Source organism: Streptomyces sp. NPDC102259 (assembly GCF_044766465.1).
GTDB lineage: Bacteria > Actinomycetota > Actinomycetes > Streptomycetales > Streptomycetaceae > Streptomyces.
Window position 1 is genome coordinate 1 of sequence record NZ_JBIWMA010000015.1, and the last position, 56,154, is coordinate 56,154.

Here is a 56,154-nt window from a genome sequence, read left to right on the forward strand (position 1 = left end):
CGCCCGGGCCCGACTCTGGGCACGCTGATCGAGTCCATCACCTGCTCGAGGCGGGTGCAGTCGTTGGTGTTGCCGCCCGATAAGACGAAGCCCAGTGGGCGGCCGAGCCCGTCGCAGGCCAGGTGAACTTTCGTGCTCAGTCCACCACGGGATCGGCCAAGGGCGTGATCACCCGCTTCGTCCCTGTCGACTGCCCCCTTTTGCCGCCGGCGGCATGCTGGTGGGCCCGCACGATGGTGGAGTCCACCGACACCAGCCAGTTGATGTCTCCGGCCGCGTCCTTCTCCGCCTGGATGGCCCGCAGCATGCGCGAGAACGTGCCGTCCAACGCCCACCTGCGGAAACGCGTGTACAAGGTCTGCCAGGAGCCATAACGTTCCGGCACATCACGCCAGGCCGAACCGGTCCGCAGCTTCCACACGATCCCGTTCAGCACCAGTCGGTCGTCCGAACGGGGCCGCCCCGCGGTCCCCGAACTCGGCAGCAACCGCGACAACACAGCCCACTCGGCATCCGAAAGCTCATGACGACGCACCACGACAAACATGATGCCTCATTACCTGACCACCTTTGAAGACGATCTCTAGTCCCCTACGAACCACAAGTAGCTGCCCGGCGTCGCCGCACACGCTTCGAGGAGTTCGGCAAGGTCGAGCAGAGCCGCCTTCTGCCGCTCGTCGGTACACCGCTGTGTCAGGGTGGCGACTTCCCGTCGGACGACTTGAGCTTCCTGGTCGTCGAAGAGCGTGTCGCTGACTGGTCTCGTCCGCGGCGGAAACTCGGATGCGGGTGCCGCACGGCCGCCCCTAGGCTGCGCTCGCGGGGAGGGCGAACCGCCGTATCCCGTCAGTGGATCGGAGATGCGGGTATGGCCAGTCAGCTGTTCGCGATCTGCTTCAACGCGACCCGCCCGTCGGACCTGGCGCGGTTCTGGTCCGGGGTTCTGGGCTGGGAGTCGGCCGACGGTCCGGATGGCGACGTCGCGATCCTGCCTCCTGACGCCGCCGGGTTCCGCATCCGTTTCCTGCCGAGCCAGGAGCCGAAGATCGGTCAGAACCGGGCGCACTTCGACCTGACGAGCACCTCCCCGGAGGATCAACAGCAGACGGTGGCCAGGGCGCTGGCATTCGGCGGGAAGCACATCGACGTGGGCCAACTCCCGGAAGAGGGACATGTGGTGCTCGCCGATCCGGACGGCAACGAGTTCTGCGTCATCGAGGCGGGCAACAAGTTCCTCGCCGACACCGGTCTCATCGGAGCGCTGGCCTGCGACGGTACGCGGGAGGTCGGTTGCTTCTGGAGCGAGACGCTGCGGTGGCCGCTGGTCTGGGACCAGGACGAGGAGACTGCGATCCAATCGCCGAGCGGTGGAACGAAGATCACCTGGGGTGGTCCACCGGTGGCGCCGAAGACGGGCACGAACAGGCTGTACTTCGAGTTGGCGCTCCCCGCCGACGCCGACTGGGACGCGGAGATCGACCGCCTGATCTCGCTCGGCGCGACGCATACCGACACTGACACCGGCGCCGGCCCTGGCACTGGCTTCGGCGAGGGCGACAGCGGCCGGGCGCTGATGCTCGACCCCGACGGCAACGAGTTCTCCGTGCGGAGGCCCGGTAGCGGCCCCGCCGTCGGGGACCGCGCTTCCTAGGCGTTCGCCCTGGAGTCGGAGCCGTCGGGTCCTGGAGCCGGCGGCGGCCGGTGTCATCGGTGTCAGCACGGTGGACGCCTCCTCCGCGCCGGAGCAGTTCCCCGTCGCGGGTCGGCTCACCGGGCCGGCCGTCGCCACGGTCGCCATGACGATCTTCGGCGGTCTCATCCGGTACCTCTCCCAGGCACTGATCGACAGCACCGGCAACGGCTCCGCCGGTGGCCGTGATGACCTGCGGTGGTGCTGGACGCAGGGCGGCCGATGAGTGTGGACGCGGCCTGCGATCTATCGTGAGTGGGGAGCTTCGAGATCGGCCGGCAGGTGCCCGATGCGCCGGGCGAGGCGGTCGACACGTACGAAGCCGGTGCCGTCGCAGCGATGAGTCTGCCGGCGCCCACAGGTCTACCTCCCGACCGAGACAACCATTGGGGAGTACGGCATGGGCCTCATCGACATCGAGCTGTTCGCGACCCTCGACCTCGTCGGGCAGTCGCCCGGCGGCCCCGACGAGGACCCGACGGGGTTCCCGTACGGCGGCTGGCAGGCGCCCCTGCTGGACGAGGTGGCAGGGGCGCAGATCGCCGCCGCGTACCAGGGCACGGACGCCCTCCTGCTCGGCCGGCGGACGTATGACATCTTCGCCGCCTACTGGCCGCATCAGGAGGGCGGCGAGGACAACGCGATCGCCACGCTCTTCAACAGCGTCCCGAAGTACGTGGCCTCCCGCGGCAGGCCCGACCTCTCGTGGGCCGGGTCGACGCAGCTCGGCCCGGATCTGGCCGGCGCGGTGCGTGAGATCCGGGACCGGCACGAGCAGGTGAAGGTCGTCGGGAGCCTGAACCTGGTGCAGACCCTCTTGCGCGAGAAGCTCTTCGACCGTCTCGACCTCTGGGTGCACCCGATCGTGCTCGGCGTCGGGAAGAAGGTGTTCGACGGCGGTGCGGTGCCCACCAACGTCACCCTCCTCGAACCGCCGGTAGCCGGTCCGAAGGGCACCGTGTATCTGCGCTACGGGCGCGCCGACGGCACGCCCGCGACGGGGGACATGTCCGCACCCGATCGCGGTCTCGGGCGCGAGGACTGAAGCCGTCCCGCGCCCACGGGTGTCCATGCCGTCGGCGCAGAATCGGCCAGGTCGGCCAGGTCTGCCAGGACGGCCAGGACGGCCACGTCGGCATTTGCGTCACGGCGTCGGCGGCTTCGAGGTGCCGACGCCGTGACGCGGGTGTGCCTCGCCGGAGGGGCGTGGCCGCCCGTCGCGGCTCAGGAGACGGCGACCGCCACGTTGAACCACGGGGTGCTGAGCGACCTCAGCGGTGAGTCCAGCTTCTGGAGGTTGAGGCGGTAGGTGCCGGCGGGCAGCACCCCACCGCCGGGCAGCGGCCCCAGGGGCAGGTAGCGCCCATTGGCCGCACCGGCGCGGTTGTACGTCCACACGCCCGCCGAGGTGTGCATGATCGTCCAAGCTCCCCTGCTCAGCGAGGGGTTGACGGCGGACCTCCGGGTCGCGTCCAGGGCGAAGAAGGCGCCTGCGTACGACGGCACGCGCGCGGGCCGGGTGAGCGTGAAACTGAAGTACCGGTGGGCGTAGCCGGCGCCGGACGTGAGCGGCGGGCAGTTGACCGCGACGACGGTCCGCCCGGTCACGTTCCCCAGGGAGACGGGGTTGCTGTAGGAGCCCGAGCCGAGCAGCCGACGGCAGTCGTACTGGTACGTGGCCGCCGAGGCCGGCGGAGCGGCCACCAGTGCGGACGCTGCGGCCGTGACGACGGCGGCCGCGACGACGCCCACCCGGCGTGCAAGCCGCCCCAGCGTCCTGTCGATGAGGGTCATGAAGTCTCCCCCTCCGCGGGGCCCGGGGCCCCGGACCGTGCTGAACACGGGCGCGCGACGGCACACCCGTTCGCCCGGCGCGACTCGTGCGACCCACCGCGCCGAGCGGATCCGGCGGTAAACCCAGGGCCGTCGTCAGCCGTCCGCCGGGCGGTGACCGATGCACGGGCTCAAAAGACCACCGATGACGGTGGGTGGGAGGAACGGCGCACCGGGAGACGCGGGATGATCGCCTGGGCTCGCCCGGAGTTCGGCACAGGCGGCACCCGGGCCGCGGGGAGGCCCGGCTTCGTTCGACCCTTCGGCCCGTGCATACTCAGGCTCTGCGCGTGCACCGGCGCTCGCGAGAAGAGGGGAAGGAGGTGAGCGATGGTGTCGACAACGGGGGCCGAGCCCCGGAAGATCACGATCAACGACGTCGCCAGCTCCGCCGGGGTGTCCCGACAGACCGTGTCGCGGGCACTCAACGACAAGGGCGAGATCGACAGCGACACCAAGCAGCGCGTGCTCGACGCGGCGCGCGCGCTCGGCTACCGCCCGAGCCGATTCGCCCGGGGTCTGGTCCGCCAGGACACCATGACCATCGGGCTGGTCATCCCCGACCTGCTCAACCCGTTCTTCACCGAGGTCGCCGCCGCCGCCCTGGAAGCGGCCAGATCCCGCGGCTGGCACGTGGTCGTGTACGACACCACGGACCGGGCGGAGGAAGAGCGCGGCACGCTCCAGGTGATCACCTCACAGGTGGACGCGGTGATCGGCTACTTCAACTGCTCCGAGAGCGAGCTGGAGTCGTACACCCGGGGCATGCCGGTGGTGCTCATCGGCCGCGAGGGCCGCAGCGCGCGGTTCAGCTCGATCCGCATCGACGGCGAGCAGGGCGTCCACGCCGCGGTCGCGCACCTGGTCGCGAAGGGGCACGCGCACATCGGCATGCTCGACCACCACACCCGCGCCGGGCCGAGCATCCGGCACGAGTGGTTCACGGCTGCCGCGGCGGCACACGGGATCGACGCCGGCCTGGTGGTCGGCGCGGACCAGACGGCCGACGGCGGGGGAGCGGCCCTCTGGTCCTTGCTCGCCGCTCATCCCGAGGTCACCGCCGTCTTCACCTTCAACGACATCATCGCGATCGGCGCGCTCCGAGAGGCGCGTCGGCTCGGCAGGACCGTGCCGCGGGACCTGGCGGTGATCGGCTTCGACGGCCTCCAGCTCGGGGCGCTCGTCGAACCGCCGCTGTCCAGCGTCGCCCTCGATACGCGCAGGCTCGGGGCGCTCGCCATCGAGCAGGTCGCGCGGCTGCTGGCGGGGCTGGACCCGCTGGAGGCCGACGACCTGGTCGTCCACGCCGAGCTGCACCTGCACGGTTCGGCCTGACGCCATGGCCGGGCATCCGCCTCGCATGTCTTGACATGGCACCGCGCCCGAGCGCAAACTTCCGAACATTCCGCCCCGCGCTCCGAGAACCGTCTTCGAAACCCAGTTCCGTGAGCGCTCCCGTGAACGTTCACGGGAGCGCTCACGAGACGACGGGAGCCGCCCAGCAAGCCGAAGGAGTCGTGACCTCTTGCTCTCCGAGTTCTCTCCCCATGTTTCGGACACCGCACCGGGGCGCGGCGCTCTCCGGCCGGCGCGCTCGTGGCTGCACTCCGACGCGCCCTCCCGCTCGCTGAACGGGCCCTGGCGCTTCCGGCTGTCGCCCACGGCGTCCGTGGCGGAGGACTTCGCGGCCGAGGACTTCGACGACCGGGGCTGGGACGAGCTGCCCGTGCCCTCCCACTGGGTGCTCGAAGGCGACGGGGCCCACGGCCGCCCGATCTACACGAACGTCCAGTTCCCGTTCCCCATCGACCCGCCGCACGTCCCGGACGAGAACCCCACCGGTGACCACCGCCGCCACTTCGACATGCCCGCCGACTGGTCGGACGCCGAGCGGGTCGTGCTGCGGTTCGATGGTGTCGAGTCGCTCTTCCGGGTGTGGGTGAACGGGGTGGAGATCGGCAGCGCCGGCGGCAGCCGGCTCGCCCACGAGTTCGACGTGACGTCCGCGGTCCGCCCGGGCGACAACGTCGTCGCCGTACGGGTGCACCAGTGGTCGGCGGCCAGCTACGTCGAGGACCAGGACCAGTGGTGGCTGCCGGGCATCTTCCGGGACGTCACCCTGATCGCGCGGCCGGCCGGCGGCCTGGAGGACGTCTGGCTGCGGACCGGTTTCGCCGACGGGCACGGCCGGGTCGACGCGGAGATCACCGCCGGGCCGACGGCCTACCCGGTCACCCTGCGCATCCCCGAACTCGGCGTCGAGCGCACCTGGTCCGCCCCGGCCGAGGTGGCCCCCTTCGACATCGCCGACGTGGAACCCTGGTCGGCCGAGCGGCCACGCCTGTACGACGTGACCGTGTCGACGGCCGCGGAGACCGTCACCCTGCGGGCGGGCTTCCGCACGGTCGAGATCCGCGGCGACCGGTTCCTCGTCAACGGCCGGCGTGTCGTGTTCCACGGGGTGAACCGCCACGAGACCCATCCGCTGCGCGGCCGAGTCTTCGACGAGGAGCACGCCCGCGAGGACCTGGCCCGCATGAAGCGGTTCAACGTGAACGCGATCCGCACCAGTCACTACCCGCCGCACCCGCGCCTGCTCGACCTCGCCGACGAACTCGGATTCTGGGTCGTCCTCGAATGCGACCTCGAGACGCACGGGTTCGAGAAGGTGGACTGGGTAGGCAACCCCAGCGACGACCCGACCTGGCGCGAGGCGTACCTCGACCGCATCGAGCGCACCGTCGAACGGGACAAGAACCACCCCAGCATCGTGATCTGGTCGCTCGGCAACGAGGCGGGCACCGGCAGCAACCTCGCCGCCATGTCGGCGTGGGTCCACGCCCGCGACGCCGAACGCCCCGTCCACTACGAGGGCGACTACACCGGCGAGTACACCGACGTCTACTCGCGCATGTACGCCTCGGTACCGGAGACCGAGCAGATCGGCACCGACGGGTCCCGCTTCCCGCTGCTCGCCTGCACTCCCGCCCAGGGCGCCCGGCAGCGCACCAAGCCGTTCCTGCTGTGCGAGTACGCCCACGCGATGGGCAACGGGCCGGGGGCGTTCGACCAGTACGAGGCGCTGGTCCACCAGTACCCGCGGCTGCACGGCGGCTTCGTCTGGGAGTGGCGCGACCACGGCATCCTGACCACCACCCCGGACGGGACGCCGTACTACGGCTACGGCGGCGACTTCGGGGAGGTCGTGCACGACGGCAACTTCGTCATGGACGGCATGCTGTTGAGCGACGACGTCCCGACGCCGAGCCTTCACGAGTTCAAGGCCGTCATCCAGCCCATCCGCTTCACCTTCGACGGTGACCAGGTGGCGATCACGAACCTGCGGCACACGTCCGACACGTCCGACCTGCGCTTCCGCTGGCGCGTCGAGCACGACGGGACGCCGGTCGACTCCGGCGACCTGGACGTTCCCCTCGTCGTGGCGGGCGACTCGGGACGGGTTGCGCTGCCGAGGATCCCGGTGGCGCAGGACGCCGAGACCTGGCTGACCGTCGAGGCGGTTCTGGCGGCCGGAACCGCGTGGGCGGACGAGGGGCATGTGGTCGCGACCGCCCAACTGGACCGCTCACCTCACCGTCCCGTACGGGCTGCGCGCCCTCGGACCGGCTGGCGGTCCGACGAGGGAACGCTGACGCTGGGCCGCGCCGAGTTCGTCGGCGGATCCCTCGTGCGCCTCGGCGACCGGGAGGCGACGGGTCCGAGGCTGGAACTGTTCCGTGCGCCGACCGACAACGACGAAGGCGCGTGGGGCGACGTCGGGGAGAGCGACGCGAACGTCGCCGGGGTCTCCAACGCCGAACTCTGGCGGCGCGACGGCCTCGACCGGCTGACCACGCGCCGTGTCTCCGTGGAGCGCGCCACCGGGGCCCTGCGCACGGTCGACAAGGTCTCCGCGGCGAACTCCGGGTCGTGGGTGACGGTCGAGTCGATCTGGTCGCTGGAGGGCGACGAGCTGGAACTGCGGGTGGAGATCGAGCCGTCGCGCGGGTGGAACACGGTGTGGCCGAGGATCGGGATCGGTTTCGACCTGCCCGACGGTGACGCTCCCGTCGACGGCGCCGAGTGGTTCGGCCTCGGCCCGCTCGAGTCCTACCCCGACAGCCTGCGCGCGGCACGCACAGGGCGCTTCTCCGCCACGGTCCGCGACCTGGCGGTCGACTACGCGCGTCCCCAGGAGAACGGACACCGCTCCGCACTGCGCCGGTTGACGCTGATGAGCGCCGACACCGAAGTGCTGCGCGTCGAGGCGCTCCCCGACACACGCGGACGCCGCCCCGGCTTCACCCTCAGCAGGCACACCCCCCAGGAGATCGCCCGAGCGGCGCATCCGTTCGAACTGCCGAGTTCGACGACGAGTCACCTGATCGTCGACGCCGCCCAGCACGGGCTCGGCTCGCGCGCCTGCGGCCCGGACGTATGGCCCGAGTTCGCCCTCCGCCCGGAATCCCGCACGATCAGGCTGCGCATCACCTGATGCGTCGCCAGGGCCGCGCCGCACGAAGACCTCCGTGCGGCGCGGAGGCGGGAAGTGCCCCTACACCCGATGCACCCGAGCCCTTCCGGCAGGCCCCGATCCTTTGATGCTCATCCTCTGATGCTCCTCAAGTTCCTTGGCAGACATGGAAACCGACGGCCAGGATGATGCGCATGACGGGAATCGCGGGGCTGAACAAGAAGCACAACTTCGTGCTGACGATCCGAGACGCGGACGTGGTCGCCGCGGCACTGCGCCAGGCGCTTGCCGAGGCACCGCCCGAGGAACGCCCGGGACTGGAACGCGCCGCCGCGCTCGTGGAGTCCAGCGCCGCCGCCGAGGAGTCACGGCTGCGCGCCCGCTGGGTCCGCTCGCGGCTCGCCGCCGTCGGGTTCCACGGGGACATCACCTCGGTCGCGGCGGTGAAGGCACTGCGCCGGGCCGAGCCGAAGCTGAGCCTGCTGGCCGCGGTGCAGCTTCAGCGGGAGGCCTCGGCCCACCCGGAGTGAACCGGCCCGCTGCCGCACGATCTCGACATGATCACGGCTGCTCCGGGGTCACCAGGGGATGACGCCGGCGTCCTCGAAGAACGCACCGGTCGGGCCGCCGTCGGGCAACGTGGCGAGCCGGATCGCCGTGGCTGCGCCCTGCTCAGGAGTGCGGGGTCCGTGGAAGCCGGTGAAGTCGGTCGCGACCAGGCCCGGACAGGCGGCGTTGATCAGGATGTTCGTATCGGCGAACTGCCGGGCGTACTGCACGGTGACGGCGTTGAGGAACGACTTGGACGGCGCGTAGGCCGCCATGACGGGGCCGATCTCGATGTCCGGGTCCGCCTGCCGGGCCAGGGAGGCGACGGCACTGGAGATGTTGACGATGCGGGGCGACGCCGAGCGCCGCAGGAGCGGCAGCATCGCGTTGGTCACCCGGATGACGCCGATGACGTTGGTCTCCACGACCGTGCGGACCAGGTCGAGGTCGAGCGCGGTCGGGTCCTGTACCCACCCGGGGCCCATCTCTCCTGAGATCCCGGCGTTGTTGACCAGGACGTCCAGCCGCCCGGCCTGCTGTTCGACCAGTTCCGCGGCATCGGCGACGCTCGGGCCGCTGGTCACGTCCAGCGGCACCCCGAAGGCGTCCACGCCGGCGGCGCGCAGCTTTTCCACGGCGGTCTCGCGCCGGACCTCGTCGCGGGCCCCCAGGCCGACGCGGTACCCGAGGGTGCCCAGCCCGGTCGCGATCTCGTACCCGATTCCCTTGTTCGCGCCGGTCACCAGCGCGGTCTTCGTTTCGCTCATGCCGCTGATGCTCGCTCGCGGACGCGCGGCGCATCCAACACCGATACGGTGCCCTGTCATACCCGGTGGGTATCACTGGCTTACGCTGTGGCCGTGGACACCTTGGAGACCCGCGAGCTGAGGTACTTCATCGCCGTCGCCGAGGAACTGCACTTCGGCCGCGCGGCCGCGCGCCTCGGCATGGCCCAACCACCGCTGTCCCGGGCGATCCAGCAGCTCGAGCGACGCCTCCGCGTCTCCCTGCTGGAACGTGATCGCCGCGGCGTGGCCCTGACCGACGCCGGAGAGGTACTGCTGCACGAGGGCCGCGCGGCCCTCGACGCAACCGCCGCCGCCGCTCGTCGCGCCCGTCGCGCCGGCGGCGCCGACGGTCCGGACGGCCCCCGCGGCCGCCACCGCCTCGTGCTGGCGGTGAAGGCCGCCGCGTCTCACGAACTGCTGCGGAAGCTCCTCGACGTCTACGCGGCCGAGCCCGACGCCGCCGACATCGAGGTGCTGCCGTGCGGCATCTGCGAGCAAGGGGAGATGCTGCGCGACGGGCGCGCCGATGTGGCGCTCATGTACACGCCGTTCAACTCCCTAGCCGGGTTCGACAGCGAGGAACTGATGACCGAGGGGCAGATCGCCATCCTGCCCGCCCAACATCCCCTCGCCGCGCGCAAGGCGCTCTCCCTGGCCGACGTCAGCGACGTCCCCGATCTCCCACTCGCTCGCTGGCCCAGCCACGGCACGTACGCGCCCGGCCCGGGCCCCGAGATCCACGATCAGACACAGCTGGCCCAGCTGATCGCTCTCGGACGCACCGTGGCCGTCGTCCCCGACTCGGCCCGCGCCTGGCTGTGGGCCGAGCACGCCGCCGTCCCGTTGACCGACGCACCCCCGGTCGTCACCCACATCGCCTGGCCCGCGCACAGCCGCTCCCTCGCCCTCGCAGGCCTGATCCGCACGGCCGCACAGCTGTGACCCTCGCCCGCCGGCGGTCCGAGCTCAGCCGCGGGGTTCGGTGAGTGCTCCTCGGTGGTGTCGGATCACGTCCGCGTACGCCTTCGCGCTGGGCTTGGGGCGGCGCTGGAACGTGGTGCGGTCGACCTCGTGGAGACCGAGCTGGGCGCCGTACCCGAAGATCCACTCGAAGTTGTCCATGAGGGTCCAGTGGCAGTAGCCGAGGATGGGCGTGCCTGCGTGTACCTCGGCCACGAGCTCCTCGACGGCGGCGGGGATGAGGGCGGCGCGCTGTGCGTCGTCGGGGGTCTGGATGCCGTGCTCGGTCACGAGGACGGGGACCCCTGACACCTGGTGGGCGTAGTGCGCCGCGTCGGCGAGGGAGCCGGGTGCGATGACCGTGCCCATGCCGTTGAGCTCGCCGTCGGTTGTGACCTCGCCGTCGGGGCCGTGGACGATGCGTTCGTAGTTCTGCACGCCGATGAAGTCGTCGTGGCGCGCCTCGTTCAGCCAGTGGTCGTACACGGCGGCACGCTTGGCGTCCCTGCGCGCCTCGCCGCCGGGGATCGCCACTTCGTCCGCGATGGCGATGGAGACCCCGACGGGCAGGTCGCCGCGGCGGGCCTTGATCGCGTCGCGGGCGGCGCGGTGGGCGAGGGTGAACGCCGTCTGGAACTCGTCCTGAAGGTGGGCGGGGATGACGTTGGCGCTGCCGTAGGCGTCGCTTCCGGCGGCGCGTGCGGCGGCCGCGAGCATCCGCGTCTTGAGCGTCTCCGCCTCGGGCGGCAGTTTCGCGCCCGCCTGCAGCAGTTGCTCGAGGTTGGGTTCGTTCAGGGTGACGCCGTACGCGATGCGGTCGCCGAAGCGCGCCATGACGCGGTCGCACTGCTCGGCGAACCGTGCGGGGGCGTCGGCGGCGGTCCAGGAGCCGGCTGCCGCGAACCAGTGCGGGGCGGTGAAGTGGTTGAACGTCACGACGGGTGCGAGACCACGTTCCAGGCAGCCGTCGACCATGTGCTCGTAGTGGTCGAGCGCCTCGGCGGAGACGACGCCGCGCTCCGGTTCGACGCGGGCCCATTCGACGGAGAACCGAAAGGCGTTGAGTCCGAGTCCGGCGGCCAGATCGAGGTCCGTCGCCCAGTGCTCGTAGCCCCGGCACCCCGGTCCGCTCGGTTCGCGGAACAGCGAGGGCGTCGTGTGCTCCAGAAACCATGTGTCGCTGGCGCTGTTGTCGCCCTCGTTCTGGTGCCCCGCGGTGGCGACGCCCCACAGGAACGTGTCGGGCAGGCTGCCGTGTGTCATGTGGGTGTGCTCCTTGCACTGTGCGGTGAATCCGGTGAACGGGTCGGTCGAGGTCGGATGCGGTGGCGTCACCGTGCGGTCGCTGACCACAGAGCTCGGCCGAGCAGTCTCGATCATGCGACTAATACCTAGTGGAAACTAGGTATTCACGGCGTGACGTGCGACATACGGCGGAGAAGGGCCCGCGAGTGGCGGACGGCCCGGGTCCGGACAGCCGGGCAGCGCCGTCCGGCAGGGGCCCGGCAGGGACGACGTCCTTCGCGTACGCCATGTCGGCCGGACGTACGCTTTCTGTACGGTTCTGGGCTGCTGCCGGAACGTTCGGTCTGCGTCCGTCCGGCGTCAGCGGCGACGTACTCTCGCCCCCGGAGGTGGCCCATGCCCGAGCCCACCAAACGGTCGGAGCTGCTGTCCGCGATCGACTCCCTGCTGGAGTCCGCGTCACCGTTGCCCGTGCCGACGGAACGAAGGCGGCTGCGGGAGGCGCACGGCTTCACCCAGGAGCAGCTGGCGCGGGCGCTGCGGGTCCGGCGGCCGACCGTGAGCGCCTGGGAGTCGGGCAAGGCCGAACCCAGGCAGCCCGAGCGGGAGGCTTACGGCCGTCTGCTGGGCAGGCTCGCGGAGCTGCATTCCGCCGCTCCCGCGACGCCCGAACGGCGCCGTGAGGACGCGGCGGCCTCCGTCGCTCAGGAGAGCTCCCCCGGCCGCACGGTCACGCCGACCGCCTACGAGCGGATGTTCACCACACTGCGGCACAGCGCCTGGCGGCTGGAGAGCAGAAGCCGTTACGCCTGGCACGAACGCCGACCGGAGTACCGGGCCTTCGCCGACGGGCGGCATGTCGACTGGGACGTGCAGAGCGAGTGGTGCCGCAATCGCCGTGCGCAGACCGCCCTGGGCAAGAGGTTCGAGCGGGTGCGCGTCATCGACGATCCGTACACCGAGTGCCAGCTGTACCTGCTGCTGCAGAACTCCCCGCGCAACGCCGTGGCCGGCGAGGACGTCCGCTTCCTCACCCGCGCGGAGGCGGACGAACTGGAGCTGCCCCGCGAGGACTTCTGGATCTTCGACGCGCGCACCGTCGCCCGGCTCCGCTTCGACGACCGGGACGAGACGGACGGCATCGAGCTGATCACGGACCCTGCCGAGGTGCTGCGGTACGCCCAGGTGCGCGAGGCCGCCTGGCACCGTGCCGTGTCACAGGAGCGGATGGCGGACACACTCGGCGTCTGACCCGCATGGCCGGCGACATGTGTTCGCGATGCGGAACTTCAGGTTGCGCGAACTGTCGGGACCGCCCCTCCCGTGCAACGTAAGCCTCCCCGCCGCAGCGTGTTCGGCCCGGGGCATCTGTGGTTCATTTCGGCCATGCGACTGGCACCACCGCGGCACACGACCGCGGACCAAGCGCGTTTGCGCACACGAATCGAGACGGAGCGGGGCGCCGTCCACGGCCCCTTCCAGGTCCTTGTACGAAGCCGAGGGCCGGGCGACCGGCTGGAGCGGCTCAGCACCGCGTGCATGGCGGAGTCGGCGCTGCCGCCGAGGCTGCGCGAACTCACCCTGCTGACGGTGGCCCGGCTCCTGGGCGCGCAGCACTCCTGGCTCGCCCACGTCGGAAAGGGGCGGGCCGCGGGTCTGGACCCGGCCGCGTTGGACCGGCTGGCGCGCGGTGAGGACCCCGGCTTCACGCGCCGGGACGAGGCGCTCCTCCACCGGTTCGTCGGCCAGGCGCTCACGGGCCACTTCGTGGACGACGACACCTACGCCTGCGCGCTCGCGGAGTTCGGCGAAGAGACGCTGGTCGACCTGACCGTCTGCCTGGGCACCTTCGCGACGCTCGCCCTCCTCCTCAACGTCTTCCAGGTGGATCTGCCACCCGACGCCGCACCGCCCTTCCCCGACGTCACCGGATTCCGGCGCGCACGGCCCGGAGCCGGCTCGCCCTGACTCCGGCGTCCCCGCTCACGTCGCGTGGAACCCCCGTCCCCATAGACACCCGAAACGAGGCACAACGCCGTGTCCGAAACCGCAACCCGCTCCCGCCCCTGGTACACCGCCACCTTGGGCGGCATGGCCTCCTACCTCGACGGCGCGACCATCGTCACCGTCGGCATGTCGTCGGTCATCCTGCAGCAGCAGTTCGCCATGAGCTCGTGGTCGATCGGCGCGCTGAACTCCGTGCTGATGTTCATGTTCGCCACCGGCGCGGTCATCGGCGGCCGACTCGGCGACGTCCTGGGCCGCCGCAAGGTGTACGCGGTCGATCTCGTCGTCTACGCGGTCGGCGTCGTCACGGTGCTGTGCGCGTCCGACCAGGCCACGTTGTTCGTAGGCGTCATCATCACGGGCCTGGCGATGGGCGCCGACGTGCCCACCTCGCTGGCTCTGATGGCGGAGGAGGCGGCCGACGGACGCCAGGGCAGCACGGTCGCCTACGCGCAGACGCTGTGGCTGGCGGGCGTCGCCGTGGTCCAGATACTCGGGTTCTTCGTCGGAGACCTCGGCGCGACCGGCGTGCGCATCATGTTCGCGCACCTGCTCGTCGTCGCCGTGGTCGTGTGGATCCTGCGCCGCGGTGTGCCCGAGTCCGCGGCCTGGCAGCGCACACGCAGGTCCTCCGTCGGCCGCCGAGACCTGCGGGAGGTCTTCCGCAAGCCGTACGGTGTCGGTCTCCTCGCCACCGGCCTGTACTTCGTCATCAGCGGCATCATGCCCAACACCGTCGGCCAGTTCGGCGCCTTCCTGGTGGTGAACCTGGGCCACTCGACCGTCCGGGTCTTCAGCCTCATCGGCTGGGCGACCATGGTCGTCGGCCTCGCCGTCGCCCTGCTCTTCCAGCGGCTGGCGGACTCCCCGCTGCGCCGCGTCCTGCTAGTCATCGGCCTCGTGTCCCTGGCCGCCGGCCCCCTCGTCGCCATGGCGGGCGGCTTCTCGCTCGCCTCCCTGGTGGTGCTGTTCGTCGCCAACACCGTCGCGGGCACCTGGGCCGGGGAGGGCCTGTACAAGGTGTGGAGCCAGGAGATCTTCCCGACCCGCATCCGCAGCACCGCGCAGGGCCTCACCTTCGGGGCGGCCCGCTACGTCATGGCCGTCTTCGGTCTGTTCACCCCGACCCTGGTCCAGGACGCGCCGACCATGTTCATGGGTGTGCTCATCGCGCTGGGCGTGGTGGCCACCGTCATCGGACTGCTGTGGCTGCCCCGCCTGCCGCGGCACGGACTGCGCGGAGCCCAGGAGGAGAACGAGGAGAACCCGGCCGACGCCGGACCCGCCCCCACCGACCGGTCCGTGCCGTCCGGCACCGCCTGACCCCCTGCCCGCCCCGGCGCGGACGGGCATCCGGCCCGTCCGCGCCTCCCCCTCGTCGCCTCCCGCTCGTCGCCTCAGGAGAAACCCTTGCGTCAGGAAAGTCCGGCCGCCCCGGAGCACGCCCAGCCCCTCGCACCGCCCGAGAAGGGCCTGCGCGTGGGCGCCGCGAAGGCGGACATCACCCCTGAGGACCTCACCGGTCTGCACCCCATGCCCGGCGCCTTCTCCGGCGTGCACGACCCGCTCCACCTGCGGGCCCTCTACCTCGGTGATGCCGGCACGGAGGTGGCGCTGGTCTCCCTGGACCTGATCGAGGCCGGCGACGTCACCCCGCTGCGGGAACGCGTCCAACGCGAACTGGGCATCCCCGCCGACCATGTCGTCGTCACCGCGACCCACACCCACAACGCACCCCGCATCGCCGACGTCTCACCCGGCGCGCTCGCTCACGCGGGCGGACCGGAGTCGTCCGTCTACACCGAGACCGTCTATGCGCGGATCGTCGCCGCGCTGCGCCGGGCCCGCGCCACGGCCCGACCCGCGCGGTTCGGCGTGGGCACGGGCACCGCCGACGTCAACGTCAACCGCGAGGTCTTCCGGGACGGACGCTGGAGCCTCGGCCACAACCCCGACGGCCCGTCCGACAAGACCGTGTGGGTGCTGAAGTTCGAGGACCTCCACGGTGCGCCGATCGCGGTGCTGGTCAACTACGCCGTCCACCCCACCGTGGTGTTCGGCACCTCCGAGGTCAGCGGCGACCTGGCCGGAGCCGCCTGCCGGCACATCGAGGAGGTCCTTCACGACGCACACCCGGGGTCCGGTGCCGTGGCCCTGTGGACCCCCGGCCCGCTCGGCGACCAGGCGCCGCGCATCGACCTCGGCGTGCCCTTCGGCACCGACCCCGACGAGCGCCGCAAGGCCCGGGCCTACGCCGCGATGGAGGCGCAGGGGCTGATCGTCGGCGCCGAGGCGCTGCGCGTGGCGGACGGCATCGAGACGCCGACGTCGGACGACATCCGCCTCGAGGCCCGGCAGCGCACCGTACTGTGCCCCGCCAAGTCCGGCCGGGACGTCATGGAGACCATGCGGCAGGACGGCTCCGCCACCGTGCCGCTGCGCCTGTCCCTGATCCGCCTCGGCGACGTGGCCATCACCGGCGTGTCGGGCGAGGTCGTCACGGAGATCTGGCGGCGGCTGCGCGACCGGTCGCCGCTCGCCCGCACCCTGCTGGTCTCCATCGCCAACGACCGCATCGGATACCTTGCCGACGACGCCCGCTTCGACCGGCCCGTCCACTCCGTCAACGGCTGTCCCGTCCGGCGCGGCTACGCGCAGGACGCCATCGTCGACGGCCTGCTGGAGATGATCGCCGCATCGTCCGTCACCCGCCTCGCCCAAGGCACCCGATGACCCCGCCCGACGACGCCATGAGGGCGGGCGCCGGCCGGGCGGCCGTCGACCTCACGGCCGGAGTCCTCCCCGTCGACGGCTTCACCGGCGTGCACGACCCCCTGCACGCCCGGGTGGCGGTTCTCGACGACGGACGGACTCGTCTCGCCCTGGTGGTGATCGACCAGACGTCGATCTTCGACGACCAGGTGGACCGCACCCGGGAGATCCTCCGCCGTACCGCCTCGGTGGAAGCGCCCCACTGTCTCGTCGTGGCCAGTCACACGTTCTCCGCACCGCACGTCCTCCCGCTCGGGCGTACCCCGGCGGCCGGGGCCGACCGGAACGCCCGCCTGGCCGCCGCCGTCGACGACGCGGTGACACGGGCCGCCGAACAGGCGATCCGCACGCTGCGCCCCGCCCGTCTCGGGTTCGGCCGCGGAATCTGCCGCGTCGGCGTGCAGCGGGACGTGCCCACCCCGCACGGCTGGTGGCTGGGCGCCGACGACGCCGGCCTCACCGACGACAGCGTCGGCGTACTGCGCATCGACAGCCTCGACGGCCGGCCCATCGCGTTGCTCGTCAACCACGCCGTCCAGTCCTCGGTGATGAACGGCGCCACCACCGCGACGGGGGAGCGGCAGGTGAGCGCCGACCTGGCCGGCGCCGCCGCCCGCCGCATCGAGACACACCACGGCGACGACACCGTGGCCCTGTTCCTGATCGGCGCCGCCGGGGACCAGGCGCCCTACCTGACCGCGGTCCGCACCTGGCCCGACGAGAACGGAGTCCCGCGACGGACGCAGACTCACGACGACGGCCACATCCTGGCCGACCTCCTCGGTGAGCGTCTCGGAGACGCGGCGCTGCGCACCGCCGCACGGATCCGCACCGCACCACTCGCCACGCCCCTGCGGGTGATCCACGCCCACGTAGAAGTCCCGGCCCAGAGGCCGCCCGCGGGCCTGCACACCCTCCGACCGACAACCAGCTACACGTACGAGCCCGACGGGACCGCGCAAGTGCCCCTCGTGGCGGTGCACCTGGGTGTCACCGCACTCGTCGGCCTTCAGGCCGAGCTGAACGCCGCCACCGGTATGGCCGTCAAAGCCTCGCCCTTCCCGCACACCTGCCTCGTCACCATGGTCAACGGCGCGGCCAAGTACATGGCGGACGCGGGCAGTTACGACCGCATCACCTACGAGGCCATGAACTCCCGCTACGCACGCGGCGCGGCGGAGACCGTCACCGGCCGCCTCGACGGCCTCCTGCGTGAGCTGTACACCACGGACCCGCAACGGCCTTGCGGAGGAGGGATTCCGCGAGCCGGTGATCCGCCGGCGTCATGACGGACGTCGTGTGTAGCCTCTGTGAACACTGATCGACTTCACGATCGGCTCACCAGGGGAGGATCATGAAAGGCAGGACACGAGTCCGGCGAAGAACGGGCTGGGCGGCGGCAGGTGGGGCGGTGGCCCTGGTGCTGCTGACCGCGACGGGAGCCCATGCCGAGGGACGGGGTGACGTCCGTGTGGTGTCGGCCACCGTCAACGGCGGGGCCAACGTCACGATCGGCACGGCGAAGACGGTGACGTTCCCGATCGCCATCACCGTCAAGGACAACTCGGGGGTGAAGGGGCTCACCCGCGTCAGCACGTTCAACCGCTCCAACGGCTACGGCTTCATCAGCTGGACGGGTTCGACGTGCCAGAAGAAGTCCTCGACCACGTCGGTGTGCAAGGCGACGATGACGGTGGATCCGGCCTGGATCGCGGCCAGTGACGACATCGACTCCAACAAGGTCGCCGGGGGCTGGACGGTGAACGCCACGGTCAAGGCGAACGACGGCGACTACTGGATCTCCGACTCCATCGCCGAGTACAAGGTGAAGCGAGCCTCGACTCTGACGACGGACGCGGCCCCCGAGCCGGTCGTCAAGGGCGGGAAGCTCACGATCACCGGCAAGCTGTCGCGGGCGAACTGGGAGACCCTGAAGTACCAGGGTTTCGCGGGGCAGAACGTGAAGCTCCAGTACCGCAAAGCCGGCGCCGCCCACTACAGCACGATCAAGACCGTGAAGACGGGCAGCTCCGGGCAGCTGAGCACCAAGGTGACCGTCACATCAGCGGGCAGCTGGCGCTGGTACTTCCCGGGCACGACGACAACCGCTCGGATCGTGTCGGCGGGCGACGCGGTGGTACTCAAGTAGTAGTCGCCCCATGCGAAAGCCCCTTCCGTCCGTCGGCACGGGGGTGAAGGTCGCATGCGGTGCGCTCGGGCCTCGACACTCCGGTCGAGGCCCGGCTGCCCGGGACGATCGCTACTTCCTGTGAAGCGCGGCCGCCCGGGGGAGACGCTCCGTTTTCGGGGGCCTGAACCCGGGCCTGAACCCGGGTCCGCCCTCTCGTCACGGCTCCGGGTGGGCGTCGACGAGTTCGGGCTCCAGCCCTTCGCTCACCTCGGCGTGACCCCGCCCGACTTCGGCGCGCCAGGCCTCGAAGGCCCAGGCGGTGAGGGCGACGACGGCCAGACCGAGCAGCCAGCCGCCCACCACGTCGCTGAACCAGTGCACACCGAGTGCGACCCGGGTGAAGCCGACCCCGAGCACCGACACCACCGTGACGCACCAGCACAGGGGCCGCCAGGCGCGCGGCACCAAGGGCAGCAGGACCAGCAGCATGATGGCGAACGACGTGGTGGCCGTCATCGCGTGACCCGAAGGGAAGGAGAATCCCGGAGCGTGCGCCACCGGATCCTCCAGGGACGGCCTGGCCCGCTCGACCACCGTCTTGACCAGAAGCCCGATCAGCCCGCCGGCCACGGCCGTCACGGCGGACCAGGCGGCCAGCCGCCAGGCCCTGCGGTACACCAGCCAGACGGTCAGCAGCGCGACCGCCGTTCGCAGGACGGCCGGGTCCCAGACCCAGTCGGACAGGAAGCGCAGGACTGCGGTCCACGCCGGATGCGTCACGGCCGTGTGATGCAGTCGCTGAGCGGCGCTCGCGTCCAGGCGGCGCAGCGGCTGCCACTGGCCCTCGACGAGGACGAGCACCAGCGCGAAGGGCACGGCGGCGACGGCGGCGACGGCAGCCGCTCCGAGCAGCCGGGCGCCGAATCTGCGGTCGGCCGCCCGGCGACGACGGTCTCGGAGGTGCTGGACCGCGGCTCGCACAACCATTCAGACTCCAGGATCGGGTTCGATCGGACCGGACTGCAGGGCCCGCGCGGCCTCCAGCTGCGCGGCGAACGCCAGTCCGAGGAAAAGGGCGATGGAGGTCAGATAGGCCCAGAGCAGCAGCGACATGAAGGCGCTGAGCGGGCCGTAGACCGTGTCGAAGGAGCCGCTGATCCCGAGATACAGGCTCAGCAGCCAGGTCAGCGCCGTCCACAGCACCAGGTACACGGCGGCGCCGAAGGCCAGCCAGGTGTATCCGGGTTGTCTGCGGCGGGGCGACCGGCGGAATATCACGCTGGCCGAGATGAGCGCGAGCAGCAGCCCGAAGGGCCAGCGCAGTATCTCCCAGGCGGTCTGGGCGCCGCCGTCGAGCCGGTAGACGGTCACGGCCGCGGAGGCCAGGTCTCCGCCGGCCACCATGACGATGAACCCGAGTCCGAGCGGCAGCCCGGCACTGACGGACATCACCAGACCGCGCAGGTACTTCTGCTGGAAGGGGCGGTCGCGCTCGTTCCCGTAGATCCGGTTGGCGCCACGCTCCACCTGGCACATCGCGGTCGTGGTGTTGACCAGGGAGAAGAGGAGACCGAACCAGAGCGCGACCTGCGCGCCGTCGCCCGCCGTGTGGCGGCTGCGGTTCAGCGCGTCGTCGACCACGTCGGCGCTGGGACCCTCGGCGATCCGGTGGATCGTCAGTTCGGCGATCCGGCCGATGTTCTCGGTGTGCAGCGTGGTGGAGAGTCCGACGAACGCGATGGCCAGCGGGATCACCGACAGGACCGTCTGCAGGGCGAGTGCGCGGGAATGGGTGAAGCCGTCGGCGTACCGGAAGCGGACGAAGGAGTCGCGCAGCAGGGCCCAGCGGCCGTAGCGGCGCAGCGACGCCAGCGCCTCGTCGGCGGACAGTTCGTCGCCCGTCATGTCACGGGTCTCGGGGACCTTGGTCGCGGTACCCATCTCACGCACCTCCAGCCGGCAGCAGCACCGTCAGCGCGCCCGGCCTGACCTCGGCGGTGAGCCGGCGGCCGGGTGTCACGGGATCGCCGTCGAGCTCTCGGGACTGCACGGAGTCGAAGGTCAGTTCGGCCCGGCGGAAGGTGAAGAACTCCACCGGCACGCCGCTCTTGCCGTCGTCCTGCGCTGTGGCGGTCGCCACGGCCGACGGCCGGGGCGACGGTGCGCCGCCGCGCAGCAGCGTCGCCAGCGCACGCATCCAGCCGCCGACGCCGCGCGGGTCGAGGATCAGCAGATCGAGCAGACCGTCGTCGGGGCGGGCGGCCGGCAGGAGGGTCGTCCCGCCCTGCACGGTCCCGACATTGCCGATGAGCACCATACGGGCCGTGCGGCGCAGGGCGGGCGCGTCGTCGAACCGGACGGTCAGGCGCATCCGCGGTGTGCGGAGCGCGCCGACGCCGCCCAGCACATAGGCGGGCCAGCCCAGGACGGACTTGGCGCGGTCGTCGGTGTGCTCCATGATCTCGGCGTCGAGACCCGCCCCGGACATGGCGGCGAAGTGGGTGGCGGTGAGGCCGTCACCCTCGACGCGGCCGAGGTCGAGACGGTGGGGGGCGCCCCGCAGGGCCGCGTCGAGCGCGTCGGTGGGGGACAGCGGCAGGCCGAGGTTGCGGGCCAGCAGATTGCCTGTGCCGCAGGGCACGACGGCCAGCGGTACGCCGCTGCCGGCCAGGGCGTCCGCTGCCGCTCGCAGGGTGCCGTCACCGCCGCAGACCACGACCAGCCCGGAGCCGTCCCGGACCGCGCCGGCCGTCTGACCGGTGCCCGGGTCCTCCGCCGTGGTCTCGATGAACACCGGTGCGCGGTGACCGTGTCGTTCCAGGACCTCCCGCAGCGCCTCGCAGTCGGCTTCGCGGGTCACCGTGGGGTTGAAGATCACCGCAGTCCGGCCCGGGCCCGGTGTGCCCGGGCTCGCCCCCGCGCTCGCGACGGAGGGCGTGGGGCTCGCCTCGGCCGGTGCGGTCACGCTCCCGTCGGTGAACAGGGCACGGCCGACGATCAGCAGGGACAGGCTGCCGTTGAGCAGCCCGCCCACGACGTCCGTGGGGTGGTGCATGCCCCGGTAGAGACGGGCGACGGCGACCAGCACCGGCACGAGAAGCAGCAGACCGCCCACGATCCGCCGCCACGGTCCGCGGAGCCGGGACAGCGCGAGCACCGCCAGTCCGCCGTAGATCGCGGTGGCGGCCCCGGTGTGGCCGGACGTGTAGCTGGAGGTGGGCGGAGAGTCGTCGAGGCGGTGCACGTCGGGGCGCTGGCGGTCCACCGACTCCGTGATGACCAGGAACACCAGGGACTGGAGCGACACGGCGACGGCGAGGAAAGCCGCCTGACGCCACATCGGCAGACGGGGGATCAGGATCAGGCCCGCGCACGCCAGGACGGTGGCGGCGATCACCGTGAGGGTGTTGCCGGCCTCCGAGCCGACGAACGACAGGGTGGTGAGGGTCCCGGTCCGGGCGCGTTCGAAGCCCTCGTTGACGTCGTCCTCGGCGGTCATCGGCCACAGCCCACGGGCGGGCCCGGTGATCAGCAGCCCGAATCCCACCATCAGCGCGCCCTGGCAGACCGTCAGGGCCGCGATGCGCGCGGCGGTACGACCGGTGCCTCGGGGCAGCGCGAACGAGCGACCGGTCCGGGCGGCTCCCGGTTTCCCGCCGGGCAGCTCGGACGGTCTTTCCGGTGCGGCGGTCGGCATCAGTTCTCCCACGAGTCGGCGTGATACGGCGGTGTCGGCCCGAAGCGGTGGGGCCGATGCACGGCCGTCTGCCCCCGATGTCACCGCGCAGACCAGCCGATGGGTGGATCAACCGCTGTGAAGTCTCCGCTCGCTGTACCTGTTGCTCCGGTTCGCCCCATCTTGTGATGTTTCTGGAAGCGGCACCAGCCTCTCTCGGGTGCTGCTCGCCGGGTGTCTGCGGTCAAGGGTGGACTCGGCGGCAGCGGGCGTGAGGGCGCGGCGGCGGCAGGCGTGAGAGTGCTCTGGCGTCGGGGCCGCGCCGGTGGGCGGCGTCGACACTTGAACGGAGAGCGCGCGATGCGGCGCAGGGCGGGGGAGGGGCCGCGCTGTCGCCGAGGAGTGTCGAGGGCGTGCCGTCAACGTGTCAAGGGATGCGGCGGAAGCAGGTCCGGAAAGATTTCAACTTTCGAAGGCTTGCCGAGACTTACGAATCATCAGTTAAATCAAGACGTGAACTAAGCGTCGCAGCAGTGGCCTTGGCGTACCGCCACGTCTGCTGCCGACGCCCTCGTGTCCTTTCCCGACGCACCCGCAGGGACCTTCATGAGACTCAGATCCCTGGGTGTCGCGCTCGCCGCCACGGCAGCGCTGATCACCCTGCCCATCATCCGGCCACCGGCGGCCACGGCCGCCGACGCCAACCTGTCCCAGGGCAGAACGGCGACGGCATCCTCGAACGAGAACGCGGGCACGCCCGCCCCCTACGCGGTCGACGGCGACACCGGCACCCGATGGTCCTCGGCAGCCACCGACGACCAGTGGCTGCAGGTCGACCTCGGAACCGGCGCCACGATCAGTCAAGTCGTCGTCAACTGGGAGGCGGCCTACGGCAAGGACTACAAGATCCAGTCCTCGTCCGACGGCGGCACCTGGACCGACCTGCGCACGGTCACCGGCGGAGACGGCGGCACCGACACGCTCGCCGTCTCCGGCCAAGGCCGTTACGTCCGTCTGCAGGGCGTCCATCGGGCGACGCAATGGGGCTACTCCGTCTGGGAGTTCCAGGTGTTCGGCACCACCGGCGGAACCCCTCAGCCGGGTACCTGCTCGACCGTCGACTCGGCGCAGGGCAAGACCGCTTCGGCGTCCTCGACGGAGAACGCCGGCACCCCCGCGTCCGCCGCGTTCGACGGCAACGACGCCACCCGCTGGTCCAGCCAGGCCTCGGACCCGCAGTGGCTGCGCGTCGACCTGGGCTCGTCCCAGGACATCTGCAAGGTCGACCTGAGCTGGGAAGCCGCGTACGGCAAGGACTTCCAGATCCAGGCCTCCGCCGACGGCCAGAACTGGACCACCCTCAAGACCGTCACCGGCGCGACCGGCGGCCGCGCCTCCTACGACGTCAGCGGCACGGGCCACTACGTCCGCGTCCTCGGAACGGCCCGCGGGACGGCCTACGGCTACTCGCTCTGGGAGTTCGCCGTCCACACCACGTCCGGCGGCACCGGAGACCCGGTCCAGGGCGGCGGCGACCTCGGCCCGAACGTGATCGTCGTCGACCCCTCCACACCCAACCTCCAGCAGAGGTTCGACCAGGTCTTCGCCCAGCAGGAGACCGCGCAGTTCGGCTCCGGGCGCTACCAGTTCCTGCTCAAGCCGGGAACCTACAACGGCATCAACGCCCAACTCGGCTTCTACACCTCGATCTCCGGACTCGGACTGAACCCCGACGACACCCAGATCAACGGCGACATCACCGTGGACGCGGGCTGGTTCAACGGCAACGCCACGCAGAACTTCTGGCGTTCGGCGGAGAACCTGGCGATCACACCGTCCAACGGAACCGACCGCTGGGCCGTCGCCCAGGCCGCGCCGTTCCGTCGCATCCACGTCAAGGGCGGCCTCAACCTGGCCCCCAACGGCTACGGTTGGGCCTCCGGCGGCTACATCGCCGACTCCAGGATCGACGGCACGGTCGGTCCCTACTCCCAGCAGCAGTGGTACACCCGGGACAGCTCCGTGGGCGGCTGGACCAACGGCGTGTGGAACATGACGTTCACCGGCGTCCAGGGCGCCCCGGCGACCAACTTCGACACCGGCCCCTACACCACGCTGGACACCACCCCGATCTCCCGCGAGAAGCCGTTCCTGTACCTCGACGGCACCGACTACAAGGTCTTCGTCCCCGCCAAGCGCACCGACGCTCGCGGCGTGTCCTGGCCCGCCAACGCCGGGACCTCGCTCCCGCTCAGCCAGTTCTACGTCGTGAAACCCGGCGCGACGGCCGCCACCATCAACACCGCACTGGCGCAGGGCCTGAACCTGCTGTTCACGCCCGGCGTCTACCACCTCGACCGGACGATCGAGGTCACCCGCGCCGACACCGTGGTACTTGGGCTGGGCCTGGCGACCATCGTGCCCGACGGGGGCGTCGACGCCCTGCACGTCGCGGACGTCGACGGCGTCCGACTGGCCGGATTCCTCATCGACGCCGGCGCCACCCGGTCCGACACCCTGCTGCGGATCGGCCCCGCCGGAGCGGCCGCGGACCACTCCGCCAACCCGACCACCATGCAGGACGTGTTCATCCGCGTCGGCGGCGCGGGCCCCGGCCTGGCGACGGACTCCGTGGTGGTCAACAGCGACGACGTCGTCATCGACCACACCTGGCTCTGGCGTGCCGACCATGGCGAGGGCGTCGGCTGGGAGACCAACCGGGCCGACTACGGACTGCGGGTCAACGGCGACGACGTCCTGGCCACCGGCCTGTTCGTGGAGCACTTCAACAAGTACGACGTCGTATGGAGCGGTGAGCGGGGACGCACGATCTTCTTCCAGAACGAGAAGGCGTACGACGCCCCGAACGCCGCCGCCATCACGCACGACGGCATCGTCGGGTGGGCGGCCTACAAGGTCGCCGACACGGTGGCCGTACACGAGGCGTGGGGTCTGGGCAGCTACTGCAACTACACCTCCGATCCCTCGATCGTGCAGCGCCACGGCTTCCAGGTCCCGGTCAAGGCGGGCGTCAAGATGCACAACCTTCAGGTGATCTCCCTGGGCGGCAAGGGCCAGTACGCCCACGTCATCAACGACACCGGCGCCCCGACCTCGGGGACGGACACCGTGCCCTCGAAGGTGACCTCGTTCCCGTGATCCACGGGAGGGACGGCGCATCGCACAGGTGAACCCGCTGCCGTCGGGTGAGACTGGGGTCCGGTGAGTGGAGGTGCAGGTTCCGCTGCTTCACCGGGCCCCAGCTATGAGGCCTGGTGCCCGGAAAGGTGACAGTTACACCGTTTGCCCGACGGGGATGTCGTGACGAGGACATGCCTGTGGGCCCCGGGTGTTCCCGGAGCCCACAGGTCAGCTGCTGTTCGGCGGGTTACCAGCGGTACCAACGGCCCTTGCGGCCGCCGGCGTCCGCGCTGCGCACGACGAAGCCCAGCAGCCAGACGGCCAGCACGATGACGGCGATCCACCAGAGTGCCTTGAGCGCGAAACCCGCACCGAAGAGAATCAGGGCCAGTAGAAGAACGAGAAGCAGGGGAACCATAGTTATCAACCTCCATCGCTCCTTGTGCCCGGCGAATCGAAGAACATACGGTCGATTCACCTGGTTTCTGCACGCCTCTGGCGGGAACTGGAACTCGTTTCTCCCCCTGCGTTCACCGCGCCGCCCGGCGGACGCGTGCCTGCCGATGCCGATGCGTGTCGACGTGCCATTGTCGGTTCCGACCAGGCCGCCGAACGTCCGGTGACGGGTGTCGCCACCCCGCCGATGGCCGTCCACGACACACGAGGAAAGCTCATGATCTTCATCACCGCCCGATTCCGTGTCCTTCCCCAGCACGCGGACGACTGGCCCGACATCACCCGTGGCTTCACCCTGGCCACGCGCGGCGAGCCGGGGTGTCTGTGGTTCGACTGGTCGCGCAGCGTCGACGACCCCGCCGAGTACGTGCTGATCGAGGCGTTCCGCGACGACGAGGCCGGTTCGGCCCACGTCTCCTCCGAGCACTTCGCCGCGGCCTGCGCCGAGCTGCCGTCGTACCTCGCCGAGACCCCCAGGATCGTGAACATGACCGTCCCGCAGGACGACTGGTCCCTGCTCGGGGAGATGGCGGTGAAGGACAACCGCTGACGCAGGTCGCCTCGGGGGACCCTGCCGACCGGTCGGGTCCCCCGAGGCGCGCGGCGCATGAGCCGGCCCCGCGTCAACGGTGTCGCGGTCATGACCGTGCCGACTCGGGGCACCCGCAGGGACATGAAGGCGAAGCCGGCAAGTCACCTGCTGCTTGCGACCGTTGTGCTGACGGTCCTCCCCTTCGCCATGTCCTGCGGTGACCAGGAACACGGGGGAGCCGGTGGATCGGCCGCGGCGGGACCGCCCGCCCTCGCGCGATCCGGCACCCGCCTCGTCATCACCACCGAGAACGGGCTGCTGCTGCGCCCCGCCGACGGCCGTCGAGTCACCGTGGACGATCGCGCCGACGGCGACTGGTCGCATGACGGGGACACCTGGACCCTGGACCTGTCCTGCACGGACCGGGAACGGGAACGGGGCGAGGAAGCGTGCCCCCGGATGCCGTACGTGAAGGTCCCGGGCGGCGTGAGTGTCACGGTCAGTGCCCGCAACGCGGGCGTGGACGTGGCGGGACTCGCCGCGGCGCTGGACGTCACGACCGTCAACGGCGATGTGACGGTGACCCGTTCCGGGAAGGACGGCGCACCGGTACGGCTGGCCACCCGCAACGGCTCGGTGCGCGCCACGGCGCTCGACGCGGGCCGGCTGCACGCGGCGACCACCAACGGCGATGTGATCCTCGCGTGCGCCACCGCGCCGTCGGGCGTCACCGCCGCCACCACCAACGGCTCGGTCGGCGTCACCGTTCCGCACGACGCCCCCGCGTATCTGGTCACGGCCGGTACGGACAACGGCCGGGCCACGGTGGGCGTGCCCACGAGCGACGACCGCCAGGGCCCGGCGATGACGCTGACGACGGTCAACGGAGACGTCGACGTGCGCCGCGACTGACCCTGGTGGTGGTCCATGCGTCCGCTCGCCTCAGGCAGGGACGCTCACGCGTTGCCGATCCGCCTCGGCGAGGCGTGCCGAACGCGTGCGGGTTCCGAAGGCGGCCAGGGCGATCGCGCCGAGCAGCCAGGTGCCGGCGATGAAGTAGAAGACGCTCTGGTAGCCGTGGCCGTTGTAGAGCGAGGCGACGATCAGCGGACCGGCGGCGTTCGACAGCCGGCCGAGGCCGTAGGAGACGCTCGTTCCCAGGGAGCGGCTGCGGGTGTCGAAGAGCTCGGGGGAGTAGGCGTACGCGAGGGCGGTGTAGCCGCGCTCGAAGAGGTTCACCAGGAAGCCGAACACGATGATGAGGACCGGGTTGAAGGTGAGCCCGTACAGCAGACCGCACGCCGCGATGACCGTGCCGAAGGCGACCAGGCACCACTTGCGCTCGAAGCGGTCGGTGACCAGCGACGCCAGATAGCAGCCGAGCGGTGCGCCGACCGTGGTCAGGGCCACGTAGAAGACGGACTTCTCGACGCTGAAGCCCTCCTTGGCCAGCAGGGTGGGCGCCCAGCTGGAGTAGCCGAAGAAGCCTATGGTCTGCGTCATCCACAGCACGGTGAGCAGCAGCGTCGGGAACAGGTACTTCTTCTGGAGGAGCAGCCGCAGCGGCGCCTTCGCCGACGGCGTTTCGTCGACCGGCGGCGCGGGCTCGGCCAGGGGGCCCTTCTCCGCGGCGACGCTCGCCTCGATCTCCCTCAGGACCGCGTCCGCCTCGGCGTGCTTGCCCCTGCTCTCCAGCCAGCGGGGCGATTCCTTGAGGTGCCGGGTGAACAGCACGAGCAGGATGCCCAGGGAGCCCCAGAGGTAGACCAGCCGCCACGACCAGTCGTTGAGCGGGACGACGGCGCTGGCGATGAGGTTGGTGACGGGCGTTCCGCAGATGCCGATGGCGATGGCGTACGCCTGGTACTTGCCGCGGATCGCCGACGGGTACATCTCGTTGACGTAGACGACGCCCACGACGGTCATCGCCGACAGCCCCGCCGAGGTGAGGACGCGGAACACGCCCAGGGACACGAGGTCCCAGGAGAAGACCGCGGCGAACGAGGAGACACCGAAGAACAGGGTCGTCCACAGCAGTGCCCGTTTGCGGCCCCACCGGTCGGAGATGGACCCGGCGACGATCGCCCCGAGGAACATCCCGACGAAGGAGAGCGAGGTGACGTAGGCGACCTGGTCGACCGTCAGGCCCCACAGCTTGATCAGTTTCGGCGCGGTGGTGGCAAAGCTGTTGATGTCCGCGAACTCGAAGAAGTAGGCGAAGGCGACGGCGAGCAGCGTGACTTTGTGGAACCGGGAGACCGGAAGCCTGTCCAGCCGGTTGAGCGCGTTGGCGTGTTTCATGAGCGGCCCTTGTCGAAGTGGAGTGCAGCAGTGCACAGGGGAGTGGGGGAGGCGTCAGACCTTCTCGCCGGGCCAGTAGAGGCCCATCGGGTTGGCGACGAGGAGCTTGCGCCGCTGCTCCTCGGTGACCGCCACCTGCGGCAGGTGATCGACGAGAAGGCCGTCGTCGGGCATGTGGTCGGTGAGGTTGGGGTGCGGCCAGTCGGTGCCCCACAGCACCCGGTCGGGGAACTCCTCCACGACGCGGCGGCCGAAGGGGACGACGTCGGTGTAGGCGTGCCGTTCGCCGGCCAGGGCGGCGGGTCCCGTCACACTGAGACGCTCGGGGCAACTCACCTTCACCCAGACGTCGTTGTCGTCCACGAAGCGCAGGAACCGGGTGAACTGCGGCCCGTCCACCGGCTGGGTCACGTCCGGTCGTCCCATGTGGTCCACCACCAGAGGCACGGGCAACGACCCGAAGAAGCCCTCCAGTTCGGGCAGGTCGACACTCTCGAAGTAGAGGACGACGTGCCAGCCCAGCGGGGCGACCTTCTTGGCGATCGTGTGCAGATCGTCCTCGGGAGAGCTGTCGACCAGACGGCGGACGAAGTTGAACCGCACCCCGCGCACGCCCGCCTCGTCGAGAGCGAGCAACTCGCCCTCGCCGATGTCCGGACGGACCGTCGCGATGCCGCGCGCCCTGCCGCCCGCGGCGCGGACGGCGTCGACCATGGCGCTGTTGTCCGCGCCGTGGCAGGTGGCCTGCACGATGACGTTGCGGTCGACGCCCAGGTGGTCGCGGAGCGCGAACAACTCCTCCTTGCCGCCGTCGCAGGGCGTGTACTTCCGTTCCGGCGCGAAGGGGAATTCGGCCTGCGGGCCGAAGACGTGACAGTGGGCGTCGACGGTCCCCGGAGGCAGCCGGAAGGCAGGCCTGGACGGGTTCCGGTACCAGTCCAGCCAGCCGGGGGTCTTCGCGGTCTGGGCGGTCTGGGGGGTCTGGGGGGTCTCGGGGGAGGGGGCGCTCATGTGTCTCACCGCCCCTGGCGCTTCAGCAGGGCGTCCAGGCGCGGGTACACGGCACGGGCGTTGTGCTCCTGGATCGCCGCCAGGTCGTCCGCGGGCAGCTTGGCCGCCTCCGCGTAACGACGCGTGTTGTCGAAGTGGTGACCGGTGCAGGGGTCGATGTCGCGGACGGCGCCGATCATCTCCGAGGCGAAGAGGATGTTGCGGGCCGGGATGACGTCGTAGAGGAGATCCGAGCCGGGCTGGTGGTAGACGCAGGTGTCGAAGAAGACGTTGCGCAGGACGTGTTCCTCCAGCGGAGGCTTCCCGAGCGCCATGGCCAGGCCCCGGAAGCGGCCCCAGTGGTAGGGCACGGCGCCGCCGCCGTGCGGGATGACGAAGCGCAGGGTCGGGAAGTCGGCGAACAGGTCACCCTGCACCAACTGCATGAACGCCGTCGTATCGGCGTTCAGGTAGTGCGCGCCGGTGGTGTGGAAGGCGGGGTTGACGCTCGTGCTGACGTGGACCATCGCCGGGATGTCGTACTCCACCATCTTCTCGTAGACGGGGTACCACGAGCGGTCGGTGAGCGGCGGCGCGGTCCAGTGACCGCCGGAGGGGTCGGGGTTCAGGTTCACCGCGACGGCGCCGTACTCCTCAACGCAGCGGGTGAGTTCCGGTACGCAGGTGGCGGGGTCGACGCCGGGCGACTGCGGAAGCATCGCGGCGGGCACGAAGCGCTCCGGATACAACCGGCTGACGCGGAAGCAGAGTTCGTTGCAGATGGCCGCCCATGCGGCGGAGGTCTCGAAGTCCCCGACGTGGTGCGCCATGAACGACGCGCGGGGCGAGAAGACCGTCACGTCGATGCCGCGTTCGTCCATCAGCCGCAACTGGTTCGGCTCGATGGTCTCGCGCAGCTCGTCGTCGTCGACCCGCAGGTCCGCGCGGGCGGGGGCGGCCGACGGGTCGGTGAGGGAGGCGATCTGCCGGTGGCGCCACGCCTCCAGGGCCGGCGGGGCGGTCGTGTAGTGACCGTGACAGTCGATGATCATTACGGCGTCCTTCTCAGGCTGCTGGGTGCCGTGCAGCCTGGCTCCGCCCCGCACCGGCGGACGAGGGGACCCGACGCAGAACTAACCTCCCCTTAACACTCGGGCGAGTGCACGGTCGGTGTGGTCTACATTCGGCTGGAGGCAGTGGCCGGAATGGCAGAAAGGAGGTGGTCAGGGTGCAGATCCTGCTGGCCGAGGACGACGACGGCGTGGCCGCGGCGCTTGTGGAGGTCCTGTACGACCACGGTCATGTCACCCGGCGGGTCCGGTACGGCAGGGACGTGCTGACCTACCACCGCAGCTCCGACCTGCTGCTTCTCGATCTGGGCCTGCCCGACACGGACGGACTGGACGTGCTGCGCGCCCTGCGTGCCGTGAGCGACATGTCGGTGGTGGTGCTCACCGCACGCGGCGACGAGCGCTCCGTGGTGCGCGGACTACGACTCGGGGCCGACGACTACCTCGTCAAGCCGGTCCGACTCGCCGAGCTGCTCGCTCGGATCGACGCCGTCACCAGGCGGAACGCGGCGAAGAGCGCTTCCTCCGTGCGGACCGCCCGTGCGGCTGACGTCGAGGTGGACCTCGACGCCCGCCGGGTCCGGGTCGCCGGGGCGGAGGTCGAACTGACCACCAAGGAATTCGACATCCTCGCCGTGCTGGCCGGGCGGGCGGGCACGGCGGTCAGCCGCGAGCAGCTCCTGGACGAGGTGTGGGGTGACGCCCGCCACGCCGTGTCCCGGTCCCTCGACGTCCACCTCACGCAACTGCGCGCCAAGCTGCGCCGCCCCGAGCTGCTCACCACGATCCGGGGCTTCGGCTACCGCTTCGGGGACCTCGAGGACTGAGAGAACGACGCATGCGCACCCGGGTCCAGGCCGCACTCCTGCTGTTCGTCGCGATCACGGTGGCCGCGTTCGCCGTTCCGCTGCTGCTGTTCACCGCGTCCGACCGCACCCAGCAGCTGGTCCTCGCCCGCAGCGCCGACCTCGACCGCTTCGCCTCTCTCATGGACCAGGCCGCGTCCACCGGGGACACCTCGGCCGTCGCCGCCGAGGCGCGACGCTACACACAGCTGTACGGCGAGCCCCTCGTGGTCACCGACACGCGCCGCACCCCCGTCGTCCAGACCGGCGGCATGCGGGCCGCCGACCCGGACGTCGCGCGGCTGCTCGACGCGGCGCTGCGCAACCAGAGCGCGCATCCCACGGGGGCGCTGCGCCCCTGGTCGCGGGGCCCCCGGATGTTCGCCGAGCCCGCGGGCACCGGGACCCGGGTCTCCGGGGCCGTCGTACTGCGAGCCTCGGTCGGGACCGCGGCGGAGGACATCACCCGGCGCTGGGCCGCCGTCCTCGCGGGCGCCGCGCTGGTCGCCGTCGCCTGCACGGTCCTCGCCCGGGCCGCGACGGGCTGGGTGGTCAGCCCGCTGCGCCGCCTCGACCGTGCCGTCGGCCGGCTCGCCGCGGGACTCCCGCCCGACCAGACCCGAGCCGGCGGCCCGCCCGAACTGCGCCAGCTCGCGATCGGCTTCAACCGGATGGCGCGCACGGTCACGGCGGCCCTGGAACAGCAGCGCAGGCTCGTCGCCGACACGTCCCACCAGATGCGCAACCCCATGGCGGCGCTGAGGCTCCGCGTCGACGCCCTGCACACCCACCTGCCCCCGTCGGCGAACCGCACCTACACCGGGGTCACCACCGAGCTCGACCGTCTCGAGACCCTCCTCGACGACATGCTGGCGCTCGCCGCCGCGGAACACCGGGCCGGGGAACTGACGGTGACCGACGGCTCGGACGCCCACTGCGACCTCACGGCGGTGGCGGCCGACCGGCACCGCCTGTGGGAGCCGGTCGCCCGCCGCGCCGGCGCCCGCCTCAAGCTCCGGCCCGCTCCGGCCCAGGTCAAGGTCGCCTGCACGGACCGCGAACTCGCCCAGATCACGGACATCCTCGTGGACAACGCCATCAAGTACGCGGGCCCGGGCGCCGAGATCTCGCTGGGCTGCACCACCGAGGGCCCGCTCGCGGTCCTCCTGGTGACCGACGACGGACCCGGCCTGGGCACGGAGGAACTCGCGCTGGCCACCACCAGGTTCTGGCGTTCGGGCCGGCAACGGCACGACGGCACGGCGGGTACGGGACTGGGCCTGGCCATCGCCGAACAGCTGCTGGCGGGGCGGGGCGGCCGACTGGAGCTGGAACCCGCGCGACCGCGGGGGCTGCGGGCCAGGGCTCTCGTGCCGCGATCGCCGCGTGACGGGAGCACGCCATGACCCGCCCCGTCGACCGCCGCGCCCTTCTCCACGCCGCCCTCGGCACGGCAGCCGTCGCCGTCCTCGGAGGCGCGCTCACGGCCGACGCCTCCCGCCGGCTCCCCGGCCCGAGCGGCGTCCTACGTGTCGCGACCGGAGAGCCCACCGCGTTCTACGCGGCGTTCGGCCGCCTTCTCGCCGCAGAGCTCGAAGCGGCGTATCCCCGTCTGAGCTGCCGCGTCCGTACCACCGCGGGCAGCGTCACCAACATCGAACTGCTCCGCGACCGCCGCGCCGACGTCGCCCTCGTCCTCACCGACACCGCACTGGCCGCCCAGGGCACCGGCGTCTTCCCGCATCCCGTGCCCCTGCGCGCGCTCGGCAGGGTGTACGAGACGTACCTGCAGTTCGTCGTGCGCGCCGACGCGCCCGTGCGCACGGTGGCCAACCTGGCCGGACACACCGTCTCGCTCGGCGCCACCGGCTCGGGTGCGGCCGTACTGGGCGAGCGGATCCTGCGCGCGGCGGGGCTTCCCCCCGGCGCCGACGCGCCCGTACGCCATCTCGCGCTGGCCGACGCGGCCGACGCGATGCGGACGGGCTCCGTCGACGCGCTGCTCGTCGCGGGCGGCGTACCGTTGCCCACCCTGTCCGACCTCGACGACCGTGTCGGCCTGCGGTTCCTGCCGCTGGCCGGTCTGCTGCCCCGGCTGGGCGGCCGCGACGGCCTGGCCGGGTCGGGCCTGGAGGAGGTGTCCCTGCCGCAGGGCGCGTACCGGTCGGCGGGCGGAGTCGGCACCATCGGGGTGTCCAACCTGCTGGTGTGCCGCCCCGACCTCCCCCGCGGCGTCGCCGACGCGCTGACCCGCCTGCTGGTCCTGCGGGCGAGCGCCCTCGTTCCCGGCAACGCCGTCGGCACCCAGTTCCTCGACGTCGGCAGCCTGATCGGTACCGGCGGCATCGCACTGCACCCCGGCGCGGTCGCGGCGTACCGCTCGCTGCACGGCTGAGCCACCTCGCACGCAGCCCGGCGCACGAACCTCGGCCAGAATCTCCCCATGACTACGGAGTTCCACGCGAACCACAGCCTGCTCACCGCCTTACGCCCGGTCTACGCCGCGCGCCACGTCAACACCACGACCTGCTGGCCTGCATCAGCAAGGACCGACGGGTCCAGGAGTTCCTCGCACCGTACGACCTCACGACACAGGTGGTCCGCAGGGGCGTCACGGCGATGGACGACGAATCGGGTGAGGCCGAGGTTTCCCTGGCCGGGCAGACGGACCGCTCGCTCACGCTCAGCACGGCCGGTGCGACGGCGCTCGCCCGGTGCCAGGAGCAGCCGTCCGCGACGGGTCAGGGTGCGGAGCGCACCCCGGCCGATCTGCTGGCGGCTCTCCTGGGCGACCCGTCCTACGGGGCAGTCCGCTACCTGAACGAGTGCGGGGTGGACGTCGGCACGCTGCGGCGAGCCGTACGGTCGGGACAGCCCCCGGCCCGGGAGGACACCGTCCCGCCGGAGCTGCACTCCACCCGCGACGCCCTGGTGGGCCGCCGCCGCTACAAGCCTCGTGAGCTCGGACAGTTCTGGACGACGCTCCTCGTCAGGATGACGCCGTTCAACGCCGCGATACACCCGGTGCTGTGGGCACGTCTGGAGGCTGGGGAGCTCGCCGGGCGGCACGGTGGGAAGGTCCGCACCGACGACGTCCTCCTGGGCATGATGAGGACGTACGCGGTCGCGCGGGCCTATCCGCACCTGACGAAGGACGCGAAGGGCGACTACGACGGGGGCAGGGCCCTGGCCGAGGTCGGGGTGGAGCACGAACAGGTGCGCGCGGTGATGGCGAGCACCGACCTCGGCCGTGACTCGGTGCCGCCCCGGGAGCTGTTCAGGGACACGATGTCCCGGGGCACCTCCGACCTTCTTGCCCGGCTGCTCAGCGAGCCCGACAACCGGAGTGTGCGACTGCTGACGGCGCTCGGCGTGGATCCAGCCGGTCTCCCAGGCCGCGCCGGTCTCTGAGCGGCCCGACGCAAGGCGGTCGGGGACGGCGGCCGGGCGCGAGTCGCCTACGGGCGCCGTCCCGGTTCCGGCGCGGGCCGGCGCCGTCCGCTCGGAGAACGGCCCGGCTCGCGCCGTGGGCCCACGGCGCGAGCCCTGGGTCAGCGGGCGTCGAGCAGGCCGGCGAGCAGTTGGAGCCGCTCGGCGTCGGGGCCGCCCTCGACGGCGGTGTAGACGATCAGCACCGGGCCGGGAGCGCCCGGCAGCGGGTAGGCGTCCCAGTCCAGGTTCAACTCCCCGACCAGGGGGTGGTCGACGCGCATCCGGCCGCGCGTCGTCTCACTCACGTCATGGCGGGCCCACAGCGTCGCGAACTCGTCGCTGCGGACCGCGAGTTCGCCGACCAGTTCCGCGGCGCGCGGGTGCCCCGGATCGGCGGCGACCTGTGCCCGCAGCATCGCGGTCAGCTCGGCGACGGTGGCGGTCCGCTCCGGGCAGGTCTGGTCGGCCTCCGGGTGCAGCAGGAGCGACAGCAGGTTCCGCTCCGTCACCGGGAGCCGGGTGAACTCGCCCAGCAGCGCGCCGGCCAGCGGGCTCCAGGCCAGTACGTCCAGGTAGCGGCCCACGACCAGCGCGGGCGAGGGCATCGTGCGCAGCAGCCGCCGTGTGGTGTCCGGAACCTCCTCGGGTTCGTACCGGCGCGGGGCGCGGGCCGGCGTGCGTGCGGCGGCGGCGAGGCTGTGCAGATGCCGGCACTCCTCGGAGGAGAAGTTGAGGGCGCGCGCGAGAGCGTCCAGGACCTGTTCGGAGGGCCGTACGTCGCGACCCTGCTCCATCCGCTGGTAGTAGTCCGAACTCACCCCCGCCAACAGGGCCAGTTCCTCCCGCCGCAGCCCGGCGACCCGCCGCCTCGGGCCGGGTTCGAGGCCGACGTCCTCAGGACGCAGCCGGGTCCGGCGAGTCCGTAGGAATGCGGCGAGTTCGCGTCGGGGGCCGTCGGTCGGCGCGACGGGGTCGTCGGTCACGGCGTCAGTATGCCTCGGGCGCCGCTTCGGAGGGTGGGTCTGCCAGTCCCAGGAAAAGGCGAACGACCGTGATGTCGCGAGCGGGGACCAGTATCGGTTCCACACCGGACGACCACGGAAGGAACAGCGACATGAAGGCCGCTCAGATCACGAGTTACGGCGCACCGGACGTCCTGCGGATCAACGAAGTCGACCGTCCCGCTCCCGGAGTCGGTGAGGTTCTGGTGTCGGTCGAGGCGTCCAGCGTGAACGGACACGACGTGATCGTCCGCGCCGGTGAGGTGAAGATGGTGTCGGGGCGCCGCTTCCCGATCGGTGCGGGCCTGGACTTCGCGGGCGTCGTCGTCGAGACCGGCGTCGATGTCGAGGGCTACCGGGCCGGGGACCGGGTGTGGGGCATGGTGCATCCCCGGCAGCGGCACATCACCGCGGGTGCGGCCGAGTACGTCGTGGTCCCCGCCGCCCGGATCGCGCCCGCCCCGGCGGGCCTGTCGTCGGTGGACGCCGCGTCCCTCGTCGTGGCGGGTGCCACGGCGCTGATCGCGCTGCGCGACAGCGTGCACCTCGCGGGCGGCGAACGGGTCCTTGTGCGGGGCGCGGCCGGCGGGGTCGGCACAGCCGCCGTGCAACTGGCCCACGCGCTGGGCGGCCACGTCACCGCACTGGCGCGCGACCGCCACGCCCCACTGCTCACCGGCCTCGGCGCCGACGAAGTCCTCGACTACGGCTCCACCACCTCGGACCGGATCGGACCGTTCGACGTCATCGTCGACACCGTCGGCTCGGAACTGCACTGCTACCGCAACCGGTTGGCCAAGGGCGGCCGGATGGTCACCGTCGGGCTGTCGGCCGGCGCCCTGGCCGCGATCGCCGCGTCGAGCGTGTACGGCCCCCGCCGAATCCGCACCTTCAGCGCCAATCCCGACAGTGCTGTGCTGCGCGATCTGGCCGACCATGTCGCTTCGGGTGCGCTGCGCCCGATGGTCGACAGCGTGTACCCGCTCGCGGACATCGCCGCGGCACACAAGGCATTCGAGCACGGCGGAGTCGTGGGCAAGCACGTGATCGCGGTATCCGCGTGACTCCGGTTCTCGCGAGCGGGCGCGAGCACCCGGTCGACGGGCGATCGGACAGCGCACGCCAAACAGGCGGATTTCGGTGTGCGTTGGTGCGCCCCTTCTGCTTCCGCACGCTCCTGCCGTCGGGTTGGCACGCCGGAATCGCCACGGAAGGGTGAGGGACGCGCCGATGGGCGACCGTTCGTCGCCGTTCGGGCAGGGGAGAGTCCCGGCGGCAGCACAGGCGGGCGGATGTCACCGAGGGGGATACGCACATGCCATGGGATGAGCTCAAGCAGGCACTCGACGCTCAGGACGCCGCGTACACGCCGACCGATCCTGTGTGGACGGTGAAGGGGGCGAACGGGGAGTCCTTCCGTGCGCACCCGGCGTTCCTGGACCAGGTCCGGGTCGCCGGCGGGCTGCCCGACCTGGTGACCGCGACCGGGCAGGCCTTCGCCGGTGCGCTCGGGAGGTGCCGGGTGACCTTGGACCGTCACCTGGTGGACGTACCGGCGGCGCGCACCGCGCTCGGGCTCGCCGGCCACCGCTTCACCACGTTGGACGACGAGATCACGCTGCTGCGGTACCACGACACCGCGAGGTCCCAGCCGGGCGGCGGAAACCCGGTGATCGCCGCGGCCGGGACGGCGTTCGCCGACCGCCACCAGGCGGCCACCGTGCACGACTTCACCCAGCTGCACGCGTTCTTCCTGGCCGCAGTGAACAGCTTCGGCGGGGCCTACGACGCGAACACGTACCCGGGGCGGGTGGACGCGATGTACACCCTGGCGGTCGGCTCACCCGCTGCCGCGGCGGCGGGTCCGGTGCGGCTGGGCGCGGCAGCGGACTGGCAGACCCACCAGCCGGGGTTCGCCCTGGCCGTCCATGCCGAGGCGGCACGGCGGCTCAACTTCCGCACGCCCCACGCCCTGGCCGGGCACGCCCTCAAACACGTCCTGCGCACCTCGCCCCAGATCCCCGGCGACCAGGGCGGCGTCCACGGCCTGATCGCCACGTACCTCCAGGAGGCCCGCGGCAAGATCACCGCCACCTCCACGGCGACGGTCACCAGCGCCCTGGCGCAGACCGGCGCCACTCGCACCTACTACTTCGGCACCGTCAACGTGCACGCCACCATGGTCGCGGTCGACTCCGCCGGTGACGCCTGGATCAGCACCTACTACGCGCCGACCCGCATCTGATCGTCCCGGCCCCGGCCCCCGGTTCGCGACTACCGGGGGCCTCCCACTGTCCCGGCGCACCGGAGGCGATCCTCCGCGGGGATCCGGCCTCGCCGCTCCGCACGCCGGTACGGCGACCGGCCCGTCCGGTGGTCCCCCTCCCTCGCGCGGGCCGGGCCGTCGGGCCTCAGGCGGACTGGCGGTGATGGATCGGCCGGCCCGAACCGGTCAACGGCAGGCCCGTCCCGCCCCGGCGGGCGGCGACGATCTCCGCCGTGATCGACAGGGCGGTCTCCTCCGGCGTACGCCCCCCGAGGTCCAGGCCGATGGGCGACCTCAGCCGTGCCAACTCGTGCTCCTGGAGACCGATGTCGCGCAGCCGTCGGTCCCGGTCGGCGTGGGTGCGCTGCGAACCCATCGCGCCGACGAACGACACCGGCAACCGCAGCGCGACCTCCAGCAGCGGGACGTCGAACTTGGCGTCGTGGGTGAGCACGCACAGTACGGTGCGCCCGTCCGTCCGGGTGCCCCGCAGATAGCGGTGCGGCCAGTCCACGACGACCTCGTCGGCCTCGGGGAAACGCTCCGGGGTGGTGAAGACGGGCCGGGCGTCGCACACGGTGACGTGATAACCGAGGAACTTGCCGGCCCGGACCAGAGCCGCCGCGAAGTCGACGGCGCCGAACACGATCATCCGGGGCGGCGGCACGCTCGTCTCCACGAGCAGGGTGAGGCCGCCGGGACAGTGTGATCCGTCCGGTGACAGCTCGACCGTGGCGGTACGGCCCGTGTCGAGCGCGGCCAGGGCCTGTGCCGTGGCGGTGCGGTCGAGGTCCTCGTGCCCGCCGAGCCCGCCCTCGCGGGAGCCGTCGGCGTGCACGAGCGACGCGGAACCGACAAGCTCCTCGGGACCGCGCACGACCCTGACCAGGGCGACGGCCTCGCCCCGCGCCGAAGCGTCGAGGGCGGAACGCAGCAGCGCACCGACCGGACCGTCCGCCGTGAGCGGGGTGACCAGGACGTCGAGGACCCCGCCGCACGTCAGACCCACGGCGAAGGCGTCCTCGTCGCTGTAGCCGAAGCGCTCGAGCACGCTGTCGCCGGTCTGCAACGCCTGGGCGCACAGGTCGTACACCGACGCCTCCACGCAGCCGCCCGACACCGACCCGATGACGGTTCCCTCCCCGTCGACGGCGAGGGCGGCGCCCGGTCCGCGCGGCGCGCTGCCGCCGACGGACACGACGGTCGCGACGGCGGCCTTGCGGCCCTCGGCCAGCCACCCGCCCAGCTGCGACGCCAGGTCAAGCATCGTGGTCGCCCGTCAGGACCCGGTCGGGGCGGATGGGCAGGCTGCGATGGCGTACGCCGGTCGCGTGCCACACGGCGTTCGCGACGGCGGCGGCCGCGCCGACGATGCCGATCTCGCCGATGCCCTTGATGCCGACCGGGTCGTCGGGGTCGTCGTCCGCCACCCAGTGCGCCTCGACGCGTGCGACGTCGGCGTGCGTCGCCACGTGGTAGCCCGCGAGATCCGCTCCGACGGGCCCACCGGAGGCCGCGTCGCGCGCGGCTTCCTCGTGCAGGGCCATGGAGATGCCCCAGATCATGCCGCCGGTGAACTGGCCACGCGCCGTGAGGGGGTTGACGATGCGTCCCGCGGCGAACACGCCGAGCATGTGCCGCACCCGCACCTCGCCCGTGGCGGGGTCGACGGCGACCTCGGCGAACTGCGCGCCGAAGGAGTGCCGTTCCTTCTGCGCGAGGGCGGCGATCGCCGCGGTGGTGTCGGAGCGCACGGTGATGCCCTCGGCCGGGATCGCCGCACCGGGCACGAGCCGGTCGCGCAGTTCGCCCGCGGCGGCCATGACCGCCCAGGACCAGGACCGGGTGCCCATGGAACCGCCCGCGATCATCGCGGGCCCGAACGCGCTGTCGCCGAGGCGCACTTGTACGCGGTCCGGCGGCACGTCCAGGGCGTCCGCGGCGACCAGCGTGAGGGCGGTCCGCGCGCCGGTGCCGATGTCCGCCGCCGAGATCCGTACGGTGAAGCGGCCGTCCGCCTCGGCGGTGATCGAGGCCGTGGACGGGGCTGCGCCCGCGCCGAAGGAGGCCGCCGCGGTGCCGGTGCCGAGCAGCCAGCGCCCCTCGCGCCGCACCCCTGGCCGCGGATCGCGCCGGTCCCAGCCGAAGCGGCGGGCGCCTTCCTCGAAGCAGGCGCGCAGATTGCGGCCGGCGAAGGGGAGACCGGAGACCGGGCCCCGGTCCGGCTCGTTGCGCAGACGGAGTTCGATCGGGTCGATGCCGCACTTGTGGGCGAGTTCGTCGAGCGCGGCCTCCAGCGCGAACGACCCCGGGGCCTCGCCCGGAGCGCGCATCCAGGTGGGGCTCGGGACGTCGAGCGGTACGACCCGGTTCTCGGTGCGGTGCGCGTCGGCGTCGTACATCACCCGGGCCACGCCGGCGCTCGGCTCGACGAACTCGTGCACGGTGGAGGTGCGGCTGAGCGAGTGGTGGTCCAGGGCGCGCAGACGCCCGTCGGCGTCCGCCCCGAGCCTGACCCGCTGGATCGTGGGGCTGCGGTGGCCGGCCAGCGTGAACATCTGGCGGCGGGTCAGGACGACCCGCACCGGACGCCCGAGGATCCTGGACGCCATCACGGCGGCCACCTGGTGAGCACGTACGCCCTTGCTGCCGAAGCCACCGCCGACATGCTCCGAACGCACCCGCACGGACGCGGGATCGAGCGAGAAGAGGTTCGCGAGTTCCGCGACGACCCAGGTGGCACCCTGGTTGGAGTCCACCACCTCGAGCCGGTCCGCCTCCCAGCGGGCGGTGGCCGCGTGGGGCTCCATGGGGTGATGGTGTTCTTCCGGCGTGGTGTACGTGGCGTCCACGACGACGGCGGACGCGGCGAGTTCGGCCGCCAGGTCGCCCTTGTCCGTCAGGGCGGGCATATGGCCGTCCGACGGGTGGGCGTCGGGATGGTCGCCGGTGAACCGGACGTCGTGCGCGTCCTGTTCGTAGTGGACCTTGAGGGCCTCGGCGGCCTCGCGCGCCTGCTCGGACGTCTCGGCGACCACCAGGGCCACCGGCCAGCCCAGGTGGGGCACCCGGTCGTGCTGGAAGACGGCGCACGTCGGGTCCGGGACGGAGCCCAGCAGGCCGACGTAGTCGGTCTTCAGCGGCGGGGCGTTGCGATGGTCCAGCACGGCGAGGACGCCTGGCATCGCGAGGACGGCGTCCGCCTCGACGTCCCGGATCCGGCCGCGCGCCACGGTGGACAACACCAGCCAGCCGTAGGCGAGTTCGGCGAAGGGGATCTCGCCCGCGTACCGGGCCGCACCGGTGACCTTGTCCCGCCCCTCCACGCGGACGTGACCGGTGCCGACGGCGTGGACTCGGGCGAGGGGCGCCTCGGTCGTCGTCATCGGGCGGCCTCCTCGGCGAGTTCGCTCAGCACCGCCACGGTCAGGTTGCGCATCAGGGTCACCTTGAATCCGTTGTGCGACAGGGGCCGGGCCGCCGCCAGCTCGGCGTCCGCGGCGGCCGCGAACGACTCCGCGTCGGCGGGCGCCCCGGTGAGGATCCGCTCGGCGGCGCGGGCCCGCCAGGGCCGGGAGGCCACCGCGCCGAACGCCAGGCGCACCTCGCGCACGACACCGTCGCGGACGTCGAGCGCGGCGGCGACCGAGCCGACGGCGAACGCGTAGGACGCGCGCTCGCGCACCTTGCGGTAGCGGGAACGGGCGGCGACCGGAGCCGGCGGCAGCGTGACGCCGGTGATGAGCGCGCCCGGCGGCAGGGCCGTCTCGCGGTGCGGGCTGTCGGCGACCGGGAGGTAGAACCAGCCGAGGGGCAGCTCGCCCGGTCCGTCGGCGGTCTCGTAGTGCACCATGCCGTCGAGGGCCGCCAGCGCGACGGCCATGTCCGACGGGTGCACGGCCACGCAGTGCGCGGACGCGCCGAGCACGGCGTGGTTGCGGTTCTCGCCCCTGACGGCGGGACAGCCGCTGCCGGGGGCCCGCTTGTTGCAGGGTCCGGTGGCGTCTGCGAAGTAGGCGCAGCGGGTGCGCTGGAGCAGGTTGCCGCCGACGGTGGCCATGTTGCGCAGCTGGCCGGACGCGCCGGCGAGCACCGCCTGCGCCAGAGCGGGGTAGCGGGTGCGGACCAGGGGATGGGCGGCGAGGTCGCTGTTGGTGACGGTCGCGCCGATCCGCACGCCGCCGGCCTGGGTCGGCTCGACGTGGTCCAGCGGCAGGCCGCGTACGTCGACCAGCCGTCCCGGACGTTCGACGCCGGTCTTCATCAGGTCGATCAGGTTGGTGCCGCCGGCGAGGTAGCGCGCGTCCGGGTCGGAGCCGAGCAGCGCGACGGCGCCCGGTACGTCGGTGGCCTTCCGGTAGCCGAACTCCCTCATGCCGCGGGCTCCTTCGCTTCCGGTCCGGCGCCCGTGCGCGCCGCGGGCCCGGATTCCGCGGCCCGGGTGACGGCCTCGACGATCGAGGGATAGGCGGCGCAGCGGCACAGGTTGCCGCTCATGCGCTCGCGGATCTCGTCCGCGGTCAGGGGTGGCGGTCCGGCCGCGGGCCGTACGTCGGCCGAGACGGCGCTCGGCCATCCGGCGGCGTGCTCCGCGAGCACACCGATCGCCGAACAGATCTGTCCCGGCGTGCAGTAGCCGCACTGGTAGCCGTCGAGATCGAGGAAGGCCTGCTGTACCGGGTGCAGCCGATCGCCGTCCGCCACGCCCTCGATGGTGGTGATCTCACGCGCTTCGGTCGCCACCGCGAGCTGGAGGCAGGCCACGGTCCTGCGGCCGTCGACCAGGACGGTGCAGGCTCCGCACTGCCCCTGGTCGCATCCCTTCTTGGTGCCGGTGAGGTCGAGTCGCTCGCGCAGTGCGTCGAGCAGGGTGGTGCGGTGGTCGACGGGCAGCGTGTGCTGCTCGCCGTTGATGTGCAGGGTGATGACGCTGGACGTCGGTAAGGCCATGAGAGCTTCTTTCGCGCTTCCGGAACCTGGGGCGGCGGTCGCCGGTGCCTGACGACCGCCGAGGTGCGTCGTTTACTGAGGGCGGGGGGAGCGCACGGGACGGTGCTGACGGTGTTCGCGGACTCCCCGCGCGGACCCGGCCGGGGCTATGGTGGACCCAACCGGACAATCGTCCACTACCGGCAAACGTAACGGACAGTTGTCCGCTTAGCAAGGGCGGGGCTCGGCCCCGCACTCCCGAGGAGAGTCGAGTGCAGCACAAGAAGGACGCGCCCCTGCGCTCGGACGCACAACGCAACCGTGAGCGCATTCTCGAGGTGGCCCTGGCCGAGCTGACGCTGTGCCCCGACGCCCCGCTCAGCGCGATCGCCAGGAAGGCGGGTGTCGGACAGGGCACCTTCTACCGCAACTTCCCCCACCGGGAGGCCCTCGTCCTGGAGATCTACCGCCACGAGATGCGCCAGGTCGCCGACAGCGCGGCCCGGCTGCTCGAGCGGCTGCCGCCGGAGCAGGCCCTGCGCGCCTGGATGGACCGACTGGCCGAGTTCGCCATGACCAAGGTAGGCCTCGCCGACGCGCTCCGCCTCGCCACCAGCACGCCGGGCGGCCCCGAGAAGCCGGCGCACACCCCCGTCACCGACGCGGCCGAACTCCTCCTGCGCGCCAACGACGCGGCGGGCACCATCCGGCCGGGCATGACCCCCGACGACCTGGTCCTCGCCATCGGCGGCCTGTGGCAGCTGGCGCCCACGGACGACTGGCGCCCGCGCGCCGCCCGACTCCTCGACCTCGTCATGGACGGGCTGCGCGCCGGGGCGCCCGGAACCGGCGGCCAGGCCCTGCCGTCCTGACCCGGGGGCTGGAAAGCGACGCACACGGGAACCGGCCCCGGTGCGGCGCGCGCGACGAGCGCGAACCGGACGGCGGTCGGGTCCGCGGGGGAGGGGATGCCGGTGGCGCAGCGGAAACACGTCGACGCGCCGCCGACATCGGACTACGACAGTGGCGAGGACCGGGCGAGCAGATCGGACGGCAAGACGGTCCGCCCGACAAGCCCAAAAGCCGTTCCGCCCCCAAAGCCGTTCCGCCCGAGAGGCCGTTCCGCCCGAAAAGGGGACCACGCGGTCAGCGTTTCTTGGTCTTCTTTCGTTGCGGCGGAGTCCACTCGCCACGGTGCAGCTGGCAGCGGGAGTAGCCGATCATCGCCGGATTCTGGCACCGTTTGCCGGTCTTGGTTTTGGTCGACCCGCACTTGACCTGCTTGCCCATCCGTCCTCCTCAGCCCGGTCGAGGTGTTTCCATGCCGACCCCATCGTCACCGGGCTGAGGCGTTCATCGCTTCGTTCGCTTCCTCATTCGGCCGATTCAATATCCTTGATGCCTGAATCACGGCATTTCGATGACCGTGTTGATCATCGTGTGGCAGCTGGCCGATCGACTGCCGAAAGGGCATGACTGTCCGCGTGCCGCTCGGGCACCCAACGCCCCCCGCCCCACGCCGTAGGGCTCGAACCTGCCGCTGGGCAGCGCCACCGCCATTGGCTCCCCCTGCCATCACCAGGCAGGCACCAAGCCCCGCCGCACCGGATCGGTCAGGTCCCGCGACAGCCGCACGGGTGGCCACGTTGCCGCCATGGCGAAGCGGACGCTCTGCCGACGATCGCTAGCCGACCAGGCGGCGGCGCCACTCCAGGGGCGTGACGGTGATGGCCCGGTCGGGGTCACGGCCCCAATCGGCCTGGAGACCGGCCGCTTCCAGGGCGGCCACGACCTCGTGGCCGATGGCTGCGGTGGTCTCGGACGAGCCGTCGAAGCCTCCGTACAGAAGCATCAGTCCATGGCCGGCCGCGGCGGAGTCCGTGCACTGCGAGTGGAAATAGACGAAGCCACGGGCGTCGCTTCCGCCTTCGCCGCCGATCTCGGACTGGCCGCAGCTACGGCAGCAGGTGAAGTTCTCGCGGGCGGTGATACCGGCCTCCTGCAGGGCGGCGAACGCGCGAGTGAGCCGTTCGGGGTCGGTCTCGCCCGTCCAGCCGGCCTGCTCCGCGACGCGCTCCAGCCACATCCGGTCGGCCAGTGCCGCCGCCTGCTCGCGCGATACGGGCCGGCGGTCCGCGGTGACCAGGTACTCCTCGGCGAGCTCCGTCAGTTCGGCACGGTCGGTGTAGCCGCCGGCCAGTACCTCGCGGAGGCGCTTCTCCAACTCGTCGCGCTCGCCCTCGTCCAGATCGAGCGGCGGCACCTCGCGGAGAGGGCCCATGTCCAGCAGCGACCAGGCCAGATCAGTGCTCCGACCGGACTCCTGCCGGGCCCAGCCGGTCATCTCCGCAATCACGGCCTCGGAACCGTCGAGCAACACCTGGAAGTGCCGGTCGGCGGCACCGTCTCGGTGCTCCAGCGTGTAGTCCCCGCCGGCCTCGTGCCAGACCTGGGTGAAGACGTCGGGCAGGTCGGGTATCCGATGGACCACCAGAAACCGGTCACCATCACCGCCGATGCGCCGGACCAGTCCAGCCAATTCCTCTGCGGACACACGAACGTGCCGCTCCCCGTTCTCCGTCTTCACCACGATCTCGAGCATGCGCAGACTCTGACACGCCCCACTGACAGCAGACCTCCCGGAACCGCGACGCAGCTCACCGCGGCGGCCCAGGGCGACCCCGATCCCACGCAGAGGCCCGGTCACTCAGTTCCGTGCGCCCCTGGGCGGCCGCCCCGGTCCAGGTGCTGACGCAGGTTCTGGCCTCAGGCGACCGTGCACGGCACACACCGGCCGCAGGGGTTGAACGGCAAGCCCACCCCCGTTCGGCACCCCTCGTCACGGGGAGTCGGCCTGGGACGGCGCCGGTTCCTGGACCGGTTCCCCCGGGGGTGCCGGAACGTCTTCGGCGGAGGTGCCGGCTTTCCGCCAGGGCAGGAGAAGTGCGCTCGCCATACACAGCACGCCGGCGATGAGGAGCGCGCCGCGGACACCCGCCGCATCGGCGATGAGGCCACCGGCGATCATGAAGGCCGCCTGGCACGTCTTCGAGCTCACCGACCAGGAGGTGCCGACGCGGGACATGAACGTGTCCTGTGTGGCCTCCATGCGGTAGGTGGTGAACGACGGGTTGAAGACGCCGGCGGCGAAGAGCAGGCCGAAGTCGGCGGCCACGATGATGAACACGCCGAGGGCACCGGCAGGCGCCAGCGGCAACAGGATCGTCCAGAGTGTGCGGGCGACACCGGACAGCAGCAGAATCCGACGCTGCCCGAACCGCCGGGTGAGCGGCGGGGTGAGGCGTGAACCGAGCACGCCGCCCAGGCAAGGAAGCCCCAGAGCGAGTCCGTACTGCCAAGCCGCGAGGCCGAGGTCACGCAGCATCAGGACGGCCATCAACGGTGACGTCATCATGATGGAGCCGCCGAAGAGCAGGGAGTTGTAGAACAGCGGGCGCAGTCCTGGATGCCGCAGGATGTACTGCCAGCCGGCGGCGATGTCGCGGCCCAGGTGAGCGGCGGCGCCGGGTGCCGACGGCGCGGGTTCGGGCCGCCGGATGCGGCGGACGCCGAGGGCGGATCCGAGGAAGGACGCGGCGTCGACCGCCATCGTCGTGGTGGGGCCCAGGACACCTACCAGGAGCCCGCCCACGGGCGGTCCGGCGCTGACGCTGATCCAGTTGGTGGTCTCGAACAGGCTGTTGGCGCGAAGGCGGTGCTCGGGCAGGACGAGCGCCTTGAGATGTGCGCCGCTCGCCGCGTCGAACGCGACGGACGCGGCCGTCTGAAGAACGCCGACAACACACAGGTGGACGAAGGTGAGCGCGCCGAAGGCCGCCGCGACCGGCACGCTCACGAGCACCGCGCAGCGGGCCAGATCGGCGGTGATCATGACAGGCCGCTTGTACTGGTGCTCGATACGCACACCGAGCGGCAGGGCGATGACCACACTGGCCACGGCGGACAGGGCGGTGAGCAGGGACACCTGGAACGCCGAGGAATGCAGCACCAGGACGGCGACCAGCGGCAATGCCCCCATGGCGACTGCACTGCCCGCGGCACTGACCCCGTAGGCGCCCCACAACCGCCGGAAGTCCTCCCCGAGCGGGACCTGCCGCGCCAATGAGCCCTCCCCGTCCGAAGGCAGTCAGAGTAGTGGCTCTGCCGGAACGGGCAAGTCCCACCTGCCGCATTTCCTCGCGAGGGCGAGGGCGAGATCAGGCGGCTTGCCCGTGTCGGCCGAGTACACCACGCTGAGCCCCGAGTACCTGGACTACCGGCGGGCCCGGATCCCGGATCGCGCATCGATGAGTTTCCCGCGCCACGCTGGTCTATACGCCGGACACCCACGAACGGAAGGCTGGGCCATGCGGAAACTGATCTACGGCATGAACCTGACTCTAGACGGCTACATCGCCGCGGCCGGCGACGACATCGGCTGGAGCGGACCGCCGAGCCACGAGCTGTTCCAGTGGTGGCTCGACCACGAGCAGGCGAGTGGCCTGTCGCTCTATGGGCGCAAGCTGTGGGAGGTGATGAGCTCCTACTGGCCGACCGGCGACCAGCAGCCCAACGCCACCCCGGCTCAGATCGAGTTCGCGCGGAACTGGCGGGACACGCCGAAGGTGGTGTTCTCCTCGACGATCGACAAGGTCGACTGGAACACCCGCCTGGTCACCGGCGACGCGATCGCCGAGATCACCCGGCTCAAGGCCGGGGACGGCGGCCCGATGAACATCGGCGGCGCAACGCTCGCCGGGGCGGCCATGCGCGCCGGGCTGATCGACGAGTACGTGATCGCCACCCATCCGGTCCTGGTGGGCGGCGGCACGCCGTTCTTCACCGCGCTGGACAGCTGGGTGAACCTGAACCTGGTGGAGACGCGGAGGCTTCCCGGCGGCGTGGTCCTGACCAGGTACGAGACGAGGCGCTGAATCACCACGTGGTCTCCGGCTTCGGCGTTGCCGGTGCTGTGGCCGTATCGGTTCACCGGGTCGGCGGTATCGTCCGCGCATGAACCAGCTCCCCTGCACGTTGGAAGCCCTCGTGGTGCGCACCGATTTGTCGGAGGACGGCGCTTGGGACAGCGTGCGGGAGGCGCTCTTCTCGCCCAACGAGGACGGGTTCCTGGCCAACGTCGCACTCGTCGACGACCGGCAGTACGAGGCCTTGACACTCGAGCAGGCCCTCGAGCTGATCCCCCCGGAGTACCGGCATCCACTTGTGGTCCTGGCGGACTACGTAACCGTCGCCTCGACTGAGCGGCCGCTCCTCGTGGTGGACCTGCGGGTTGAGCGTGGGCGTTGTGTCCGCGTTGTACCGGCCGAGTTGTGGAGCATCGAGAACAACCTCTCGGACGCGAACATGGACTTCGAGGAGTTCGCTGACGCCGTTGATGGCGACGGCGTGTTCCGAGGCTTTTGAATCACCGGCCTTCAGGCGGTCTCAGACTGCTGCTGCAGAAGTGCTGGTCACAGCCATGCGTAGCGAAAGCCGCTGGTGCCCACGCGCCGGTTTCGACAAGCTGCGACACATGGACTGGACGCCCCTGCTCTCCACACTGACCGGTGCCGTCATCGGCATCGCAGCCACTCTGATCGCCGACCGCAACCGGTGGCGACGGGAGGAAGCCAGGCACGCTCTGGAAGTACGGCGCGAGGTCTACACGGAGTATGTTTCCGCCCTCAAAGCCGCGAGTGAGGAGATACGGGCCGTCGCCCTGGGCGACCACATGTCCGAGTCGGCACGCGACGCGGCGGTGCGAGAAGCCGTGCGCGGCACCGGCATCTACACGGCGAGCGAACGCCTCTGGCTCGTGGGTCCGCCTCAGGTCGTGGAGGCGGGGAACGAGGCGTTCCACCGCCTGCGCGCGATCCGCGACGCCTATGCCCGTGGAGTGGCTGTCGGCTCCGCCGACGACGCGCCCCTGATAGAGCGGCGACGCGCGGCTATGGCGCAGATGCGTCGCCTCATGCGTGAGGACCTGGGCATCGGACCTCTCGGAATCGAGTGATGTGACACCAGACGTTCCTCCGCTCGAAGTAACGTCAAGGTACATGGTGTCCCTCTTCACGTTCTTCGCCCCGCCCGCGATCACATTGCTCCTCTTCGCCATCGGGGCACTTCCGTACGCGTTGTGGGTGACCAGGAGGAAGCCCTCGCGGACGGCCCGCTGGGCCGTGATCGGCAGCGCGGCAGCGATCGCCGCCTACGGGGCCGGAACCGTCTACGGGCTCGCCTTCACGAACCCGCTCGACGTGTGCGGGGACGAGACCGGCAACGGCGTGTACATGGATGCCGGGCGGGACTACAGCCTGACATCGGTGAAGGTGGACAGCTTTCCTCCGTCCATCACCTGCCACTGGACCAGCGGCTACAGCACCGAAGAGGTGTGGTTCTGGGCGACGCTCCTGCTGTACGCAGGGTTGGCCTGCTCCGTCGTCTGCTTCGCCCTGCTCGTCATCAACCGAACGCGAAGGCACTGAAGCCTCGCCATCGTCGGCGGGACCTCATGAAAGGTGAGGCATACGCAACGGCGCTGCGAGCGGGAAGGAGAACAGTCAGGAGGGCCTGCGCGACGTCTTGCACGCAGACTTGGGCGGCTGACGTCAGGTCCTTCAGCCGATGGTCATGCAGGCGGCACCCGTTTGAGGAGTTCGATCTCCCCTCCGTCTGATCGGGGCCCGCCGTGCGTACCGGCGCCCTGCGTGGCCGCCGCGAGTCGCTGGAGCAATTGTCAGGACCTGTGGAGGGGAGCCGCACCGATCCAGCGGTGATAGGCGTCCACGTCGACGTTGCTGCCGCACACGATGGTGACTACGTGTCGGCCGGCGAAGCGGTCACGGTCTTCGAGGATCGCCGCGATGCCGAGCGCGGCCGACGGTTCGACGACGAGGCCGGCGTGGTCGAGGAGCATCCGCATCCCGGCCATGATCGACGCCTCTTGGACCAGGACGGCGTCGTCGGCGACCAGGAGGAGGTCGTCCAGGACGGCCGGGATGGGACGTCGGCCGGCGACGCCGTCGGCGATGGTGTCGGTCGAGTCGGTGGTGACGACGCGCCGCCGGCGCCACGAGTGTGTCATCGCCGGGGCGCCCAGCGGCTGGATGCAGATCACCTCGGCTTCGGGCGCCACGGCCTTCACCACATGACCCACGCCGGTGGCCAGCGCCCCGCCGCCGAGAGCGACCAGGACGGCGTCGAACGACGGCACCGCATCCGCCAGTTCGAGGCCGATGGTCGCCGCGCCCTCGCAGGTCTCGATGTCCTCGCTGTCTTCGAGCAGCCGGATGCCGTCGTGGCGCGCGATGGCCGCCGCCCGCTCGCGCGCCATCTCGTGGTCGCCGTCCACCAGTTCCAACCTGGCGTCCAGTGCGCGGATGCGATCAAGCTTGGCCGCGGTCGCGAAGCGGGACGCCACGACGGTGACGTCGAGGCCCCGGCCGCGACCGGACCAGGCTAGGGCCTGGCCGAGGTTGCCCGCGCTGGCGCACACGACGGCTCGTGGGCCATGCTCGGCGAGCAGGCTCGCGACTACCTCGGTGCCGCGGGCCTTGAAGCTGCGGACCGGGTTCGCCGTTTCGAGCTTGATGCTCACCGTGCATCCGAGATGGGGTTCCAGTGCCTCGCAGCGGTACAGCGGAGTGTCGAGGAACATCGGGTCGATCACCCGGCGGGCCGCCCGGATCCGAGCGGTGTCGAGGCGCGTCTCCTGCATGGCACAGCAGCGTAGCGCCGCCGGCACTGTTCCATTTGGGTGGACGCCCGGCGACCGGTGAGGGCCTCGCCGGCCCGTATGGGGAGGCAACGTCCTGCGCGTTCAACCCGAGGGGCCGATCCACAGGCCTTGAACACAGGCCTTGAACACAGGCCTTGAGTACAGGCCTTGAGCATCGCTCCGGCGAGAGTGCGCTCGTGGCGTTCTGCTTGGATGCCGCGATGAAGACGAACTCTCCTCCTGCCGACGCAGTCGATGGGGACCGGTCCGCCGCGGCGCCATTCCTGGGCGGATGCCGCCTTGACGGCGACCAGTCAGGCGTTGTCGTTCATACGCCCCAGGTCCGACCCACGACCACTCCGAGGCCACGGCCGCAAGTAGCCGTCACACCAGCACACTTGGACCGCACCACGGTCCCCCCGGGGGAGTCATGGAGGTCGATGCAGGAGTATGGAAACTGACGACTCGTCAGGTTACGCTCCGCGGCATGATTTCCACGGTGGTCTGGGGTACCGGCAACGTCGGCCGTGCGGCGATCCGTGCGGTCGAGGCGCATCCGGCGCTCGATCTCGCGGCCGTGCTCGTTCACAACCCCGGGAAGGTCGGGCGCGACGCGGGCGAACTCGGCGGTCTCGGCCGGGGCCTGGGCGTCTCGGCGACCGACGACATCGACGCCGTGTTGACCGCCGGCCCCCGGGCGGTGGTGTACGCGGCGTCCGGCGACATCCGCCCCGACGAGGCGCTGGCCGACATCGGCGCCGCGATCCGGGCGGGTGCCGTGGTCGTCACTCCGGCGCTGTACCCGCTCTACGACCAGCGCAACGCCCCGCCAGAGTTCCGGGACCCGGTGCTCGCCGCGATAGCCGACGGCGGAGGGTCGCTGTTCGTGTCCGGCGTCGACCCGGGCTGGGGCAATGACGTACTGCCCCTGCTGATGAGCGGCCTGGGCACGGTCGTCGACGCCGTCCGCTGCCAGGAGATCTTCGACTACTCCACGTACGAGCAGGAGGAGTCGGTGCGGTATCTCGTCGGGATGGGCCAGCCGATGGACTACGAGCCGCTGATGCTCGCCCCGTCGATCCCGACCATGGTGTGGGGCGGGCAGATTCGGCTGATGGCCAGGGCCCTCGGAGTCGAACTCGACGAGATCCGCGAGACCTTGCAGCGCCGCGCGCTCGACGCGACGGTGAGCACCCGGACCATGGGGGAGTTCGAGGCGGGCACCCAGGGCGCGGTGCGGTTCGAGGTGCAGGGCTTCGTGAACGGAGAACCTCGCCTCGTCATCGAGCACATCACCCGCATCCATCCGTCCTGCGCCCCGGAGTGGCCGTCGCCGCCCAACGGCGACGGGGCGCACCGCGTGATCATCGAGGGCCGCCCGCGCATCGAGATCACCGTCGAGGCGACCGACGAGGGCGAGAACCGGTCCGCGGGCGGGAACGCCACCGCGGTCGGCCGGCTGGTCGGCGCGATCGACTGGCTCGTGGACGCGGAGCCCGGACTGTACGACGCGCTCGACGTCCCGCTGCGGCCGGCAGCCGGAAGGCTCGGCCGGAAGTGACGCCGACGCCCCCTCAGGCACCCCGCCGACACCCCCAGGACGCGCCTCTTTTCGCCGGCCGAGGCCGGGGGCGTACACGAAGGAGTCCCGGATGAACGTCGACATCCCCGAAGGCAAGCACCCGATCGAGTACGTGTGGGGCGACATGGTCCCCGAGATAGGTCAGGCCGCCGCGAACTTCTCACTTGCCGTCTACGCCCATACGACCCTGGGGCTTCGCGAGTTCGAGGCCGCGCGGCTCCGGATCGCGCAGATCAACGGCTGCCTCTTCTGCCTCGACTGGCGGACCGAGCGGGACGGACAGAAGGTCGAGAAGGAGTTCACCGACGCGGTGGCCGAGTGGCGCACGACCGACGCCTTCGACGAGCGCACCCGCCTGGCCGCCGAGTACGCGGAGCGGTACGCCCTGGACCACCACGGCCTCGACGAGGAGTTCTGGGACCGGATGACCGCGCACTACAGCCAGGCCGAGGTCGTGGAGCTGACCATGAGCCTCGGCTCGTGGCTGGCGTTCGGGCGGCTCAACCGTGTGCTGGGGCTCGACGCCATGTGCGTGTTGCCGGGGCACTGAGTCGGTTGGGGGCCGTCCGGCGAGTGCGGGCGGCCCCGGTTCCGTTGCCCTCTCCTTCTCGTTCGCGTTCCCCTACCGGGTCCGTTGACTTCGGGAAGCACGCGCCCGGGTCACCGTCACAGGTCCGCGGCGATGATCGCTTCGATGTTTCGTTCGGCGAGTGCCGTGATGGTGACGAACGGATTGACGCTGGTGTTGCCCGGGACGAGCGCGCCGTCGATGACGTACAGACCCGGATGCCCCTGCAGGCGGCCGTAGTTGTCCGTCGCCTTGTTGAGCACGGCGCCACCGAGGGGGTGGTACGTGAGGTGGTCGCCCCAGATCTTGTAGGCGCCGAAGAGGTCGGTGCGGTAGATCGTCCCTTCCTTGGCGTTGATCTTGTCGAAGATCGTCTTGGCCATGTCGATGGACGGCTGTTTCCAGGCGGTCTGCCAGTCGAGGTCGACCATGCCCGTCGCCGCGTTCCACGAGAACTGGGCGCGGTTGGGATTCTTGGTGATCGACAGATAGAACGAGGCGTAGGTCTCGATGCCGGTGGGGAGCGGGGCCACCTCGGCGAACGCGCCGCCCGCGGCCCAGTTGTCGATGCCGGAGCACGGGATGGACGACTGCACGGCGCCGGTGGGGTCCCAGAGGTGGTTGGCGCGCCCGCACATCACATTGCCGTTGTCGCCCCAGCCCCTGCCCACCTCGCTGTTGAGGCCCGGCAGCGCGCCGGTCGCCTTGAGCTTCACCAGAAGCTTGCTTGTGCCGACGCTGCCGGCCGCGAAGAACACCCGGTCCGCGGTGACGGTCTTGGTGACGGAGGTGTTGCCGCCGGTGTCGAGCTGGTCGATGACGACCGTGTAGCCGCCTCCTGATGCCGGCGCGACCGAAGTGACCTTGTGCAGTGGTGAGATGGAGACCCGTCCGGTCGCCTTCGCTCGGGCGAGGTAGGTCTGCTGCAGGGACTTCTTGCCATAGTTGTTGCCATAGAGGATCTCGCCCGCGAGCGCGGACTTGGGTACGGTCCCGGCGGCCTCCTGCTCCATGTAGTCCCAGTCGTACACGTCGGGCACGAAGACGAACGGAAATCCCGAACGCTGGGCGTGCTTACGGCCGACCCGCGCGTACTGGTAGCAGTCGGCGGTCTCGAACCATGTCGGGTCGACCGTGCCGACTCCGAGACCCGCGTTGGCGCGCGGGTAGTAGACGGAGTACATCTCGTCGGTGTTGACCGACGGAAGGACGGCGCCGAAGTTCTCCCGCTTGGGAGTGACCGCCATGCCTCCGTTGACGAGTGAACCGCCGCCGACGCCCCGGCCCTGGTACACGATGATGCCGCCCATCTCCTCGGCGTCCAGGATTCCGGTGTAGCGCGGGATGTCCTTGTCGATGGGGAAGCCGAGGAAGTTGCTGAGCGGCTGCTTCGTCCTGGTGCGCAGCCAGTAGGACCGGTAATCGGGGCTCGTCGTGTTGGCGAAGATCTTGCCGTCCGACCCGGGAGTGTCCCAGGCCATGCCCATCTCGACCATGTGGACGGCGACACCCGCCTGGGCCAGGCGCAGAGCGGCCACGGAGCCGCCGTATCCGGTGCCGATCACGAGGGCGGGCACGTGCGCACCCGGCTCGATCACTGCGGCTGCGGCTGTGGTGGCGGCATGGGCCGGAATCGCATGCCCGGCGAGCGCGGCCGTCCCGAGAAGAGAACCAGTTCCAGTGATGAATCTTCGACGGGATACGCCTCCCAGGCGCATCCCACGTGGGGAATCGTCGTTCATGCGCGGCTCCTCACTCTCCATAGAGTGAAACGGGTTCTACTGGCACCTCCATGAGAAGTCACGCCATACCCTGAGGTAACTTTCAAAAGATCACATAGTGGGCATCGCATACGCCGACACGTCTCAGATCAGCGACCTCGCGGCGCCCGGGCCGGCCGGCTCGACAACCGAGGCTCCGCGACGCCCCCGCCGGCAGGCAGCCCCCGTGCTGATATCGGTGACCTTCTTCGCTGACACAGCGACTCCTGCCGTCCGTATTCGTTGACAGGACAGCGGCCAGGCACGCTGGACGAGATGAGTGCCTGGCGGACCACAGGAGAGCAGGCGCGCATGAACCTCAGTGCTCACATCGAGGCCGTCTACGCACAGGTCTGCCGGCGCAACGCCGGGGAGACCGAGTTCCACCAGGCGGTGGGAGAGGTGCTGCACACGCTGGCGCCGGCATTGCAGGCGCATCCGGAGTACGCCGACGCGTTGATCCCCGAGCGGCTGTGCGAGCCCGAGCGGCAGCTGATCTTCCGGGTGCCGTGGGTGGACGACGCGGGGCGGGTACAGGTCAACCGCGGCTTCCGGGTGGAGTTCAGCAGCGCCCTCGGCCCCTACAAGGGGGGTCTGCGCTTCCATCCGAGCGTGAACCTCGGCATCGTCAAATTCCTGGGCTTCGAGCAGATTTTCAAGAACGCCCTGACCGGACTGGCGATCGGCGGCGGCAAGGGCGGCGCGGACTTCGACCCCAAGGGCCGCAGCGACCAGGAGGTCATGCGCTTCTGTCAGGCGTTCATGACCGAGCTGTACCGGCACCTGGGCGAGCACACCGACGTCCCCGCCGGTGACATCGGAGTGGGCGGGCGCGAGATCGGCTACCTCTTCGGCCAGTACAAGCGGATCACCAACCGCTTCGAGGCGGGAGTCCTGACCGGCAAGGGCGTCTCCTGGGGCGGCTCGCAGGCCCGGACCGAGGCCACCGGTTACGGTGCGGTGTACTTCGCACAGGAGATGCTGGCCACCCGCGGACATGGTCTCGACGGCCGCAAGGTCGTGGTCTCCGGCTCGGGGAACGTGGCGGTCTACGCGATCGAAAAGGTGCACGCACTGGGCGGGTCCGTAGTGGCCTGTTCGGACTCCTCCGGCTATCTGGTCGACGCGGACGGCATCGACCTGGAGCTGCTGAAGACGGTCAAGGAGGTACAGCGGGCGCGCCTGTCGGCCTATGCGCAGGCCAAGCCCGCGGCACGGTTCTCCGACCGGGGCTCGGTGTTCGAGGTGCCCTGCGACGTCGCGCTGCCGTGTGCCACGCAGAACGAACTGGGCGGACAGGAAGCAGGGGCGCTGGTGAAGAACGGCGTCCTGGCGGTCGCCGAAGGCGCCAACATGCCGTGCACCCCGGAGGCGATCGAGATCTTCCGTGAGGCGGGCGTCCTGTTCGGTCCCGGCAAGGCCGCCAACGCGGGCGGCGT

Annotated in this window: 50 protein-coding genes and 1 pseudogene (1 of these 51 only partly in view); 30 read left to right on the top strand and 21 right to left on the bottom strand. The window is 71.0% G+C overall.

What is annotated here, in order from left to right:
* A pseudogene (locus ACIRPU_RS29225) lies at positions 1 to 547 on the bottom strand (IS5 family transposase); the annotation flags it as partial.
* A 321-nt stretch (positions 548 to 868) separates the two neighbouring features.
* On the opposite strand from ACIRPU_RS29225, the gene ACIRPU_RS29230 reads away from it, so the two are divergent.
* The 3 genes from ACIRPU_RS29230 to ACIRPU_RS29240 all read left to right on the top strand — a co-directional run bounded on the left by ACIRPU_RS29230 (position 869) and on the right by ACIRPU_RS29240 (position 2,735).
* Entirely contained in the window at positions 869 to 1,651 is a 783-nt protein-coding gene (locus tag ACIRPU_RS29230) for a VOC family protein (protein ID WP_403872452.1), read from the top strand.
* Between the two features lie 70 nt (positions 1,652 to 1,721).
* Positions 1,722 to 1,916, top strand: coding sequence for a hypothetical protein (locus ACIRPU_RS29235; protein WP_403872454.1), 195 nt, complete (start codon positions 1,722 to 1,724; stop codon positions 1,914 to 1,916).
* Between the two features lie 174 nt (positions 1,917 to 2,090).
* Positions 2,091 to 2,735, top strand: a complete 645-nt coding sequence (locus tag ACIRPU_RS29240) for a dihydrofolate reductase family protein (RefSeq protein WP_403872456.1) — start codon at positions 2,091 to 2,093, stop codon at positions 2,733 to 2,735.
* 179 nt (positions 2,736 to 2,914) lie between these two features.
* Here ACIRPU_RS29240 and ACIRPU_RS29245 read toward each other — a convergent pair whose 3' ends face one another.
* On the bottom strand, positions 2,915 to 3,484 hold the full coding sequence (locus ACIRPU_RS29245; protein ID WP_385561675.1) for a hypothetical protein: 570 nt from the start codon (positions 3,482 to 3,484) through the stop codon (positions 2,915 to 2,917).
* Between the two features lie 369 nt (positions 3,485 to 3,853).
* Between ACIRPU_RS29245 and ACIRPU_RS29250 the strand changes: the two genes are divergently transcribed.
* The 3 genes from ACIRPU_RS29250 (at position 3,854) to ACIRPU_RS29260 (ending at position 8,527) form a co-directional block, all read left to right on the top strand.
* On the top strand, positions 3,854 to 4,858 hold the full coding sequence (locus ACIRPU_RS29250; protein WP_403872459.1) for a LacI family DNA-binding transcriptional regulator: 1,005 nt from the start codon (positions 3,854 to 3,856) through the stop codon (positions 4,856 to 4,858).
* 190 nt (positions 4,859 to 5,048) lie between these two features.
* Entirely contained in the window at positions 5,049 to 8,018 is a 2,970-nt protein-coding gene (locus ACIRPU_RS29255; protein ID WP_403872461.1) for a glycoside hydrolase family 2 TIM barrel-domain containing protein, read from the top strand.
* 173 nt (positions 8,019 to 8,191) lie between these two features.
* Complete coding sequence (locus ACIRPU_RS29260) at positions 8,192 to 8,527, top strand: hypothetical protein (protein ID WP_385569795.1); 336 nt, start codon at positions 8,192 to 8,194, stop codon at positions 8,525 to 8,527.
* Between the two features lie 48 nt (positions 8,528 to 8,575).
* Here the strand turns inward: ACIRPU_RS29260 and ACIRPU_RS29265 are convergent, their stop codons facing one another.
* Complete coding sequence (locus tag ACIRPU_RS29265; RefSeq protein WP_403872463.1) at positions 8,576 to 9,313, bottom strand: SDR family oxidoreductase; 738 nt, start codon at positions 9,311 to 9,313, stop codon at positions 8,576 to 8,578.
* A 93-nt stretch (positions 9,314 to 9,406) separates the two neighbouring features.
* On the opposite strand from ACIRPU_RS29265, the gene ACIRPU_RS29270 reads away from it, so the two are divergent.
* On the top strand, positions 9,407 to 10,276 hold the full coding sequence (locus ACIRPU_RS29270; RefSeq protein ID WP_403872465.1) for a LysR family transcriptional regulator: 870 nt from the start codon (positions 9,407 to 9,409) through the stop codon (positions 10,274 to 10,276).
* Between the two features lie 24 nt (positions 10,277 to 10,300).
* Here ACIRPU_RS29270 and ACIRPU_RS29275 read toward each other — a convergent pair whose 3' ends face one another.
* On the bottom strand, positions 10,301 to 11,557 hold the full coding sequence (locus ACIRPU_RS29275; protein WP_403872467.1) for a family 1 glycosylhydrolase: 1,257 nt from the start codon (positions 11,555 to 11,557) through the stop codon (positions 10,301 to 10,303).
* A 378-nt stretch (positions 11,558 to 11,935) separates the two neighbouring features.
* On the opposite strand from ACIRPU_RS29275, the gene ACIRPU_RS29280 reads away from it, so the two are divergent.
* From ACIRPU_RS29280 to ACIRPU_RS29305, 6 genes are all read left to right on the top strand, one after another.
* On the top strand, positions 11,936 to 12,790 hold the full coding sequence (locus tag ACIRPU_RS29280; protein ID WP_403872469.1) for a helix-turn-helix transcriptional regulator: 855 nt from the start codon (positions 11,936 to 11,938) through the stop codon (positions 12,788 to 12,790).
* 180 nt (positions 12,791 to 12,970) lie between these two features.
* Positions 12,971 to 13,507, top strand: a complete 537-nt coding sequence (locus tag ACIRPU_RS29285) for a carboxymuconolactone decarboxylase family protein (protein ID WP_403872471.1) — start codon at positions 12,971 to 12,973, stop codon at positions 13,505 to 13,507.
* A 69-nt stretch (positions 13,508 to 13,576) separates the two neighbouring features.
* Complete coding sequence (locus ACIRPU_RS29290) at positions 13,577 to 14,869, top strand: MFS transporter (RefSeq protein WP_403872473.1); 1,293 nt, start codon at positions 13,577 to 13,579, stop codon at positions 14,867 to 14,869.
* An 87-nt stretch (positions 14,870 to 14,956) separates the two neighbouring features.
* Positions 14,957 to 16,279, top strand: a complete 1,323-nt coding sequence (locus ACIRPU_RS29295; protein WP_403872475.1) for a neutral/alkaline non-lysosomal ceramidase N-terminal domain-containing protein — start codon at positions 14,957 to 14,959, stop codon at positions 16,277 to 16,279.
* The gene (locus ACIRPU_RS29300) at positions 16,276 to 17,607 is read left to right on the top strand and encodes a hypothetical protein (protein ID WP_403872477.1); all 1,332 of its coding nucleotides are present in this window, start codon (positions 16,276 to 16,278) and stop codon (positions 17,605 to 17,607) included. The genes ACIRPU_RS29295 and ACIRPU_RS29300 overlap by 4 nt, the downstream gene beginning before the upstream one ends.
* 65 nt (positions 17,608 to 17,672) lie before the next feature.
* A complete protein-coding gene (locus ACIRPU_RS29305) occupies positions 17,673 to 18,467 on the top strand; it encodes a hypothetical protein (RefSeq protein WP_403872479.1) in 795 nt (264 codons plus the stop codon).
* A gap of 198 nt (positions 18,468 to 18,665) precedes the next feature.
* Here the strand turns inward: ACIRPU_RS29305 and ACIRPU_RS29310 are convergent, their stop codons facing one another.
* From ACIRPU_RS29310 to ACIRPU_RS29320, 3 genes are read right to left on the bottom strand one after another with little or no spacing between them, the layout of a single operon-like run.
* Positions 18,666 to 19,436, bottom strand: a complete 771-nt coding sequence (locus ACIRPU_RS29310) for a phosphatase PAP2 family protein (protein WP_403872481.1) — start codon at positions 19,434 to 19,436, stop codon at positions 18,666 to 18,668.
* Positions 19,437 to 20,390 (bottom strand): YihY/virulence factor BrkB family protein, encoded by a 954-nt coding sequence (locus tag ACIRPU_RS29315; RefSeq protein ID WP_403872483.1) that lies wholly within the window; start codon positions 20,388 to 20,390, stop codon positions 19,437 to 19,439.
* 1 nt (position 20,391) lies between these two features.
* The gene (locus ACIRPU_RS29320) at positions 20,392 to 22,146 is read right to left on the bottom strand and encodes a diacylglycerol kinase family protein (protein WP_403872485.1); all 1,755 of its coding nucleotides are present in this window, start codon (positions 22,144 to 22,146) and stop codon (positions 20,392 to 20,394) included.
* Positions 22,147 to 22,731: 585 nt separating this feature from the next.
* Here ACIRPU_RS29320 and ACIRPU_RS29325 point away from each other — a divergent pair.
* A complete protein-coding gene (locus ACIRPU_RS29325; RefSeq protein WP_403872487.1) occupies positions 22,732 to 25,284 on the top strand; it encodes a discoidin domain-containing protein in 2,553 nt (850 codons plus the stop codon).
* Positions 25,285 to 25,513: 229 nt separating this feature from the next.
* Here the strand turns inward: ACIRPU_RS29325 and ACIRPU_RS29330 are convergent, their stop codons facing one another.
* Positions 25,514 to 25,684 carry a hydrophobic protein gene (locus ACIRPU_RS29330; protein WP_403872489.1) on the bottom strand — a complete coding sequence of 57 codons (171 nt, stop codon included), beginning with the start codon at positions 25,682 to 25,684 and terminating at the stop codon, positions 25,514 to 25,516.
* A gap of 255 nt (positions 25,685 to 25,939) precedes the next feature.
* Here ACIRPU_RS29330 and ACIRPU_RS29335 point away from each other — a divergent pair, with 255 nt between their 5' ends.
* Both ACIRPU_RS29335 and ACIRPU_RS29340 read left to right on the top strand, forming a co-directional pair.
* A complete protein-coding gene (locus tag ACIRPU_RS29335; protein ID WP_403872491.1) occupies positions 25,940 to 26,272 on the top strand; it encodes a putative quinol monooxygenase in 333 nt (110 codons plus the stop codon).
* 123 nt (positions 26,273 to 26,395) lie between these two features.
* Complete coding sequence (locus ACIRPU_RS29340; protein ID WP_403872773.1) at positions 26,396 to 27,166, top strand: DUF4097 family beta strand repeat-containing protein; 771 nt, start codon at positions 26,396 to 26,398, stop codon at positions 27,164 to 27,166.
* Between the two features lie 30 nt (positions 27,167 to 27,196).
* Here the strand turns inward: ACIRPU_RS29340 and ACIRPU_RS29345 are convergent, their stop codons facing one another.
* Genes ACIRPU_RS29345 through ACIRPU_RS29355 form a run of 3 tightly spaced genes read right to left on the bottom strand, consistent with a single transcriptional unit; the run spans position 27,197 to position 30,597 of the window.
* Positions 27,197 to 28,555 (bottom strand): MFS transporter, encoded by a 1,359-nt coding sequence (locus ACIRPU_RS29345; RefSeq protein ID WP_403872493.1) that lies wholly within the window; start codon positions 28,553 to 28,555, stop codon positions 27,197 to 27,199.
* Positions 28,556 to 28,609: 54 nt separating this feature from the next.
* Positions 28,610 to 29,566 carry an amidohydrolase family protein gene (locus ACIRPU_RS29350; protein WP_403872495.1) on the bottom strand — a complete coding sequence of 319 codons (957 nt, stop codon included), beginning with the start codon at positions 29,564 to 29,566 and terminating at the stop codon, positions 28,610 to 28,612.
* A 5-nt stretch (positions 29,567 to 29,571) separates the two neighbouring features.
* Entirely contained in the window at positions 29,572 to 30,597 is a 1,026-nt protein-coding gene (locus tag ACIRPU_RS29355) for an amidohydrolase family protein (protein WP_403872497.1), read from the bottom strand.
* A gap of 176 nt (positions 30,598 to 30,773) precedes the next feature.
* On the opposite strand from ACIRPU_RS29355, the gene ACIRPU_RS29360 reads away from it, so the two are divergent.
* The 4 genes from ACIRPU_RS29360 (at position 30,774) to ACIRPU_RS29375 (ending at position 34,871) form a co-directional block, all read left to right on the top strand.
* Positions 30,774 to 31,442, top strand: a complete 669-nt coding sequence (locus tag ACIRPU_RS29360) for a response regulator transcription factor (RefSeq protein ID WP_355704249.1) — start codon at positions 30,774 to 30,776, stop codon at positions 31,440 to 31,442.
* An 11-nt stretch (positions 31,443 to 31,453) separates the two neighbouring features.
* On the top strand, positions 31,454 to 32,866 hold the full coding sequence (locus ACIRPU_RS29365; protein ID WP_403872499.1) for a sensor histidine kinase: 1,413 nt from the start codon (positions 31,454 to 31,456) through the stop codon (positions 32,864 to 32,866).
* Positions 32,863 to 33,855, top strand: coding sequence for a TAXI family TRAP transporter solute-binding subunit (locus ACIRPU_RS29370; protein ID WP_403872501.1), 993 nt, complete (start codon positions 32,863 to 32,865; stop codon positions 33,853 to 33,855). Before ACIRPU_RS29365 ends, ACIRPU_RS29370 begins: the two co-directional genes overlap by 4 nt.
* Positions 33,856 to 34,079: 224 nt before the next feature.
* On the top strand, positions 34,080 to 34,871 hold the full coding sequence (locus tag ACIRPU_RS29375; RefSeq protein WP_403872503.1) for a Clp protease N-terminal domain-containing protein: 792 nt from the start codon (positions 34,080 to 34,082) through the stop codon (positions 34,869 to 34,871).
* Positions 34,872 to 35,011: 140 nt separating this feature from the next.
* On the opposite strand, the gene ACIRPU_RS29380 is transcribed toward ACIRPU_RS29375, so the two are convergent.
* On the bottom strand, positions 35,012 to 35,875 hold the full coding sequence (locus ACIRPU_RS29380; protein WP_384119912.1) for a helix-turn-helix transcriptional regulator: 864 nt from the start codon (positions 35,873 to 35,875) through the stop codon (positions 35,012 to 35,014).
* Between the two features lie 131 nt (positions 35,876 to 36,006).
* On the opposite strand from ACIRPU_RS29380, the gene ACIRPU_RS29385 reads away from it, so the two are divergent.
* Positions 36,007 to 36,957, top strand: a complete 951-nt coding sequence (locus ACIRPU_RS29385) for an NAD(P)-dependent alcohol dehydrogenase (RefSeq protein ID WP_403872506.1) — start codon at positions 36,007 to 36,009, stop codon at positions 36,955 to 36,957.
* Positions 36,958 to 37,208: 251 nt separating this feature from the next.
* Positions 37,209 to 38,138 carry a hypothetical protein gene (locus ACIRPU_RS29390; RefSeq protein ID WP_403872508.1) on the top strand — a complete coding sequence of 310 codons (930 nt, stop codon included), beginning with the start codon at positions 37,209 to 37,211 and terminating at the stop codon, positions 38,136 to 38,138.
* Positions 38,139 to 38,304: 166 nt separating this feature from the next.
* Here the strand turns inward: ACIRPU_RS29390 and ACIRPU_RS29395 are convergent, their stop codons facing one another.
* Genes ACIRPU_RS29395 through ACIRPU_RS29410 form a run of 4 tightly spaced genes read right to left on the bottom strand, consistent with a single transcriptional unit; the run spans position 38,305 to position 43,109 of the window.
* On the bottom strand, positions 38,305 to 39,426 hold the full coding sequence (locus ACIRPU_RS29395) for an XdhC family protein (RefSeq protein ID WP_403872510.1): 1,122 nt from the start codon (positions 39,424 to 39,426) through the stop codon (positions 38,305 to 38,307).
* On the bottom strand, positions 39,419 to 41,545 hold the full coding sequence (locus ACIRPU_RS29400; protein WP_403872512.1) for a xanthine dehydrogenase family protein molybdopterin-binding subunit: 2,127 nt from the start codon (positions 41,543 to 41,545) through the stop codon (positions 39,419 to 39,421). Before ACIRPU_RS29400 ends, ACIRPU_RS29395 begins: the two co-directional genes overlap by 8 nt.
* Positions 41,542 to 42,534, bottom strand: coding sequence for an FAD binding domain-containing protein (locus ACIRPU_RS29405; RefSeq protein ID WP_403872514.1), 993 nt, complete (start codon positions 42,532 to 42,534; stop codon positions 41,542 to 41,544). Before ACIRPU_RS29405 ends, ACIRPU_RS29400 begins: the two co-directional genes overlap by 4 nt.
* Positions 42,531 to 43,109, bottom strand: a complete 579-nt coding sequence (locus ACIRPU_RS29410; RefSeq protein WP_403872516.1) for a (2Fe-2S)-binding protein — start codon at positions 43,107 to 43,109, stop codon at positions 42,531 to 42,533. The genes ACIRPU_RS29405 and ACIRPU_RS29410 overlap by 4 nt, the downstream gene beginning before the upstream one ends.
* Before the next feature lie 251 nt (positions 43,110 to 43,360).
* Here ACIRPU_RS29410 and ACIRPU_RS29415 point away from each other — a divergent pair, with 251 nt between their 5' ends.
* Positions 43,361 to 43,960: a TetR/AcrR family transcriptional regulator gene (locus ACIRPU_RS29415; RefSeq protein ID WP_355704238.1), complete on the top strand. Its 600-nt coding sequence runs from the start codon at positions 43,361 to 43,363 to the stop codon at positions 43,958 to 43,960.
* Positions 43,961 to 44,234: 274 nt separating this feature from the next.
* Here ACIRPU_RS29415 and ACIRPU_RS29420 read toward each other — a convergent pair whose 3' ends face one another.
* From ACIRPU_RS29420 to ACIRPU_RS29430, 3 genes are all read right to left on the bottom strand, one after another.
* Positions 44,235 to 44,378, bottom strand: coding sequence for a hypothetical protein (locus ACIRPU_RS29420; protein ID WP_355704237.1), 144 nt, complete (start codon positions 44,376 to 44,378; stop codon positions 44,235 to 44,237).
* 394 nt (positions 44,379 to 44,772) lie between these two features.
* Complete coding sequence (locus ACIRPU_RS29425; RefSeq protein WP_403872519.1) at positions 44,773 to 45,690, bottom strand: DUF6891 domain-containing protein; 918 nt, start codon at positions 45,688 to 45,690, stop codon at positions 44,773 to 44,775.
* A gap of 237 nt (positions 45,691 to 45,927) precedes the next feature.
* Complete coding sequence (locus tag ACIRPU_RS29430) at positions 45,928 to 47,211, bottom strand: MFS transporter (protein WP_403872521.1); 1,284 nt, start codon at positions 47,209 to 47,211, stop codon at positions 45,928 to 45,930.
* 244 nt (positions 47,212 to 47,455) lie between these two features.
* Here ACIRPU_RS29430 and ACIRPU_RS29435 point away from each other — a divergent pair, with 244 nt between their 5' ends.
* From ACIRPU_RS29435 to ACIRPU_RS29450, 4 genes are all read left to right on the top strand, one after another.
* Positions 47,456 to 48,022 (top strand): dihydrofolate reductase family protein, encoded by a 567-nt coding sequence (locus tag ACIRPU_RS29435; protein ID WP_403872523.1) that lies wholly within the window; start codon positions 47,456 to 47,458, stop codon positions 48,020 to 48,022.
* Between the two features lie 79 nt (positions 48,023 to 48,101).
* Complete coding sequence (locus ACIRPU_RS29440; protein WP_403872525.1) at positions 48,102 to 48,512, top strand: DUF6924 domain-containing protein; 411 nt, start codon at positions 48,102 to 48,104, stop codon at positions 48,510 to 48,512.
* 109 nt (positions 48,513 to 48,621) lie between these two features.
* Complete coding sequence (locus tag ACIRPU_RS29445; protein WP_403872527.1) at positions 48,622 to 49,101, top strand: hypothetical protein; 480 nt, start codon at positions 48,622 to 48,624, stop codon at positions 49,099 to 49,101.
* Between the two features lie 43 nt (positions 49,102 to 49,144).
* Positions 49,145 to 49,573 (top strand): hypothetical protein, encoded by a 429-nt coding sequence (locus ACIRPU_RS29450; RefSeq protein WP_403872529.1) that lies wholly within the window; start codon positions 49,145 to 49,147, stop codon positions 49,571 to 49,573.
* A gap of 251 nt (positions 49,574 to 49,824) precedes the next feature.
* On the opposite strand, the gene ACIRPU_RS29455 is transcribed toward ACIRPU_RS29450, so the two are convergent.
* Entirely contained in the window at positions 49,825 to 50,805 is a 981-nt protein-coding gene (locus ACIRPU_RS29455; protein WP_403872531.1) for a threonine/serine dehydratase, read from the bottom strand.
* 487 nt (positions 50,806 to 51,292) lie between these two features.
* Between ACIRPU_RS29455 and ACIRPU_RS29460 the strand changes: the two genes are divergently transcribed.
* Together ACIRPU_RS29460 and ACIRPU_RS29465 are read left to right on the top strand one after the other, a co-directional pair.
* Entirely contained in the window at positions 51,293 to 52,366 is a 1,074-nt protein-coding gene (locus ACIRPU_RS29460; protein WP_403872533.1) for a dihydrodipicolinate reductase, read from the top strand.
* A gap of 91 nt (positions 52,367 to 52,457) precedes the next feature.
* Positions 52,458 to 52,937: a carboxymuconolactone decarboxylase family protein gene (locus ACIRPU_RS29465; RefSeq protein ID WP_355704230.1), complete on the top strand. Its 480-nt coding sequence runs from the start codon at positions 52,458 to 52,460 to the stop codon at positions 52,935 to 52,937.
* Positions 52,938 to 53,053: 116 nt separating this feature from the next.
* Here ACIRPU_RS29465 and ACIRPU_RS29470 read toward each other — a convergent pair whose 3' ends face one another.
* Positions 53,054 to 54,697, bottom strand: a complete 1,644-nt coding sequence (locus tag ACIRPU_RS29470; protein WP_403872535.1) for a GMC oxidoreductase — start codon at positions 54,695 to 54,697, stop codon at positions 53,054 to 53,056.
* A gap of 330 nt (positions 54,698 to 55,027) precedes the next feature.
* Here ACIRPU_RS29470 and gdhA point away from each other — a divergent pair, with 330 nt between their 5' ends.
* A protein-coding gene (gdhA, locus tag ACIRPU_RS29475) for an NADP-specific glutamate dehydrogenase (protein WP_403872537.1) crosses the window boundary here: on the top strand, positions 55,028 to 56,154 show its 5' portion. 220 nt of this gene lie beyond the right edge of the window; 1,127 of the gene's 1,347 nt are visible here — the first part of the coding sequence; it begins with the start codon at positions 55,028 to 55,030; its stop codon lies off the right edge, out of view.

Bases quoted from the DNA above. Each gene is read 5' to 3' on its own strand.
- ACIRPU_RS29275 (WP_403872467.1), bottom strand. From the start codon at position 11,557: ATGACACACGGCAGCCTGCCCGACACGTTCCTGTGGGGCGTCGCCACC.
- ACIRPU_RS29455 (WP_403872531.1), bottom strand. From the start codon at position 50,805: ATGCAGGAGACGCGCCTCGACACCGCTCGGATCCGGGCGGCCCGCCGG.
- ACIRPU_RS29320 (WP_403872485.1), bottom strand. From the start codon at position 22,146: ATGCCGACCGCCGCACCGGAAAGACCGTCCGAGCTGCCCGGCGGGAAA.
- ACIRPU_RS29400 (WP_403872512.1), bottom strand. From the start codon at position 41,545: ATGACGACGACCGAGGCGCCCCTCGCCCGAGTCCACGCCGTCGGCACC.
- ACIRPU_RS29245 (WP_385561675.1), bottom strand. From the start codon at position 3,484: ATGACCCTCATCGACAGGACGCTGGGGCGGCTTGCACGCCGGGTGGGC.
- ACIRPU_RS29355 (WP_403872497.1), bottom strand. From the start codon at position 30,597: ATGATCATCGACTGTCACGGTCACTACACGACCGCCCCGCCGGCCCTG.
- ACIRPU_RS29330 (WP_403872489.1), bottom strand. From the start codon at position 25,684: ATGGTTCCCCTGCTTCTCGTTCTTCTACTGGCCCTGATTCTCTTCGGT.
- ACIRPU_RS29445 (WP_403872527.1), top strand. From the start codon at position 48,622: ATGGACTGGACGCCCCTGCTCTCCACACTGACCGGTGCCGTCATCGGC.
- ACIRPU_RS29420 (WP_355704237.1), bottom strand. From the start codon at position 44,378: ATGGGCAAGCAGGTCAAGTGCGGGTCGACCAAAACCAAGACCGGCAAA.
- ACIRPU_RS29410 (WP_403872516.1), bottom strand. From the start codon at position 43,109: ATGGCCTTACCGACGTCCAGCGTCATCACCCTGCACATCAACGGCGAG.
- ACIRPU_RS29395 (WP_403872510.1), bottom strand. From the start codon at position 39,426: ATGCTTGACCTGGCGTCGCAGCTGGGCGGGTGGCTGGCCGAGGGCCGC.
- ACIRPU_RS29240 (WP_403872456.1), top strand. From the start codon at position 2,091: ATGGGCCTCATCGACATCGAGCTGTTCGCGACCCTCGACCTCGTCGGG.
- ACIRPU_RS29230 (WP_403872452.1), top strand. From the start codon at position 869: ATGGCCAGTCAGCTGTTCGCGATCTGCTTCAACGCGACCCGCCCGTCG.
- ACIRPU_RS29335 (WP_403872491.1), top strand. From the start codon at position 25,940: ATGATCTTCATCACCGCCCGATTCCGTGTCCTTCCCCAGCACGCGGAC.
- ACIRPU_RS29345 (WP_403872493.1), bottom strand. From the start codon at position 28,555: ATGAAACACGCCAACGCGCTCAACCGGCTGGACAGGCTTCCGGTCTCC.
- ACIRPU_RS29325 (WP_403872487.1), top strand. From the start codon at position 22,732: ATGAGACTCAGATCCCTGGGTGTCGCGCTCGCCGCCACGGCAGCGCTG.
- ACIRPU_RS29425 (WP_403872519.1), bottom strand. From the start codon at position 45,690: ATGCTCGAGATCGTGGTGAAGACGGAGAACGGGGAGCGGCACGTTCGT.
- ACIRPU_RS29300 (WP_403872477.1), top strand. From the start codon at position 16,276: ATGACCCCGCCCGACGACGCCATGAGGGCGGGCGCCGGCCGGGCGGCC.
- ACIRPU_RS29265 (WP_403872463.1), bottom strand. From the start codon at position 9,313: ATGAGCGAAACGAAGACCGCGCTGGTGACCGGCGCGAACAAGGGAATC.
- ACIRPU_RS29385 (WP_403872506.1), top strand. From the start codon at position 36,007: ATGAAGGCCGCTCAGATCACGAGTTACGGCGCACCGGACGTCCTGCGG.
- ACIRPU_RS29350 (WP_403872495.1), bottom strand. From the start codon at position 29,566: ATGAGCGCCCCCTCCCCCGAGACCCCCCAGACCCCCCAGACCGCCCAG.
- ACIRPU_RS29250 (WP_403872459.1), top strand. From the start codon at position 3,854: ATGGTGTCGACAACGGGGGCCGAGCCCCGGAAGATCACGATCAACGAC.
- ACIRPU_RS29260 (WP_385569795.1), top strand. From the start codon at position 8,192: ATGACGGGAATCGCGGGGCTGAACAAGAAGCACAACTTCGTGCTGACG.
- ACIRPU_RS29465 (WP_355704230.1), top strand. From the start codon at position 52,458: ATGAACGTCGACATCCCCGAAGGCAAGCACCCGATCGAGTACGTGTGG.
- ACIRPU_RS29440 (WP_403872525.1), top strand. From the start codon at position 48,102: ATGAACCAGCTCCCCTGCACGTTGGAAGCCCTCGTGGTGCGCACCGAT.
- ACIRPU_RS29280 (WP_403872469.1), top strand. From the start codon at position 11,936: ATGCCCGAGCCCACCAAACGGTCGGAGCTGCTGTCCGCGATCGACTCC.
- ACIRPU_RS29460 (WP_403872533.1), top strand. From the start codon at position 51,293: ATGATTTCCACGGTGGTCTGGGGTACCGGCAACGTCGGCCGTGCGGCG.
- ACIRPU_RS29305 (WP_403872479.1), top strand. From the start codon at position 17,673: ATGAAAGGCAGGACACGAGTCCGGCGAAGAACGGGCTGGGCGGCGGCA.
- ACIRPU_RS29340 (WP_403872773.1), top strand. From the start codon at position 26,396: ATGAAGGCGAAGCCGGCAAGTCACCTGCTGCTTGCGACCGTTGTGCTG.
- ACIRPU_RS29450 (WP_403872529.1), top strand. From the start codon at position 49,145: ATGGTGTCCCTCTTCACGTTCTTCGCCCCGCCCGCGATCACATTGCTC.
- ACIRPU_RS29435 (WP_403872523.1), top strand. From the start codon at position 47,456: ATGCGGAAACTGATCTACGGCATGAACCTGACTCTAGACGGCTACATC.
- ACIRPU_RS29310 (WP_403872481.1), bottom strand. From the start codon at position 19,436: ATGGTTGTGCGAGCCGCGGTCCAGCACCTCCGAGACCGTCGTCGCCGG.
- ACIRPU_RS29370 (WP_403872501.1), top strand. From the start codon at position 32,863: ATGACCCGCCCCGTCGACCGCCGCGCCCTTCTCCACGCCGCCCTCGGC.
- ACIRPU_RS29405 (WP_403872514.1), bottom strand. From the start codon at position 42,534: ATGAGGGAGTTCGGCTACCGGAAGGCCACCGACGTACCGGGCGCCGTC.
- ACIRPU_RS29390 (WP_403872508.1), top strand. From the start codon at position 37,209: ATGCCATGGGATGAGCTCAAGCAGGCACTCGACGCTCAGGACGCCGCG.
- ACIRPU_RS29365 (WP_403872499.1), top strand. From the start codon at position 31,454: ATGCGCACCCGGGTCCAGGCCGCACTCCTGCTGTTCGTCGCGATCACG.
- ACIRPU_RS29315 (WP_403872483.1), bottom strand. From the start codon at position 20,390: ATGGGTACCGCGACCAAGGTCCCCGAGACCCGTGACATGACGGGCGAC.
- ACIRPU_RS29375 (WP_403872503.1), top strand. From the start codon at position 34,080: ATGGACGACGAATCGGGTGAGGCCGAGGTTTCCCTGGCCGGGCAGACG.
- ACIRPU_RS29470 (WP_403872535.1), bottom strand. From the start codon at position 54,697: ATGAACGACGATTCCCCACGTGGGATGCGCCTGGGAGGCGTATCCCGT.